Source organism: Pseudomonas sp. S36, assembly GCF_016647875.1.
Classification (GTDB): Bacteria; Pseudomonadota; Gammaproteobacteria; order Pseudomonadales; family Pseudomonadaceae; genus Aquipseudomonas; species Aquipseudomonas parafulva.
On the sequence record NZ_JACVVG010000001.1, the window covers coordinates 114,464 to 172,134 of the forward strand.

A 57,671-nucleotide genomic window follows, 5' to 3' on the forward strand; every position below is an offset into this window, starting at 1 on the left:
GGTTCAACGGCGCCCGCACCAGCCCTTCCAGGTCCGGCTGGCTACCAGACAGCAACTCTTTGAGCAGCTCCTTCTTGTGCACAAAGCCCAGCGGTTCGTCCACCCGGCCATCGCGGATCAACGGCAGGCGCGAGTAAGGCGAATGGACCAACGCGCGGGTAATGGCGTCAGCCGGCTGGGCAAGGTCGAGCAGGTCGACTTCGGCACGTGCCGTCATCACCGTGCGAATGGGGCGTTCGGCCAGGTTCAGTACCCCGCTGATCATCACTCGCTCGCGACGGTCGAACAGCACCTGCTCCTCGCCGCCCTCGACCAGGTCGGCGATTTCCTCACCCACTTCGTCCGCTTCCACGCGGCGCCCGCCCAACAGGCGCAGCACGGCGTGCGCGGTACGCTCCCGCAGCGGCCGGTGCTGTTGCAGGCTGCGCTTGCGGCGGGCCCGGGCCAACTGGTTGAACAGCTCGATCAGGATCGAGAAGCCAATGGCCGCGTACAGGTAGCCTTTGGGGATATGGAACCCCAGGCCCTCGGCGGTCAGGCTGAAACCGATCATCATCAGGAAGCCCAGGCACAGCATGATCACCGTGGGGTGGGCGTTGACGAAGCGGGTCAGCGGCTTGCTGGCGACGATCATGATGCCGATCGAGAAGATCACCGCGATCATCATCACCGACAGGTGTTCCACCATACCCACCGCCGTGATCACAGCATCGAGCGAGAACACCGCATCGAGCACCACGATCTGCGCGACGATCGGCCAGAAAGCCGCATGCCGGGCTGCGCCGCTGGCCTGGGTCACATGGCCCTCCAGCCGCTCGTGCAGTTCCATGGTGGCCTTGAACAACAGGAACACACCACCGAACAGCATGATCAGGTCACGTCCCGAGAAGCTCTTGTCGAACACCTCGAACAACGGCGCTGTCAGGGTGACCATCCAGGAAATACTGGCCAGCAGGCCCAGGCGCATGATCAGGGCCAGGCTCAGGCCAATGACCCGCGCGCGGTCGCGCTGATGAGGGGGCAGCTTGTCTGCCAGGATGGCAATGAACACCAGATTATCGATACCCAGTACCAGTTCAAGCACGATAAGCGTCAGCAGGCCTAGCCAGGCCGTGGGATCGGCAAGCCATTCCATTAGCGGATACTCACGTGGGAAGGGGCAACAGGAGAGGTAAAGCAGGGCCAGGAAGGCCGGAGACGGTGGGGCGCCACGAAGGTGCTCATTGATGACCTGGATAACAATTAGGGAAAATAATCCTACAAGCACAGCAGGTTTTTCAGTTAGCGCAAAACTATTACAAACCTTTAGCAACTGATGCCAAGGCCGGCTCCCGCTCTACGAGCGAAGAGCACTTCCATTCAATACTGGCAACGTCCTATCCCTGAACATTCACCCAGCATTCAACCACAGGGATAGCATTCATGAGCGTTGCAGTTTCGATGGCCGCCTTTGCGCTGGCCGCTTCTATTTCACCCGGCCCCGTCAATGTCGTGGCCCTGGGCAGCGGCGCCCGCCATGGGCTCCGAGCCAGCCTCGGGCATGTCACCGGCGCCACCCTTGGGTTTTGCCTATTGCTGGTATTGGTAGGCTGTGGGGTCCACCAGCTACTGACCCGTGTGCCGGCTGCAGCCGGGTTGCTCCATGCAGGCGGTGTGGTGTTTCTGCTGTACCTGGCGTGGAAACTGGCCATGGACGATGGAAATTTGGGGGATGACCACATCGGGCGGCCACCTTCGGCCTGGCACGGGGCAGCGATGCAGTGGCTCAACCCCAAGGCCTGGCTGGCGGCGGTCGCTGGCGTAGGCGCCTACACTGGCGGCGAACAACAATTGCTGTGGCTCTTCACCTGGATTTACGGGCCTATCTGTTTCGTTTCAGTGGCCGCGTGGGCCTGGGCTGGCAGCCTTATTCGCCAGCGGCTTGAAACGCCAGGCCATCTGCGCGTGCTCAACCGCACCTTGGCGGCATTGCTGGTGGTCAGTGCGCTCTACCTGCTCAGGTAGCTACAGCGCCCTTTTGATAATGCCCCGGTGTGGCAGCCAAGTGCTGTTTGAAGGCACGCTGCAGGTGCGCCTGGTCGGCAAAGCCAGAGGCGTGGGCCGCCTCGGCGATTGCCCAACCCTCGCGCAGGTACGACCGCGCCAGTTGCACGCGCTGGTCCAGCAGGTAGCCATGCGGCGTCAGACCAAAGCGCTGGCGGAACGCGCGGATCAGGTGCGCCCGCGACAAGCCGCAAGCTGCGCCAATGTCGGCAAGGCTTAGAAGATCTCCACGGTGCGCACGGATGAATGCCGCTGCCAGTTCCAAACGGGGGTGCGCCTTGCCGGCTTGGGGAGCGGCTGCGCCGAGAAAGCCGGGTAAGGCTGCAAAGAACGTAGCGAGGCGACGCTCACGGTCAGTGATCATTGGGTCGAACAGTTCTGCAAATACTTCCATCAACCTTTGGTACAGGGCAGGCGAATAGCTCAAAGCCTGGGCCGGCAAATGGAACCCGCAGCGCTCAAGCCAGGACATGTCGAGGTACATCATCAGGTAGGACCAACCCTGCCCGGCGACAGGGTTGCAGGTATGCACCACGCCGGGGTTTATCAAGACGGTAGTGCCCGCCTGAACATCCCAACGATCATCACCGCTCACATAAGTACTGCGACCTCCAGTGATCACGCCGAGCGAAAAACTCTCGTGGGAATGGGCTGCATGGCAGATCTGGCGCCCGTCACCTACCACACGAGCTTCCACGAACGGCAATCGTGAATCTCGCCAGAACCTCGATACCTCAATCATCTCTGCCCCGCCCAGTGCCAAACGCTGCCGCGATACTACACCCTGCGCGCCTGATACAGGTCGAGCGTGCGCTCGACTTCATCGATGTCAATAGTGAACCCGTCTCCATCAGGTGTACCCACTACAAAACTGAAATACTGATGATCACGGTCGGTCAGGTACTTGTAGTAGCTGACAAAACGGTTCGGCGGCTGCAAGGCCAGCACGCAACCGCCGGCCTGCAATACATTCACGCCGTGAACCAACTGGCTGCCTTCCACGCCGATGACCACTTGCGCACCTGCGCACGCGGCGACGATACCTGGCACGTCGCATTGCAGCGGGTTGACGATACGAAAACCGCGAGTGGCGCGCAGGTGCTCGGCGATTTCCAGTTCGTTGCGCAACATCCGCCGTTCGCCATCACCACCCCTGAGCAGAAAAACCCCAGGGTGTGGCGTGTGCGGCACGTGGGCGAGCAGTTTGTCGCCCATGGCGCGGTAACGGGCGTGGCGGTTGCGGTTGTTGCTCTGGTCGTCGAACAGCACCAGTTCGCGGAAAAACGCGCTGCGCAAGCGGGCAGGCTGCATGCCCAGCCAGTGTTCGTACGCCAACGTCTGGGTGAACAGGGGGTAGCGGGTGGACGGCGCGGTGGTCACCGGTACGCCTTCATCGCAAGCCAGGGCATAGGTGGGGCAATCCTCCATCAACCAGGTGCCGAACCAGGTGTTGCCATTTTGCGTGCAGTAGATGGCTGCCCGGTCCAGTTCATGCTCTACCCTGATAGTGGGAAACGTCGAGGGCTTGAGTGACAGCCAGTGGCTGGCCCGGCCTTTGTATAACGCCCCGTCCACCAGCCAGACATCTTTCAACAAATAGCCACGGGTTGGCCCATGCTCTGTTTCGATGCCGCCCTGCATGGTCCTGGCCGGGTGCACATAGGGGTAGAAACGCTTGCCTTCCCAGCCGGTCACCCGTTCAAGCTGGCCGGGCAAAAACAGCGCCGGTGGCGACACGGTTGTTTCAGCCGGTGCGATGTCCCAGCGTTTCGCGGCAACCGCCTTGATATCCAGGGGCTGCGCTTGGCTCAACCGTTTGCGCGCCATGTGCCGGTAGGCAGCCAGAGTCCAACCGGCATGCCGGGTTACCGGCACTGCATCGTGCTGCGAGAGGTCGCTTGCCATGAAGCATCTCCGAAGCGGAACAGTTCAGGAACCGCCGCAGCACCCAGATTCATTGTGCTGCCTAGTGGCGTGAGTTCAATTACACAGCACCCTTTGCATCTCAGGGCTGCTTTGCAGATTGGCATAACGGTTCTGCAGGGCCTGCTCCAGGCCCTGTACCGCTTCTTCGCGGCCATACAGGTAAATCTTGTGCAGGCCGCCGAACACCATCTCGTGGTAGCGGCTGGCAACCTGCTCGGCGCTGGCGCCAGTGGGCAGGCCCAGGTGCAGGGTCAACTTGTTCCCCTCCACCGCGAACAGGGGCGTTTCCCACAGGAAGTCTGCGGTACCCTTTTTGGGCAGACGTACAAACAGGTAGGCATGGTTGCCCAACGAATCGATATCACCGCCACGACGGCGCTTCCACTTCAACAACCCGTCGTCTGGTCGCGCGAGGCACAGGCCGATGTCGTAATAATCGAAGCCCTGGGCCAACGCCCATTCAAGGGCCATGAAGGTGGTGATCGAGTTCACTTCGCGCAACCGCTTGGCGTCGGAGAAAACCGCTTCGCAATAGCCGAACCGCAGCGTACTCCAATACCGTTTGCCGTCGCGCACCACTTCGCACCCCAGGTGGCAGCCAATGACCTCGTCACCCAAGGTGATCAGGTCGAGCCTGCCGACCGTCTTGGCGATCCGGAACACCTCTTCGGTGGAAAACTGCGCCGCATGAATGCCCTGCCGCGCCGTGGCGTACGGCCGCAACAGTTCGCGGTCCGCCATGGCGATTTCCTCATCCGTTGTAGCCTGGCGCATTGCATACAGCGGGCGATGTTTGCGAATGCTGCGCCGCAGTTCGCTGTCGTAGCGCGCGGTAATATCTTCCAACGCCCGCCCGAGTGGCACCACTGCGCTGAGGTAATGTGGCACTGACAAGGCACCCGCTGTCGGCATTTCGCTGACCACCACCACCTGCCCGGCATCGCGCTGGGAGGTGCCATCCACGGCTTGCGCCACGTGGCCTTTGCCGCCTATCAACAGTTTGGCCATCTCACGTTGCTGCTTGCGCCCAATGTAGAGAATTTCGTACGGGCTGGCAGGCTGCAGGCGGAACCGGCTCATCTCCCAGCGCCAGAAACAGGCGCGCGCCACTACCTCGCCAGCTTTACTGGCCCACAGCCGCAAGTCGTAGCGCAGGGAGGGTGATAAATGGCGACGCGCTACAGCCGTCAACGTCTTTTTCATTTCTTCTTCGAGGTCCTGTGGGGTGCCCTGCGGCCTATCGGAAAAAGAGAACAATCCGCTTTAAACATCTAAACCATTGATTAATAAAGCGGTAATGGCTGTTTATCATCACCTGTAGAAATAATTTAAGATGCGGATAAACACTTTGGCAAGCAAAGTTGCTGCCGCAGCCCAAGAAGTTTAATGGCGCCAAATTTCCTGCCCAACGACCGTGTTATATCGGCTATTGGCTATAGGCCCGGCAATACCCGATTACCACTTGGTGGCCGATAAATACCGTTTGATGCCTCCTTCTCATGAAGGAGCTAACCCATGTCTTTATCTCACCTGCAAGGCGAACGGCAGTTACCGGCCTGGGCCCAGCACACTACCCCCGAACAGTGGGCGGCCTTGCACAAAAGCCAACTGGCCCCCTGGCAACACAGCGACTGGTTCAACAATGCCAGCCCGGACCTGCGGGAGGTGGTGAACGCCAGCCATCGGCGGTTGCTGATGGCCCAGGCAGCATTGGCCCGGTCACTTCGGGGCGTCAAGCAGGTGGTGGAATTTGCACAGCCTGCCCTGCAGACCTACTTTGCCCGCCAAGGGCTGCAAGCACCGCTCGAGCACTGTGAGCTGCTACGCGTGGAACGCCGCTGGCACTGGGTGGGCCTGCGTTATCTGTTCAGCCACCGGCGCGACAGCCTGCTGCAGGCAGCACTGCAGAACTTTGCCGATGACGAAACCTTCACACCGCCAAGCGCCCTGGCCTTGAGCACCGACATCCAGGTCACACCCATTCGCGTGCGAGGGTCGGCGATCATCGGCATGCAGACGCCTGCCGCCCACTTCATGCTGGACTCCGAGCGCTACCAGGTACAGCCCCTGCCCCTTGCCCCGGAAACCTTCGCCGCCCATTGCCGTGAACAGGACCTGGGGGGTGCCTATCAGGCGCACCTGCAGCACTCCTTCGGCCAGCCCCAGGTCAGGGCATTGATGGCGGAGGTGTTCAGAGCACGCCTGCGCCTGGCCGCCGGCCTGGCCCATATGCGGCATCTGCTGACCGGCGATAGTGTCGATACCGTGAACCGGCTGCTGGCGGGTGGGCCGGTACAATGCTGGCAGCTGGCGCTGTTCGGGGTCACGCTGCACGAGGTGATGTTGATCGACTTGGGGCGCGACGGGTTGGGCCTGTTCCTGCCCAACCACACCCCTGCCCTACGCCAGTGCAATGACCTGCAAGCCGTGCACGAAGCACTGGCAACGCTGCTGCTGGAGCCTGATGCGCGCAGCGCTTTCACCGCCTATGTGGTACGCGATGCCCGCGGGCATTTTCTTGACGTGCTGCAACAGAACCTCGACGCCACTGGCGTAAGCACCCAGAACGCGACGTGGCAGCGTGCTGCCGATGCCGACCTGCGGCCGACTCGCCAGCGCATCGAAACCGAGCCATTCGGCTTCGGCTATGACCAACAGCTGGCGCGTATGAAGCATGAAGCCAGGCTGCTGGCCGTGCCCACCGCAGATGCCGATGCCAGCGCTCGGGCGCGGCGCTTGCAGGAGTGGGAAGCCATTGGCCTGGACCTGCTCAATGTTGCTGGCTTTTTCATACCGGTGGTGGGCACCGCCATGATGGCCGTAACGGCTTGCCAACTCCTGGGCGAGGCGTTCGAGGGGTATGAAGCCTGGGAAGCTGGGGACCGTCACCAGGCGCTCCAGCACCTGGAGAACCTGGGCGTGAACCTGGCATTGCTGGGTGGGTTGGGGGCGGCAGCTCACGCCTTGCCAAAGCTGTTCAACGGGCCACTGATGGCCAACCTCCAGGAAATACGCACTGCCGACGGCACTTACAAACTGTGGAACCAGGACCTGGCACCCTATCGCAGCGCTGTCGAGCTGCCCGCTGGGTTGCAGGCCAACCCCCAGGGCCAGTACCTGCATGAGGGGCGCTACTTCTTCCGTATGGACGGGCATCTCTACGAACATCAGCTGGACCCGCAGACCCAGCAATGGCGCATCATCCACCCCGAAACGCCTGAGGCCTGGCAGCCCCCGCTTGAACACAATCGTCAAGGCGCCTGGCGGGGTCAGCACGAACAACCCGGCGACTGGTCCTTGACCACGCTGGTGCACAGGCTCGGTGAGCCGCTCACAGGGTTGGCTGCCGAACAGGTTGAGCAAGCCTGCAACCTGTGCGGTGTCGATGCCGAGTACCTGCGCCGGGTACACCTTCTGGGCCAGCCGGCGCCCGCGCTGCTGCTGGATGTGCTGCAGCGCATGCAGATCGAAGGCGAAGTACAGGCCTTGGACGCCGATGCCCAACCTGGGCTGTTTGACCAACGCTACGGCTTGCCGGCAAATGACGTAGCCTGCGAACCGTTGCTGGCAGCTTACCCAAGGCTTTCTCCGGCCTTGGCCAGGCGCCTGCTGAAACCCTTGGAGCCGGCTGAGCGGGCGGCCTGGGAGCAGGACCAGACGCTCCCGGCGGCGATTCGGCAGCAGGTTGCAGACGTGCACAGTGAGCTACCGCTGGTGCGGGGCCTGGAGGGCGTGCTGTTGCCCGCGCGGGCCAGCGCGGACAGCGAACGGCTGTTGTTCAGCGCACTGGATGCCCTGCCCGCGTGGCCGGCTGACCTGCGCCTGGAGCTGCGCGCCGGGGGGCCGCAGGGCCCTGTGCTGGACGCCGTCGGCAGCGGCCACGCCACCACCCTGGCTCGGGTAATCAAATCCACCGAAGGCTATGAGGCCTACCTGGGCGAGCGCCCGGCCCCCATGCCGCTGGGCCTTGACCTCTGCCGAGCGATCGAACAGGCCCTGCCGCGCTCGCTGCACGCCCGCTTGGGCATCAAGCAAGGCAACCCCCATGCATTGCGCCAGACGGTACTGGCCTGGGCCCGCGAGCACCGCGCAGACCTGCTGCGACGGCTGGGCGGGGTGCCCCGGCAACCCGCCGTGCCTCAGGGGTGGTTGCGCGGTGGGCGCCCCCTCGACCCGCTGCCGCCGGCCCCCCGCCAAACCCAATCACTGGCGGCGGCCTTCCGGCGAATCTACCCCGAGGCCACCGATGCCGAGATCGCCGATTGGTTGAGCGAAGACCAGGAAGAAGACGACCTCGACGATATACGCTCTACCAGCGAGCGCTTGCGTGCGCTGCAAGCGCGGCTGGTGGCCCTGCGTACCGAGCTGGCCGAATGGGCACGCCCCAACCCCCTTCGCCCCCATCAACGGCACCTGGCGATCCAGCCGCTCATCAACGCCTGGCGACGCATGACACGCCTGCCGCTCGAGGGCGGGGGCCGGCTATTGAGCCTCGACCTGTCAAAGCTGGACCTCCAGCACGATGACCTGGCAAGCATGCCGCTGGACGAAGGCTTCGCGCATATCGAGCACCTGTCGTTAAGCGGCAACCGCTCCCTCAAGCACCTGCCCACTGTGTTCTGCCAGCACTTCCCCAACCTCACGCGGCTGCTGCTCACAGACTGCCGGTTCGACCATCTCCCCCTGGTAACGCACCCCGAAGCGTTGCGCTGGCTGGACCTGGACAGCAATCGGGTAACCTGGGACGACTTATGCCAACAGACCTTCCAGCGCTACACCGGCTTGACCGTGCTCGACCTCACCGACAACCCACTGCTGCGCGCACCCGACCTGCGCCTGCACCCGGAGCTCAAGACACTGTTCCTTTCAGGGTGCGCGCTGACCGACCTGCCACGCGGCCTGGAACAGATGATCGAACCCTTCGTACTGGACCTGTCGGACAACCAGTTGGCGCAATTACCTGAGGGTTTCGAACTGCCGACTCATATTGCCGATACCCTGCGCCTGGAAAGCGAGTGGTTGAGCGCGCCCGTGGTGGCGCAGATCGAGGCTTACAATGCGTCTCACCATGTCGACCTGATGGTCTGCGAAAGCGATTATCTGGACTTCTTCGACGGCACCGGCGCTGCCGAGTCGGCGGTGTGGCAACGCCTGCCGCTGCAATACCGCCGCGACCTGCGGGCATTGCTCGACACCGAGCCGTTTCTTTCACACCCGCAGCAATCGCACGCCGAATTCTGGCGCAGACTCACCCTCATCGACACCCACCCTGCGCTGCGCGAGCAGTGGCTAGGCCGCCCCGCAATCGATCTGTTCAACCTGCCGTTGTAACACCCCGGCGCTGCGGGGCGCTCGCCCCGCAGGCACAATGCTGGAAGTTGGGCCACACTGGTTTTTTTTCGCCAGCCAGCGCATGCTCGAACTGAATCGTTTCACCTGGCGTACGCACGCCGTCACGAACATGAGGTGCAGCAACCATGGAACGTCTGCTCGATTCACTCTTCCCCCGCCTGGAGGACATACCAGACGCTTGGCGGCTGGGTGCCCCACTGGAACAACGGGACTACCTGGTCGGCGGTGAGCTGAGGCGCTGGGACGGCCCCTTGAACACCGTCTACAGCCCGGTGTGGCTCAAGGAAGGCAGCCAAGAGCGCCAGGTGGTGCTGGGCAGCGCCCCCCTGCTGGATGCCGATACCGCACTTACCGCCCTGGACGCCGCCGTCCATGCCTACGACAAGGGTCGCGGCAAGTGGCCGAACATGCGCGTGGCCGAGCGTATCCAGCATGTCGAAGCGTTCCTTGCGCGCATGCGCGAACAGCGCCAGGCCGTGGTCAAGTTGCTGATGTGGGAAATCGGCAAGAACCTCAAGGACTCCGAGAAGGAGTTCGACCGCACCTGCGACTACATCGTCGACACCATCAATGCCCTGAAGGACCTCGACCGCCGCTCCAGCCGCTTCGAACTGGAACAGGGCACGCTGGGCCAGATTCGCCGGGCACCGCTGGGCGTTGCGTTGTGCATGGGGCCTTACAACTACCCCTTGAACGAAACCTTCACCACGCTCATCCCGGCGCTGATCATGGGCAACACGGTAGTGTTCAAGCCTGCCAAGTTTGGGGTGCTGCTGATCCGCCCACTGCTGGAGGCGTTCCGCGACAGCTTCCCGCCAGGGGTGATCAACGTGATCTACGGCCGTGGCCGGGAAACGGTCAGTGCGCTGATGGCCAGCGGCAAGATCGACGTGTTCGCGTTCATCGGCACCCACAAGGCGGCCAGCGACCTGAAGAAGCTGCACCCACGGCCCCATCGCCTGCGCGCGGCATTGGGGCTGGACGCCAAGAACCCCGGCATCGTGCTGCCTCAGGTCGACCTCGACAATGCGGTGGAAGAAGCCGTTACCGGTGCCCTGTCATTCAATGGCCAGCGCTGCACCGCGCTGAAAATCCTGTTCGTCCATGAGGACGTGGCCGAGGCGTTTCTGGATAAATTCAAGCGCAAGCTGGCCGACGTCAAGGCCGGCATGCCGTGGGAACCGGGCGTGGCGCTGACGCCGTTGCCTGAGCCGGGCAAGGTGGCGTATCTCAACGAACTGGTAGCCGATGCCACTGCGCACGGCGCCCAGGTGCTGAACGAGCACGGCGGGCGCAGCCGTGGGTCGTTCTTCTACCCGGCCCTGCTGTACCCGGTAAGCGCGGGCATGCGGGTGTATCACGAGGAGCAGTTCGGCCCTGTGGTGCCGGTGGTGCCCTACCGGGACCTGCAAACCGTCATCGACTATGTCCTGGACTCCGACTACGGCCAGCAACTGAGCCTGTTCGGCAATGACCCGGCCACCATCGGCAGCCTGGTCGATACCTTCGCCAACCAGGTGGGGCGTATCAATATCAACGCACAGTGCCAGCGCGGCCCGGATACCTACCCGTTCAACGGGCGCAAGAACAGCGCCGAAGGTACGCTATCGGTACACGACGCACTGCGTGTGTTCTCGATTCGAACCCTGGTGGCCACCCGTTTCCAGGACGCCAACAAGGCGCTGATCAGTGAAATCATCCGCAACCGGCAGTCCAGCTTCCTGACCACCGATTACATCTTCTGACGGTTGAAAGCAGCAGCGCTTTGCTTGAAGCTTGAGGTTCTGAGCAAGGAGCTGCTGCATGCGCATCATCGACAAAACCGCCACCCAGGTGCGTAGCCTGACGCCTGCTGAAGAAGCGCTGCTGGAGGGGTTTGCCAGCGGTAGCCTTACCGGGCCTCGGCTGCTGCAAGCCAACCAGTTGTTGATGCACGTGCGTAACGCCAACCACTGGCTGGCCTGCGACTGCCGCAGCGATGCGCTGCCGGTGCTCAACGTCACACTCAATGGCCACACCGGCACGCTGTTTCTCAAGAACAACCCCGGCACTGCCGAGCACGCCCCGGGTTGCCCGTTCACCAAGGACGAACAAGAGGCGGCCGAGCGCGACAGCGCCCCTGTGCAGCCGGCAGCCTGGCTGGCACCGGATACCCCGCTGCGCCTGACCGGCGACTTTCGCCCAGCGTCTGCAGGCAGCGGCGGCGAGAGCGCGGACCGCCGTGAGCAACAGCGGCTGCTGTCCCTGCTGCTGACCTGGATCGAAACCAGCGGCCTGAACCTGTATGCCACCCACCTCAAGCAGGACCTCACAGGGCAATTCGCCCAGTTGCGCAATGTGGCAAGCCGCTACCCCTTGCTTGAACGGGTACCGGCCAGCAACTACCTGGAAACCCGCCTGGACATGAAGCACATGATGATGCTCAAGGCACGGCTGCGAGAGGCCACGGTGTTCGGCAGCCACCGACGGCATGGCCTGCTGCTCGACTGCATCGATCAGATCAAGGGCCGCAAGCTGTTCAGCAACCGCAGCGTAGAAGGCGTCGATTTCCAAGGTCACCACCTGTACTGGGGCGGGCAACGCACCAGTGGCCCACTGTTGGCCCTGGTGCTCTATTCGCCAGCCACGCCCGGCAGCCAGTTCTACGAGCTGATCCACGTGGCAAGCGTGCCTGTGCTGTCACGCAGGCATCTGTTCCCCGTATATCGCGACGAGGAGCGTGAACCGCTCAAGGCGTTGGTGGCATTGGTGGACTGGATGGCCGGCAAGGGCGTGAAGGTGCAGATGCGCCGGCCGGTTATCGGCGGCCAGGTCATGGATGAACTGGTGATGACCTCGGACCAGGACCGTGTGCTCTCGGTTTCATTGCTGGAAAAGCCCATGGGCCCCGAGCCGGACGCCGACAACTTCAAGCGCTATGCCGACTTCAAGAGCCCCGAAACCTTCCGCAAGTTTGTCGCCGGTTTTTTCATGCGCGAGCGCTGAGGCCGCTACCCCGGCGCTGGCTTGTCCCTTACATCAGCCTAGAAACAGCCTGTAGGCCGGGTTGTCGGTTTCGTCCCAGTACTGGTAGCCCATTTCCGCCAGCGCCGAACGCCAGTCACCGCGCTCCTCTTCCGGGATTTCAAGTGCCGCAAACACACGAGCGTGGGCGGCACCGTGGTTACGGTAATGGAACAGGCTAATGTTCCAACGCTTGCCCAACCGCTCCAGAAACGCCAGCAGCGCCCCGGGGCGCTCCGGGAACTCGAAGCGCAGCACACACTCCTGGGCGCCTGGCGCGGCATGGCCGCCCACGGTGTGGCGAACATGCAGCTTGGCCAGTTCGTTGTCAGTCAGGTCCAGCACGTCATAACCCTGCCCGCGCAGGCTGCCCAGCAGCTGCTCGCGGGGGTCGTGCTGCGGGTGGGTCTGCACCCCCACGAACAACCGCGCCGGCTTGCCCGGGTTGCAGCGGTAGTTGAACTCGGTGATCTGGCGCTTGCCCAGTGCCTGGCAGAAGCTACGGAAACTGCCAGGTTGCTCCGGTATGGTGACGGCAATGATCGCTTCACGCTGCTCGCCCAGTTCGGCCCGCTCGGCCACGTGGCGCAAGCGGTCGAAATTGACGTTGGCCCCGGAGTCAATGGCCACCAACGTCTGGCCCTGGGTACCTTCACGGGCCACATACTGCTTGATACCTGCCACGGCCAGTGCGCCGGAGGGTTCTGTGATGGAGCGGGTATCGTCGTAGATATCCTTGATGGCAGCACACAGCGCATCGTTGCCGACCGTCAGTACTTCATCGACAAAATGCCGGCACAGCTCGAAGCAGTGGGCGCCGACCTGGGCAACGGCCACGCCATCGGCAAACGCCCCCACCTGTGGCAGCACCACCCGCTCCCCGGCCTGCAGCGCCGCCTGCAGGCAGTTCGAGTCCTGCGGCTCTACACCAATCACCTTCACATCCGGCCGCAGGTATTTCACATAGGCTGCGATGCCAGCGATGAGGCCACCGCCGCCCACCGGCACGAAAATGGCGTGCAACGGGCCTTGGCACTGGCGCAGTATCTCCATGCCCACGGTGCCCTGCCCTGCGATCACATCGGGGTCGTCGAACGGCGGCACGAAGGTGGCGCCGCCGCGGTCCGCCAGGGCCAATGCATGGGCCAATGCATGGGGGAAACTCTCACCGTGCAACACCACGTGCCCACCTCGTGAGCGTACCCCCTCCACCTTGAGCGACGGCGTGGTGGTCGGCATGACGATGGTCGCCGTCATGCCAAGGTGTGAGGCGGCCAGTGCCACACCTTGGGCGTGATTGCCGGCCGAGGCCGTGATCACACCGCGCGCTCGGTGTGCTGCACTTAGCCGCGCCAGGCGCGTGTAGGCGCCGCGGATCTTGAATGAGAAGGTCGGTTGCAGGTCCTCGCGCTTGAGCAGCACCCGGTTACCAAGCCTGGCAGACAAGGCCGGCGCAGCCTGCAACGGTGTCTCGATGGCCAGGTCATACACCGGCGCGGCGAGAATGCGCCTGACCTGCTCCGACAGCAATTGCTGGGGTGTGGGGGTGAGACGAGGGCTGACGCAGAGGCTGGTCATCGGTAACTCCTTGGCGGTTGTTCAGGGTGCCCAGGAGTCAGATGGAAAGAACCCGCCTCCAGGGCGGGTTTCGTGCACGTTCGCGCTAGCCCGCCAAGCTGATAATGGCGGTAATAATGCTGGCGAAGGCGTGCGGGAGGGTGTGCATGGGCACGACGTTATCCCGCGCCACGGTCGCACGTCAACACTTGGCCTGCTGGGCCGACAGCGGCACGTCAAATACCTTGTCGAACCCCCACTGGAAGACGAACGCGTATAGGAAGAAGAACACGAACAACGCCAGGTTGGTCAGCAGCGCCGCCCAGAGGCTTACCTGCAGCCAGTAAGCCACCACCGGCAGCAGAAGGACGACCAGTCCGCCTTCGAAGCCTAACGCATGCAACAGCCGACGCAGCAAGGTGCGCTCGCGCGCTGGCTGACGCGCCTCCCAATGTTCGAATGCCCAGTTGTAGGCCATGTTCCAGCTCATGGCGATGCCAGACATCAACACCGACAGCACGGCCGATTGTGCCATGCCTGCACCGAACGCCAATTCCAGCGCGGGCGCTACACACACCACGGCGATGGCCTCGTAGAGCACGACCTGGACGATCTTGCGTGCCTTGCCTTGCATATTCAGCTCCCGGATGGACAGCCTGCAACGCTACAAGAAGTGCACGGTGATAAGAAGCGCTGCAGCAGGGTTTTTCAACTGGCGGGCAGCCGTATGGTAAACCGGGCCCCACCCAGGGCAGATTGCGCGACCGTCAGCGTACCCCCCTGCCCCTCGATGGCCCGGCGACTGATCGCCAACCCCAGGCCAAACCCGCCGGTGCTGCGGTCACGGCTGCGGTCCAGGCGGTAGAACGGCTGGAAGATCCGCTCGCGCTCCTCCACCGGAATACCGATGCCGTCGTCCTCCACGGTCAACAGGCACGCCCCCTCTTCCAGGCTCAAGCGCAGCAGCAGGCGCTTGTCGCAGTAGCGCATGGCATTGCGCACCAGGTTTTGCACCGCACGCGCAGTAAGCCGCGGGTCGAGCACGAAACGCGGCATGTCATTGCCGGCGCGCACTTCCCACTGGATGCCCCGGCCATCGAGCTCTTCGGCAAAACTGCCAAGCACGCTGTCCACCAGTTCCAGCAGCGACACCTCCACCCGCTCGCGCGCCTGATCGGTATTGTACAGACGGCTGTAGGACAGCAGCTCCAGTACCAGTTCGTCCAGCTCCCGCACATGGCCCACCAGTTCGAGCAGGCGCTTGCGGCTGGCCGCCGGCACCTCATCGAACAGCAGCACCAGGCCGAAATCCAGGCGGGTCAGGGGCGTGCGCAGTTCGTGTGAAACGGCGTTGAGCAGTTCACGTTGCTGATTCACGTGGCGTTCCAGGTCGCCGGCCATGGTGTCGAACACCCCGGCCAACTCACCGATGTTGGAATGTGCAGAAATATGCGTGCGCTCCGACATCTTGCCCTGCCCCAGGCGCCGGGCGGTTTCCTTGAGGCGTTCAAGGTCGCGCCAGTGCGGCCACACCCACAGCAGCAGGCAACCCAGCATGGCAGCGCCGATCAGTACCGTGACACCCCAGGACAGCACGTTGATGTCCAGAGGGTCTGGCGGCGAATGCAAACGCACCAGCCAGTCCTTGTCCAGGGGCGCCAGTACCGTTTGGTAATAACCCCAGTCTGCCAACCGCACGGCGTACAGCCCCTGCTCCAGGCGCGAACGCTCTGCCGGCCGCAACCCGGCATCGCTCATGCGCAGCAGTTGCACCTGCAATGGCGCAAAATCCTCGGCCAGTGCCTGCTCGACCGCCGGCCACTGCGCCTTGGGCACCTGGTGGAACTGGCGCACGATCAGCGACTGCACGCCCTTGGTCTGCCCCAGGTTGTAGGCCATGAAGCGGTCCTGGAACAGCCCGACGATGGTGTCGGGTATGAACAGCAAGGCACCGGCGTAAGCCACGATGATGACCAGGTACAGGCGCACCAGAATTTTCAGCATGGGCGGTCAGCACTCCCACTCGACACGGCTGAACAGGTAGCCTTTGCCCCACACGGTCTTGATCTTGCGGGCTTCCCCGGCATTATCATCGAACTTGCGCCGCAACTTGGAGATGGCCACGTCGACCGAGCGGTCGGTGCCGTTGAACTCGATGCCACGCAACTGCTGCAGAATGCGGTCGCGGTTCAGCACAACACCGGCGTTGCGCGCCAGTACCACCAGCAGGTTGTATTCCCCGCTGGACAGCTCCACCGCCTCACCGCGCCACGTCACCGTACGCTCGGCCAGGTCGATGCACAGGCCGCCGATAACGATCAGGTCCTGGTCCAGGCGCGGTTCGTTGATGCTGCTGCGGCGCAGCAGGGTGCGCACGCGCGCCAGCAGCACACGTGGCTCGCACGGTTTGTTCACATAGTCGTCGGCGCCCATCTCCAACCCCAGCACCTGGTCATGGCTGTCGTCACGGGCGGTGAGCATCAGAATCGGCAGGTTACGGGACTGCTGACGCAACAGGCGGCACACCTGCAGCCCGTCGATACCCGGCAGCATCAGGTCGAGGATGACCAGGTCAGGTTTGTGCCGACGGTACTCGTCGAGCACATGGTCGCCGCGGGCAATCACCTGTACCTGGAATTCATTGCGTTGCAGGTAGCTGGCGATCAGCTCGGACAGGGCACTGTCGTCTTCGACCAGGAAAATATTCGGCATAGGCGCTTGGGTTCTGGGTTGGAATGGAACTGTGCCGGCCTCTTCGCGGGTAAACCCGCTCACACAGAGGCCGCAGGCAATGGGTGACTGTGAGGCCGGGTCTACCCGCGACCAAACCGGCACAAGCCTACGCAGAATATAGAACCCACCCCGCCTACAGGATCATTCTTCACACTTTTTCACACCTGCCCTACAGCTGTTCACAGCCATTCGCTGAGCGACTGCCGTAGCATAGTGTGGATCATCAGCGGAAGACCCGTATGCCGAACACATCATCCCCATGCCTGCGCCGCCTGGCGCTTCTGGCGTTACTGGGCCTTGGCCTGAGCGGCTGTAGCGAAAGTGACAACCAGGACCAACAGCCCCCTGCCCCCCAAGTGCGGGTAGAAACCCTGCAACTGCAGCCACTGGCCGTCACCACTGAGCTCAGCGGCCGTATTCTGGCACCGCGCACAGCGGAGGTTCGCGCTCGGGTTGCTGGCGTGGTGCTCAAGCGCGTCTACCGTGAAGGCAGCGACGTCAAGCAGGGGGATGTGCTGTTTCTGATCGATCCGGCCCCTTTCAAGGCAGACTTCGACAGCGCCAAGGCGGCCCTGGCCAAGGCCGAGGCCACGTTGTATCAAGCCCGTCTGCAGGAGCAGCGCTACCGCGAACTGGTCAGCGACAAGGCGGTCAGCCGCCAGGAATACGACAATGCCAAAGCCAGCTTCCTGCAAGCCGACGGCGCGGTGGCCGAAGCCAAAGCCGCCCTGCAACGGGCACGCCTGAACCTCGGCTACGCCACGGTCACGGCGCCGATCGACGGCCGTATTGGCCGGGCTCAGGTAACCGAAGGCGCGCTGGTTGGGCAGAACGAAGCCACGCCGCTGGCGACCATTCAGCAACTGGACCCCATTCACGCCGATGTTACCCAGTCGACCCGCGAAATCAGCGCACTGCGCAAGGCCCTGCGCGCTGGCCAGGTGCAGCAGGTCGGCGATGGCCAGGCCAGCGTCACCCTGATCCAGGACGACGGCAGTGCCTATCCACTACCCGGCAAGCTGCTGTTCTCCGACATCAGCGTCGACCCCAGCACCAACCAGATCACCCTGCGCAGCGAATTCCCCAACCCCAACCTGGACCTGTTGCCTGGCAGCTATGTGCGCGTGCGCTTGGCGCAGGCGGTGCAACCCCAGGGCATCAGCGTGCCCCAACGCGCCATCCAACGCGACAGCGCCGGCGTGCCGAAGGTCATGGTGGTGGACCCGCAGTCTCGCGTCAGCGACCGCCAGGTAGTGCTGGGCAGCGCCCAGGGCGACCGTTGGGTGGTCACCGAGGGCCTGGCTGCCGGTGAGCAGGTAGTGGTTGAGGGCCTGCAGCACATCAAGGCTGGGGACCAGGTGCAGGTTGATACTGCCACCCAGGCCAAGCCCGTCGCACAGCACCCCGGCCAGTGAGGGCCTGACCCATGCCGCAATTCTTCATTGACCGCCCGATTTTCGCCTGGGTGGTCGCACTGTTCATCCTGCTGGCAGGCGCCCTCGCCATTCCGCAGCTGCCAGTGGCGCAGTACCCGAATGTGGCACCGCCGCAGATCGAAATCTATGCCGTTTACCCTGGCGCTTCGGCGGCGACCATGGACGAAAGTGTGGTCAGCCTGATCGAGCAGGAACTCAACGGCGCCGACAACCTGCTGTATTTCGAATCCCAGAGCAGCCTGGGCAGCGCTACCATCACCGCGACCTTCCAGCCCGGCACAAACCCGGACCTGGCTCAGGTTGACGTGCAGAACCGGTTGAAAGTGGTCGAATCGCGCCTGCCACGGCCGGTCACCCAGCAGGGTTTGCAAGTGCAGAAGCTGTCCACGGGTTTTCTGCTGCTGGGTACCCTTACCTCCGAGGATGGCAAGCTCGACGAAACCGCCCTGTCGGACATCCTCGCTCGCAACGTGATGAACGAAATCCGCCGCATCAAAGGGGTGGGCAAGGCACAGCTGTATGGCTCTGAGCGGGCCATGCGCATCTGGATCGACCCTGCGAAACTGGTCGGCCTGAACCTCACCCCCAACGATGTGGCCAACGCGATTGCCGGGCAGAACGCCCAGGTGGCGCCTGGCAGCATCGGTGACCTGCCTGGCCGCGACACGCAGGAGATCACCGCCAACGTCGTGGTGAAGGGCCAGTTGTCCTCCCCCGAGGAGTTCGCCGCCATCGTTCTGCGCGCCAACCCAGACGGCTCCACCGTGACCATTAGCGATGTGGCACGGGTCGAAGTGGGTGCCCAGGAATACCAGTTCGGCACCCGCCTCAATGGCAAGCCAGCCACCGCCTTCAGTGTGCAGCTGTCGCCTGGCGCCAACGCCATGGAAACCGCCACGCTGGTGCGGGCGAAGATGCAGGACCTGGCGCGCTACTTCCCGGAGGGCGTCAAATACGACATTCCGTACGACACCTCGCCGTTCGTCAAGGTGTCCATCCAGCAGGTGATCACCACCCTGTTCGAAGCCATGCTGCTGGTGTTCGCAGTGATGTTCCTGTTCTTGCAGAACCTGCGTTACACGCTGATCCCTACGCTGGTGGTGCCGGTGGCGTTGATGGGCACGTTCGCGGTGATGCTGGCCCTGGGCTTTTCGGTCAACGTTCTGACGTTGTTCGGCATGGTCCTGGCCATCGGCATCCTGGTAGACGACGCCATCGTAGTGGTGGAAAACGTCGAGCGCATCATGGCCGAGGAAGGCCTGCCGCCCAAGGAGGCCACCCGCAAGGCCATGGGGCAGATCAGCGGTGCCATTATCGGGATCACGCTGGTACTGGTGGCGGTGTTCCTGCCCATGGCGTTCATGCAAGGCTCGGTCGGGGTCATCTACCAGCAGTTCTCGGTATCAATGGCGGTGTCGATCCTGTTCTCGGCCTTCCTGGCCCTGAGCCTCACCCCAGCGCTGTGCGCGACACTGCTCAAACCCGTTGCCAAGGGCGAGCATCACCAGCGCAAGGGCTTCTTTGGCTGGTTCAACCGCCGCTTCGAAGGCATGAGCAACGGCTATCAGGGCTGGGTTTCCGGCGCTTTGCGCCGCAGTGGCCGGTATTTGTTGGTGTACGCCTTGCTGCTGGGCGTGCTGGGCTACGGGTTCAGCCAACTGCCCACGGCGTTTCTGCCAACCGAAGACCAGGGCTACACCATCACAGACATCCAGCTGCCACCTGGGGCCACGCGCATGCGTACCGAGCAGGTAGCTGCACAGATAGAGGCGCACAACGGCTCGGAGCCGGGCGTGGGCAATACCACGGTCATTCTTGGCTTCAGCTTCTCGGGCAGCGGGCAGAACGCGGCCTTGGCGTTCACCACGCTCAAGGACTGGTCGGAGCGCGGCGCGGATGACAGCGCCCAGTCGATTGCCGACCGCGCCAACATGGCCCTCTCTCAGCTCAAGGATGCCGTGGCGTTTGCCGTGCTGCCGCCGCCGATCGATGGCCTTGGCGAGTCCACCGGTTTCCAGTTCCGCCTACAGGACCGTGGCGGCATGGGCCATGCAGAACTGATGGCGGCCCGTGACGAGCTGCTGGCCAACGCCGGCAAGAGCAAGGTGCTGACCAACGTGCGCGAGGCCTCCCTGGCCGAAAGCCCGCAGGTGCAGCTTGAGATCGACCGCCGGCAGGCCAACGCGCTTGGGGTGTCCTTCGCTGACATCGGCTCGGTACTGGATGTGGCGGTGGGCTCCAGCTACGTCAACGATTTCCCCAACCAGGGCCGCATGCAGCGTGTGGTGGTCCAGGCTGAGGGCGACCAGCGCAGCCAGGTCGAGGACCTGCTGAAGATCCATGTGCGCAACAGCAGCGGCAAGATGGTACCGCTGGCGGCATTCGTGCAAGCCAAGTGGGTCAGCGGCCCCGTACAGCTCACCCGTTACAACGGCTACCCGGCGGTGTCGATTTCGGGCGAACCGGCCGTCGGCTACAGCTCGGGTGAGGCCATGGCCGAAGTGGAGCGGCTGGTGGCGCAACTGCCCACCGGGGTGGGCCTGGAATGGACCGGCCTGTCACTGCAGGAGCGCCTGTCGGGCAGCCAGGCCCCGGTATTGATGGCGCTGTCGCTGCTGGTGGTGTTCCTGTGCCTGGCGGCGTTGTATGAAAGCTGGTCGATCCCCACTGCGGTGTTGCTGGTAGTACCGCTGGGCATACTGGGCGCAGTGCTGGCCGTTTCCCTGCGTGGCATGCCCAACGACGTGTTCTTCAAGGTGGGCCTGATTACCCTGATCGGCCTGTCGGCGAAAAACGCCATCCTGATCATCGAGTTCGCCAAGAGCCTGGTCGACCAGGGCCTGGATGCCACCGAGGCGGCGATACAGGCTGCGCGCTTGCGGTTGCGCCCCATCGTCATGACCTCGCTGGCGTTCATCCTCGGTGTGGTCCCGCTGGCCATCGCCAGCGGCGCCAGCTCGGCCAGCCAGCAGGCGATCGGCACCGGTGTGATCGGTGGCATGCTCAGTGCCACCCTTGCCGTGGTGTTCGTACCGGTATTCTTCGTGGTGGTGATGCGCCTGGCCGGGCGCGGCAAACAACCCGCCAACGAGGTTGCCCACGACAGCTGACTGGACAACAACGGCCTTAAATGGGAGGGTTCCTGGCATCGACTGCCTGGAGCCCTTTTTCATGCCTGATACCCTGCCCCCCTGTTCCGTCCTGATCCTTGCCGGCGGCCGCGGCCAGCGCATGGGTGGGCGGGACAAAGGGCTGCTGGAATGGCGCGGCGAACCGCTGGTGGAACACCTGTACCGCACCGTGCGCCCGCTCAGCGATAACCTGGTGATCTCGTGCAACCGCAATCAGCAGCGCTACCGGGCTTACGCGGACCAGGTGGTGAGCGATGCCGAAGCGGATTTCCCGGGGCCGTTGGCCGGGGTCATTGCCGGGTTGAAAGTGGCCAGGCATGGGTGGGTGGTGGTAGTGGCCTGCGACGCGCCCCTGGTAGACCCGGCCTTGATCCACGACCTGCGCAGGTTGGCGCATGCCCGTGATGCCGCGGCCATGGTGCGCCAGGGTGGTTACTGGCAGCCCATGTTCAGCGTGCTCCCACGCCGGCTATTGCCGGCGCTGGAACATGCCTGGGCCGAGGGCGAGCGCAGCTTGCAAAAGGCGCTGTTGCGCGCGCGGGTTGAGGCGCTGGAATGCGAAGATGATGACCCCAGGCTGAGCAACTTCAACAGCCCGGAGTGGCTCACATAAAATGGCACGCACCCTTGCTTGGGAAGCCCAAGTGTTCCGCCAGCTTTGAGGGTTGTGCAAGGCCATTGCTGCTACCGAACAAACACCTGAGGCGTCGAGGTGGACATGTCCCCGCCCGGCAACTTGATGTTGCCGACCTTTTCCAGCGTGTCCGGGTTGAATACCGCCAGGTCATTGAACGTGCCCCCCAGGTACAGCTTGTCGCCCTTGCTGTCGAAGGTGACGCAATAGTAGGTGTGCTCCAGGTTCGCAGCCTTGATCAGCTTGCGCTGCTTGATATCGTACTTGGCCAGGCGGTTGAGCACGCCATACATCTGGTTGGGGTTCTTGGGTGAGCGCAGGCCGGTGAAGTACAGCTCCGTCAGGTCGGCGAACTCCTGGGTGTGGGTCTTGCCGGTCTTGAGGTCGACGCTGAGGTAGCCGTACAAGTACTCGTCGGTAGCTGGGTCCTGCTTGCCGCCCTTGAACTTGGCAATGGTGTACAGCATGGAGAATTCGTGACGCGGGCTCTGGTGCGGCCAGAAGTACAGCACGTCCGGGGCGCTGTAGCCTTTGCGGTTCCAATTGCGCAGCGGCAGGGCCACCGTGTATTTGCCAGTCTGCACATCCATCTTGTACAGGTCCGGCCCGGCCACGTACAGGCTGCCATCATCGGCAGCACGCATCAGGTACACCTGCCGCGGCATCGGGAAGGTGCGTACCGGCTTGGCCTGCAGGCCATCACGGGTACGGAACACCTCCAGCCTGGGCGGCTTGACCACGTAGTGATCGTTCAGGCGCTGGGTGGGGTTGACCGTTGCGTAGACTTCCTCGCCATTCGGGCTGATCGCGAACGAATACATCGAGCGCCCCACCTCGCCGGCCACACTGGACAGGTTGGCGTGGAAGGTGTTCTTGCAGGTGTCCAGGTCAAACCCGTAGATGTCGCCAAAGTGATTGTTCAATACGTAGGCGGTGCGCTTATCCGGCGCCATCATGGCGGTGCCGGGGCCAAACTTGTCGGGCATGACGCAGCTTTTGAACACCGTATCGGTGGCCACATCCACCACGTGCAGGTTGTTTGGGTAGTTGGTGACGATCATGTATTCGTGCCCGGCCTTCAGGGCCGGCCCGGTGTCGTCTGCCTGCGCCAGGCCAGTACAGGCCATGGCGGCGATGGTGAGCGCAACGCGTGCGCAGCGTCCAGCATTCATGCGGTTTCCCCTTGTCGTTCTTGTTGGGCCGGTCACTTGTCTTTAGGGAACACGGTGCCCAGGTTGCGCCAGTCTTCAGCGGAGTTGGTCGCCTGAGCGTTCCAGTCCTGGTAGGTACTCATCATGTCCGGCACCTGAGCCGGCCACCAGCAGGGGTCGGAGCAGCCGTACAGGTCAGCCTCCATGGGCTGGCACAGCGAGCTCACACCACCAAACGCGTCAACTTCCCAGCCAGGGTCGGTGGTGGCGGTGCACCCGGCCACCGCGCTCATGGCCATGACTTCCTCGACGCGGTCCTCGGCGGCGGCCTGCTCCAGGATGCGTGCCTTGTTGTTGAGGGGTTTCAAATGCTTCATGTCAGTGCGCCTTCCGCGGGGTGATGTAGCGGTCGATGAAGGCCGGGTTGGTGGCCATGATGCGGCTGTAGACCTCGATCCCGAAGTCCACCCAGTCGCGCATCAGCTCGCAATAGTGGTAGGTCGGGTGCTGCGGGTCACCGTAACGTGCGTAGCTCTCGTGGTAGCACCCGCCCGAACACAGGTTGCGGATGCGGCAGCTCTCGCAGCCAGTGTTGCTGCGGTCAAGGCGTTGTGACAGAAAGTCGTTCAGCTGCGCCTGCTTGACGCCCTGGTGTACGTTACCGAACGTCGGCAGGCTGGAGCCTGTGAAGCGGTGGCACAGGTTGAGTTCGCCCTCATGGTCCACTGCCAGCATCTTCAGCCCTGCACCACACGGCAGTGCCTTCTTGTGGCCTTCGTGGATGTCGGTAATCAGCTGGTGCAGGTTGGAGAAGCCGATGTTGCGGTGCTCCAGCGCCGCGCCCAGGTAGCGGCGCCCCAGGGCCTTCATGTTGGCGAACACCTGCACCAGCTCTTCGCCGGTGAGGTTGAAGGCGGCCATGTCACCGGAGGTGACAGGGGCGAAGCCTACTTCGGCGAAACCCAGCTCATTGAACAGGTGGTTCCAGATGGTTTCGACGTCGGTGATGCCACGGGTGAGGGTCACGCGCGCACCCACGGGCCGGCTGCGGTAACGCGACAGCAGCATGTCTGCCTTGCGCCGTACCACATCATAGGTGCCCTGGCCGCCCACGGTGATGCGGTTGCGGTCATGCACGGTCTTGGGGCCGTCAATGCTGATCGACAGCCCGAAGCGGTGGGCATCAAGCCAGTCGACTACCTCTTCGGTCAGCAAGGTGGCGTTGGTGGTCATGATGAATTCCACCTGCTTGCCGGCCTCGGCGAAGCGGCGTTCGCAATAGCCCACCATGTGCTCGATCAGCGGCCGGTTGGAAAGCGGTTCGCCGCCAAAGAACACCACGCTGTAACGCTGCTCGTCGGGGGACTCCTTGAGCAGCATCTCCACCGAGGCTTCGGCGGTGGCCGTGTTCATTTTCTTGCCGGCAGACGGCTTGTCCAGGTCTTCCTTGTAGCAGTAGGTACAACTGAGGTTGCAGCCGGTGTTGACGTTGAGCACCACGGTGTTCAGGGCGGTGCGTTCCACCTGCCTGAGGGCGATCTCCGGGGTCAGCAGCGAGCCGTCGCTGACCAGTTCCAGGGCGATCAGCTCGCGCAGGGTGTCCTGGATGTCCTGCCCGGCAAATTGCTGGCCAAGCCGTTGTATCAGCTCTTCGGCCGAACAACCCTGCTGGCGCAGGCTGTCGATGATCCCGCCGGTCACGGCGTCGGTGGCAAACAACGAGCTGCTGGGTATGTGGAACAGCATGCGGTCGGCATCTACCTGCACTTCATGCAGGTTACGCTCGACCAGGTTCAGTAGTGCGCCCATGGCGACCTCCCGATAATCGATCCGTTGGAAAACCGTTGCACCCCGCCGTTACGGCAATGGCGGGTTGTTCCAGCGCTGTACGGTCACGATCATGTGCCCCTCCCCGGTCTGGCCGCCGTCGGCCAGTGTGGCGATGACCTTCAGGTTGCCGGCGTTGTTGGTCATCATCTTGCGCTCAGGGTTGGGGCCTGCGCCGCCGGGCACGAACACGCCGTCGGGCTGCATCTGCCCGGCAAATTTCACGTCTTCGTCCTCAACGGCACGCTCGTTGAACGGTTCGACCTTCCACGTGGCCGGGAGGTAACCAATGCGCAGCGGCTGGCCGCTGGCGTCCTTGCCCCAGGCTTCCGCCTCGAAGCGCCCCTGTACCTTGGGCACCGATGCACCGTTTTCACCAATGCGGGCGATGGAGAACGCCGGGACCACCTTGACCTCCTCGACCTTGTCGTAAACGGCCAGGGTGGCCCCCTTCAGCGCACCCACGGCAACTTCGCGCTGGCCGGGCTGGGCGTCGCGAGCCGCGCGCGCTTTGACGCGCAGCAAGGTCGGGGTCTGCTCCAGCACTTGGGTCACCTCGACGCCGGCGCCCAGGTCGGGCTTGCCGTCCAGGCCACTGCCCACCACGCTGATCTCGGCCTCTTCACCGGCCTTGATGAAGCCTGGCTGTACCGCCAGCAGGCGGGCCTTGCCGTCCTTCACAGCAGTGAAGTCCAGGCCACGCTCATCGTGTTCGGCTTCGAACATGCGGCCTTTCATTTCGCCATCCAGCGCTGCGAACACCTGGCGCAGGTGGGTATCGCCCACTTTCACATTGGCGCGCCACTCATAGCCGTTGTACAGAATCGCCGTGCCGTTGCCGTTGAATGGAGTACCGTCGGCGTAAGCGCCCTTGACCTCGACCTTGAAGGTGTCGCCTGGCTCGGCAGCGATACTCATCACCCCACGCACATCGCCTTTGGCCAGCATGTGGCCGCTGAAGGCCCACTGCCCCGCCAGTGTGCTGGCATCAGGCTTGGCCTTCTGCCAGTCGGCCCAGGCCGAGCTCTCCAGCGGGTAGCGCTTGGCAAGTTCAGGCACCACTTGCTGCAGAGCGATCGGCAACCAGTCCCGGTCACGCGCCTGGGCCTGATACTCAAGGGACGGCCATTGGCCGAGGTGGAAGTTGACCAGGTATTCCCACTCCTTCGCCGGGCGCCGTTGCAGCGCCACCCGCGCGCCGGAGTGGCAACGGCCGCAGGTTTCGGCCAGTTGGGTATCGAAATGCTCCACCGTGTTGAGGCGGCGTTCCATCGCGTAACGCACGCCGTCTGTTTCGCTGGGGGCCAGGCCTTGTTTGTCGGCCAGGTACTTGACCAAGGTACGGCGGTCGTCGTCGCTGATCTGCAAGCCGTGCATCACCTGCATGCGGGCGATGCTCATCAACCAGCCCTCGGGGGTTTTACGCTGGTGGCTGATGCGGCTGTAACTGTCGGTACCTTCGGGTATATGGCACCCCATGCACGTGTTCTGCAACAGGTTCGCGCCCTGTTCGGCCGCCATGGCCTGGGTGCCCAGCAGCGCGGCGGCAAGTAACGCCAGCTTGCCCGCATGACGCCGGAGTCGAGTCGTCTTCAAGGTCAGACCTCCACGGTTGTTGTTCTTATGGTGTCGCACGCTCAGGTGAAGCACGGGTGCAATGATTGGCTCAGATACAGAAACCGTGCCAGCTCCGCCAACTCCTTTACTTTTCAGTGACTTGACAGGTTTTTAGGTGTGCCTTCCCAGTGTCTGCCAGCGCGAGGGGCGTGCCATTTCGCGACAGGGTGTTTCAAGCTGAGACACTGCCCGCCGTTGGATGCAGCGGTCAGCTGACCCTTGTTGCATCTTCGTCTCACACTGTCTCATTGTGCTACAGCGCAGCACCGCCGTTCAGGGCTATACCACTGCGCCAGGCCCTACGATTCAAGGCCCTACAGCCCCGGTGCAACCTTGGCACGGCCATTGCCCAAAGCCTGTCACATCCAATGACAAGAGGCTAAGCCCCATGCCCAGCGAACACACTATCCTGCCTGCCACCCAGGCCTTCATCGAACGCAAACTGAAGATGCGCATCGGTGCCGAATGGCAGGACGCCGCCAGTGGCCGCACCCTGTCCTTTCGCAACCCGGCCACGGGCGAAATACTGGGCGAAGTGCCCGCCGCTGATGCCGAGGACATAGACCGGGCAGTACGTGCTGCACGCCAGGCGTTCGAGGATTCGCCCTGGAGCCGCCTGCGCCCGCGCGAACGCCAGAACCTGCTGTGGCGCCTGGCCGACCTGATGGAGCGTGACGCCCGCCTGCTGGCAGAGCTGGAGTGCCTGAACAACGGCAAGAGCGCTGCGGTGGCACAGGTGATGGACGTGCAACTGGCCATCGATTTTCTGCGTTACATGGCCGGCTGGGCGACCAAGATCGAAGGCAGCACCGTGGATGCATCCCTGCCGCTGATGCCAAACGACCAGTTTCATGGGTTCGTGCGTCGGGAGGCGGTGGGGGTGGTCGGCGCCATCGTTGCCTGGAACTTCCCATTGCTGCTGGCGTGCTGGAAGCTCGGCCCTGCATTGGCCACCGGCTGCACGGTAGTGCTAAAACCGGCGGACGAAACACCGCTGAGCGTGCTCAAGCTGGCAGAACTGGTGGACGAAGCCGGCTACCCGCCGGGCGTGTTCAACGTGGTCACCGGCACCGGCCTGAATGCCGGCGGCGCCCTCAGCCGACACCCCGGCGTCGACAAACTGACGTTCACCGGTTCCACCGAGGTGGGCAAGTTGATCGGCAAGGCGGCCATGGACAACATGACCCGGGTCACCCTCGAACTGGGTGGTAAATCGCCTACCATCGTCATGCCCGATGCCAACCTGCAGGAGGCCGCAGCCGGGGCCGCCAGCGCCATCTTCTTCAACCAGGGCCAAGTATGCTGCGCCGGCTCACGCCTGTACGTCCACCGCAAGCATTTCGACAATGTGGTGGGTGATATCGCCAGCATTGCCAACGGCATGAAACTTGGCAGCGGCCTGGACCCAGCGGTGCAAATGGGTCCGCTGATTTCCGCCAAACAGCAGGACCGCGTCACCGGCTACATCGAACTGGGCCGCGAACTCGGGGCAACCATTGCTTGTGGGGGGGAAAGCTTCGGCCCAGGGTACTTCGTCAAGCCCACCGTCATCGTCGATGTGGACCAGCGCCATCGCCTGGTGCAGGAAGAAATATTCGGCCCGGTGCTGGTGGCGATGCCCTTCGACGACGTTGATGACGTAATCGCCATGGCCAACGACAACCCGTACGGTCTGGGCGCGAGCATCTGGTCCAACGACCTGGCTGCGGTACACCGCATGATCCCGCGTATCAAGTCAGGCTCGGTGTGGGTCAACTGCCACAGCGCCCTGGACCCGGCATTGCCGTTCGGGGGCTACAAGATGTCGGGGGTGGGCCGTGAAATGGGCGCGGCCGCCATTGACCACTACACAGAGCTCAAGTCAGTACTGATCAAGCTCTGAGCGTTTCACCCTCTGGCCCTGCCCCATTGCGGCAGGGCCGCTGCGGCATTTCTCAAAACAACAATGACCATGGAGTACACCATGACGCACAAACTCGCCTGCACATTGGCCCTGCTGTTCACTGCCCCTCTCACCCACGCCTATGAGCTGTATAACCAGAACGGCACCACGGTGAACGCCAACCTTGAGGCACTGTTCGGCGCCTTCCACAGCGACGAAAGCTTCAACCAGGCCGGCACCCGCCAAGCTGGCAGCAGTACGTGGCAGGAAGGTTATGCGAAGTACGGCCTCAGCGGCACCCAGGCCTTGGCCGCAAGCGGCACCCTCTACGGCGCGCTCAGCCTGGTCAGTTCCGCAACCTGGGGCGATGGCGATGCCGCCGGGCTGACCCTGGGCGACGAACGCCGCACCGCCATCGAGGACATGAACCTGGGCTGGCGGTCGGGGAACCTGTTCCCCGCCCTGGGCGAGGATGGCATCGACCTCTCCGGCGGGCGGCAGGTGGTGACGCTGGGCGACGGTTTCCTGATTCAAGGCGACCCGGTGAACCTGGGCAAAGCGGACCTGGGCGCAAACTTCAACCGTGGCGGCGCCTACTACCTGGCAGCACGCAAAGCCTTCGACCGCACAGCCGTGTTGCGCCTGGGTGGGAAGCAAGGCTGGCGTGGCGACCTGATGTGGCTCAAGTCCGATAACCATTACCAGGCCGACACCGCGCTGGCAGTGGCCAACCTGGAGCATGTCGCTGACACCGGTACCCTGGGCCTCAGCTGGATCCGCGGCCTGGATGTGGACGACCGATACGCACAACTGATGGGCCTGCAACACCGCGATGGCATGGATACCGTAAGCCTGCGCGGGCGAGGTAGCCTGGGCGTTGAAGGCCTTGAGGTCGCCGCCGAGTACGTCACGCAGGACCAGACTGGCGGGCACGAGAATGCGTGGTACCTGGAGGGCAACTGGACGTTTACTGCCTTGCCCTGGTCACCCACGGCCACCTACCGCTACAGCCGGTTCTCCGAAGGCTTCGACCCGTTGTTCTACGGCCTGAGCCGGGGCTACGGCACTTGGTTCCAGGGGGAGGTGGCAGCCAACTATGCAGGGCCGTTCAACAAGAACAGCCAGGTGCATCATGTAGCGGTCAAAGGCAAGCCGCATGACAACCTGACCGTGGGGGCGCTGTACTTCGACTTTGATACGCTCGATACCGCCCGGGGCAACCTGGGCGGGCGTGAACTGGACCTGTACGCAGAATGGATGGTCAACGACCATCTGCTCATCAGCCCGGTGGTAGGCTTCTACAAACCCGAGCGGAGCGCCGCCGACGGCGGCACGCAATTGGGCGGGCGGGATACGGGCACCTATCTGCAGTTGATCGTCGGAACCTTCTTCTAAACCGAGCCGGGGGTCTGGGCTCGTCAAAGCGGGCCCAGGCAGCTCAGGCGATGCGCTGTTCGCGCAGCCATCGCATCACCTGCAGCCGCTGGTGGTGTGCAAGCCCCGCCAGAACGGCATCCAGCCCTTCGCCCGCCTGCACCGCCCGCACGATCGGCGCCAAGGGCACCCCCTGCAGGTGCCAGATACCCAGCGGTTGGTCCGCTGTTACCACCACCTCCGCCTCCTCCACCAGCCCGTCACACAGCACTGGCCGGCGCACTACCTGCACCGCATGGTTGTCGGCTGCCAGGTGCAGTGGCTGGGTGTCGGGCCAGCCCTGGCGCCGGCCCCAGAATGGCTGCCCGCTGCGGCCCTGTTCCTGCGCGTAGAAGTCACGGCCGGTACGCGCGAAACGCATGAACAACTGTGCCACACGCTGTTGGTGAAACTGGCAGGCCAGCCCTGCCCGCCCTGGCCTGCGCAAGAGGGTGTTGATCACCATCGGCGCCTGCAATGCCGAAGACAGGGACTGGAAGATCCCATTGCCAGACAGCGGGTCCACGGCCATTGCGGCATCACCCACCCGGATACAGTCCCTGCCTACGCAATCACCTGCCAGTATAGGCGTGCTGCTGCGAGCATGGACGGGCGCCGCCAGCGATGCCTGGGTACCAAACAGCTCCGCCGCCAGCGCGCTGCGCTCACGCAACACCGCGCAGTAGCCGGCCAAGGCTGCCTTGGCTGGCAGGTTTTCGGCATCCTGGGTGACCTGCCAGTAACTGCGCCCATCCGCCAGCCGCGCCATCCATGCCCAGCCGCCGTCCAGGCTTTCTATCGCCGAAGCAGGCTCGCCAGGGGCACCCTGCCAGCTCGCCAGCAGGCTGACCGTTTCAGGGCCACGCAGGCGGTCCGCCGCCAGGGGGGCTTGTCGGCCACGGGCTTCTACCAGGAAATCGGCCTCCAGCACCCGGCCGTCATCCAGGTGAACCTGGTAGCTGACGTCGTGCTCGATCTGCCGCGCCCGGCCTTCGATAACCCTGATGCCGGCCTGCAGAAGGTCATCGCGCAGGGCATGGTCGAAACGTTGCCGGTCCAGCAGGTACTCCTGGTTCATCTGCAAGTGCTGGCCGTTCCAGTGCACCTGTCGGGTAGCCGGCGTGGCAGCCTGGCTCAACGCACCGCCCAAACCTGCATGGCGCAAACCCTCCAGCACCCGCTGCGACACACCCTCCACTGCCGAGAAACGGCGCCACTCAGACACGACCGTTACCGGGTAGCCCAGGCGACCAAGGCCAATGGCGGTGGCAGCCCCCGCAGGGCCTGCACCCAGCACGAGGATGCGGGGCTCATGCATGCCTGGCGCCTCGCCGCTCCGGCCCCTTGAAGGCCGCCTGGCTGCGCAACCAGTCCCGCACCTGCTGAGGGTGCATGCCAGGCTCATCACGCAGCAGCGCCGCAACCCTGCCGCTCAACGCAGCGCAACCCAAGCTGGCACCTGCGGCAGCACCACTGCCCACATGGCCGCCAAAATCCGCCTGACGGCTACCCAACCATGACCACTGGCCAGGGGCGCAGCGGGCATCCCCGGTCACGCGGATCACCCCGGGGTAACTGGCCGGGTAAACCGGCGCCCCGCGGGCGGGGCTCGATGCACACAACAACACGCCTGCCGCCTGGGCCTCGGCGCAGGCTTCGCGCAGCACGGGCCGGTCCTGTTGCAGGCCAAGGCTCAGGTTGATCACCGTTGCGCCCTGCTCTACCAGCCACAGCAAGGCAGCTGCCACTTGCAGGGCACTGGTGCTGGGCTGGGTGTCGAACACCTGGGCCATCAGCAGCGACACCCCCGGGGCCTCGCGCTGTACGGCCGCGAGCACAGCCGTGCCGTGCCCCAGTTGGTCAACGGCCATTTCAGCGTCACGCAAGTCGGCCCGCTCCAGCCAGAAACGGCGTGTGGCCAGCAGGCCCTGTGCCTGAGCGGGCGAGCAGCCGCTGTCGATCACACCCATACGTACCTCAGTTGTCATGCTTTGCTGCCTCCTGCAAAAGAACCTCCAATTGGCCATCACGCAACTGCACGTGCAGGTCGGCATCGGCCAATGTTGATGCCCGATGGCTGATCAAGATGCGCGTGCGGCCCGCAAACAGCTGGTCGATCGCGGTGATCACTTCGCGCTCGGTGGCTTCGTCCACCGCCGAGGTAGCCTCGTCCAGCACCAGAATAGCGGGCGCCTGCAACACTGCGCGGGCGATGGCAATGCGTTGCTTCTGGCCGCCAGACAACTGCTGGCCACGCTCGCCCAGCAGGCTGTCCAGGCCCTGCGGCAGGCTGTCAACCAGGCTACCCAGGCGTGCCAGGTGTACCACCCGCTCCAGTTCGGCGCGGGACGCCTCAGGCACGCCATAGGCCAGGTTCTGTGCCAGGGTGCCGCGAAACAGCACGATGTCCTGGCTGACCACGGCCACCCGCCTGCGCAGGGCAGCAAGGTCCAGATCGCGCAGGTCCGCGCCATCCAGCAGAATACGGCCCGCGTCCGGGTCGTAGAAACGCTGCAGCAGGTCGATGAGGGTCGATTTGCCCACCCCCGATGGGCCACTGATGGCCACCTTCATACCGGCCGGTATGCACACGTGCGCACCGTCCAGCACGGCGCCGTGACGCCCTTGGTGGGCAAAGCTCACACCCTCAAGCCGCAGCTCGCCAGGGCCATCAGGCATGGGCTGGGGGTGGCGCGGAGGAAGCACAGCCACCGCCTCCTGCTTCAACTCCATCACCCGGCCCAGGCTCACAGCCATGCGCTGCACCGCCACGTACAACCCCAGCAGGCTCTGCACGGGGCCCACCGCCATACCCATGTAGGTGGAAAAGGCGATCAGCGCACCCAGCTGCCACGTGCCCTGAATCACCCACCAGCCCCCCACCAGAAACGCGCAGGCGCGGCACCATGACGTCAGCGTGCCGGGGATCGCCTGGGTGAAGAATTCGGTGACCTGCACCTTCAGCAGCTGGCTCATGTACCCTTTGCCCAACTGGTCGAGCCGCCCGGCCTCACGGCTTTGCTGGCCGGCCGCCTGGATGAACTTCATCGCCGGCAGGGTTTCGACCAGGAACGATGACACATCGGCAGAGCGTTCACGCAGGTTGCGTACTTCACGCTCAACCTTGCGCCGCATCCAGCGTAGCCACAGCACTTCTACCGGCACCAGCAGGGCCAGCAACAGTGACAGCTGCCAGGACAGCATCAGCATCAGGGCCACCGCACCTACCAGGCCGATCACAGCCGACACCGCCGAGAACAAAGAGTCCACGGCAAAACGCTGGATCTCCGCCACATCGCCGTCCAGGCGCGACAGGATATCGCCCATGCGCCGGCGCCCGTAGAAGGTGGGCGACAACTGCTGCAAATGGCGGTAAAGGTCGTCACGCAGCGCGAACAGGATGCGCCCGGACAACCGCGTGTGCAGGTAGCGGTTGACCCCGGCCAGCACCGTACCCAACAGGCCCGTGATGATCATGATGGCGGCAATGTGCCAAAGCGTCGGGTAATCCCGCGCCAGCAGGCCCTCGTCGATCAGCGTCTTGACCAGCCAGGGTTGCATCAGGGCCAGCAGCGAGGCGCTCAGCGAGAGGCCCAGCAGCACGCCGATGGCGCGGCCATGTGGCCGCACGAAGCTGTACAACCAAGCCAGGGCCTGGCGCATCAGTACGGGGTCGCTGGACTCCACCAGCCTTGCGAACACGTTGCCCACGGCTCAGCAACGCAGGGCTTTGAGCTTGCGGTACAAAGTCGCCCGGCTGATGCCCAGTGCCTCGGCAGCGGCCGAAACGTTGCCCTGGTGGCGGGCCAGTGCGCTGCGAATCAGCTCCAGTTCGTTATCTTTCAGGCTGCCTGACGGCGGGTTGGCACTGGCCAGTTCTTCCAGCAGGCAATCAGTCAGGTGGTCGAGGGTCAACACCTGTTCACCCGGTTCGCGCATGGCCAGCGCCGTGCGCAACACCATCTCCAGCTGGCGAATGTTGCCCGGCCAGTCGTAGCCATGCAGCACTGCGTCGAGCGCGGGGTCGAGGGTGACGGGGGCAGCCTCGCACTTGCCCAGCACCTGCTGGATGATCGCGGTAAGGTCTTCGCGTTCGCGGAGGGCCGGCAGGCGCAGCGACACGCCATTGACCCGGTAGTACAGGTCTTCGCGAAAGCGCTGGTCGTGGACCAGGCGCTTGAGATCGCGGTGGGTCGCGCAGATCAACGCAACGTCGATGTCCTGCTCGTCACCGGCCCCCAGCGGTGCCACCCGCCGCTCTTGCAGCACCCGCAACAGGCGGGCCTGCAAGGCCAGGGGCATGTCGCCGATCTCGTCCAGAAACAAAGTACCCCCATGCGCCTGCATCAGCCGCCCGACCATGCCGCCGCGCCGCGAGCCGGTGAAGGCCCCCTCGCGGTAGCCGAACAGTTCCGACTCGATCAGCCCTTCAGGGATGGCCGCGCAGTTGACTGCCACGAATGCCTTGTCGGCACGTGAACTGGCGTGATGCAGGGCGCGGGCGGCGACCTCCTTGCCGGTGCCAGTCTCACCCAGCAGCAGCACCGGCAAACCATTGCCGAGGCCTTGCCGGGCCATGCGCAGGTTGCGGGCCAGGCGCGAATCAGCGCCGGCCAAGGCCTCAAGCCCGGGGGCCTGAGTGGGCTGGGCCGGTTTGCCTGGCAGCGCGTGACCCGTTACCCGCCCATGACGGGGCAGTTGCAGGGCACGCACGAAAAACTCGCCTTTGGCCGTTTGCACACTGCTCACACCGCCTTGCCAAAGGCGTGCGATAAAGGCTGGGGAGCGCTCCCCCAGCAGGTCGCTGCTGCGCCTGCCGATCACTTCCTGGCGCGACATGCGCATCAACTGGCAGGCGTTGTCGTTTACCCCGACCACCTCGCCCTCCAGGTTCAGCGCCAGCAAGCCATGCCAGGCGCTGTTGAGGTACTGCGCACGGGCGTGAAACCCAAGTACCAGATGGCCCGGGTGACACAGGCCGAACAGCCGGCTCTCGATGGTGCCAGCAGCCAGCATCAGTGCGGTCAGGTTGTCCTGCGGTTGCGCCATGACCCCTTCACGGGTGATGTCCAGCACACCGATCACCTCGCCACCGGGGTCACGCAGGGGCACAGAGGTGCAGGAGAAAGGGCTGAGGCGGTCCAGGTAGTGTTCGCCGCAGTTGATCAGCGTCGGGCGGCCCTCCACCACGGCAGTACCAATGGCATTGGTACCGCGCAAGGACTCGCTCCAGCAACTGCCCGGGTGCAGGTCGCGCAGGCCTTCACGGCTCAGCACATGGGTCTGCCCTTCGATGGCCAGCACGTTGGCCTGGGCATCGCCGAGGATGACGAGGCCACCTTTACCCTGGCGGGCAACCAGGTAGTCCAGTTCAGGCGTGACGGCGTCCAGCAGCAGGCGGTTGCGTTCGAGCAAGGCGCGCAGGTCCTGCCCCTGCTGCAGGCCCAGGCCCACCTGCTCGCCTTGCAGGCAATTGAGCCCATGGCCAAGGCTTCGGCGCCACGAGGCGTCGATCTCGTCGCGCAGCATGCCCAGCGGCAGCTCGCCTTCGCTCGCCAGTTTCAAACGGGCCTGGCGGGTTTCGTGAAGGGCGTCGTGGGCGTTTGTTATGGATTGTCGCGCCATGTGCTACTCCGGCTGTGCCCCGCCGAGCGGCGGGGAACGGGCTTGGGAATTTTTCATGCAGTGTGCGCGATAAATGGCAAACCGTCATCTGGCGGATGGGGCCAGCGGGTGATCCGGCAGTTTCTCGACTTTCAGGTTGTCCAGCACCAGCAGCGAATCGTCCTCTGTAGAGTCCACGGTCAGCGTGAACACCTCTGGGCCTTCGATGATCAGCTCCTGCCGACCGTAACGCATGGGGCCCGCGTCATCCTCTGAAAGCTCAATCTGTTCGCCTGAGATGCTCAGGCCCAACCCCGTATAGCTGTTGCTGCCCCAGGAGAAACTGACCAGGCGACGGCCCGCACCGGGCAACGAAAAGGTGATGGTGCCGTCCGCCTGCAGGTGTTTACCCGCAATCAGGCCGCCGCTGTCATGGGCCGCATCACTGACACCCTGCCTGCGAGGGCCCATTTCGAATACCACCTCGTCTACCGTGACCTTGGCGACATCACCTACGGCAAGGTGCTCGAAATCAATGTCGGGAAGCGGCGTTGGGCGCCCGACCGCCTGCCCATCAGCGTCATAGCCGAAGGTCATCACGCCACCCTTGGCCGAGGGGAACGCCAGGCTGACGACCGGTACCAACTGCTGGTACGCCTGGTAGTAACGGATCTGGTCGAACTGCGCCTTGACCAGTGCCTGGGGTTCGCCGCTGACAAAAAAGAACGCCTGTATCGGAAGCTCACCCCCACTGCCTGCGCTCCATACCGGGAGCAAGACCTCGTTGTTGACATGCCACAACGCATCCGCCAGCCCGGCGCGTGCTTGTATGGCAGTTTGGAAAGCCTTGGCGGGTGGCTGCGAAGGCTCGCGCATGTCCCACCCGCACACTCGGTAGTTACCGGCATTGGGGTAACGTTCAAGCCATTGCTGTGCCGTCGACACGCCCAGGGTCTGGCAGCTGGCCGTGGTGGTTTCGTAACCGGTAATAGGGCCGCACCCTTGCAAGCTGGTGCGCTGGTTGGTGTTGGCGTTGATCGGGAAGCTGCACAGCACCTCCAGCTTGTTGTTCTTGCCGGGCGGCACAGCCTGCACGGGTGGCAGGATCAGGCCGTTCTGGTTGCCAAAGGGTTTGCCGAAGTTGTTGTCCTGGCGTAGCCAAGAGAACGCCACGCTGCCCTTCGTCAACTGGCTTTGGGTGGGTTCCCACGGCAAAAACTGGGTACTGGTGGTCGTGGTCCGCACATGGATGCCGCTGCACAGGTAGGCAGGCTTGCTGGGCCCACCACAGTCATCGGCAACCGCGTCGTACCACGTTTTGAGTTGATCGACTGACTCACGCCCACGCTGGTTCAGGAAGCCGGTCAGGGGCGACACCGGCGCCCCTGTGTCTTCGGCTTGGGCCCCGGCCTGTGGTGCGGCCGAAGCCCCCGTGGCAGAGACCAGCGCTGTAAGGCTCATGCCGAACAGTGTCTTGGCAAGTCGTGGATTTTTGCGCATCGCATCAGGCCCCCGTGTGAAGTTGGGATAGAAACCCCGGTGCGATGATGTTTGCCCGAGTCGTCACGACCGGGCTACTGGCAGAACTGCCAGGCGAGCCGCAAAAATGCACGTTAGGCCTGCACAATTGTCGATTGTGCAGGGCAAATTCGCATGACAGGATTCTGTGATCCTCCAGCGAACTCCAGTTTTCACATGGAAATCAATAACAAAGCAGGGAGAACGCAATGCTTCCAGACACTCACGCTTCGGCTTCCGAGCCTGTGCTGGCCGAAGTACGCAACCGGGTCGGCCATCTCACACTGAATCGCCCCGCTGGCCTCAACGCCCTGACCCTGGACATGGTGCGCAGCCTGCGCCGGCAACTGGACCTGTGGGCAGACGACCCCGAAGTGGTCGCGGTGGTGCTTAATGGCGAAGGCCCGAAAGGCTTTTGTGCGGGCGGGGACATCCGTTCGCTGTACGACAGCTACAAGGCAGGTGACACCCTGCACGAAGCGTTTTTCGTCGAAGAATATGCGTTGGACCTGGTCATCCACCGTTACCGCAAACCGACCCTGGTATTGATGGACGGTTTCACCCTGGGCGGTGGTATGGGCCTGGCCCAAGGCTGCGACCTGCGTGTGGTCACGGAGCGCAGCCGCCTGGGTATGCCGGAAGTGGGTATTGGCTACTTCCCCGATGTGGGCGGCAGCTACTTCCTTTCGCGCCTCCCTGGCGAACTGGGCACCTACCTGGGCGTAAGCGGCAACCAGATCCAGGCCGCAGACGCCCTCTATTGCGGCCTGGCAAACTGGTACGTCCACAGCGACGCGCTAACCGCACTGCAACAAGGTCTGGACACGCTGCGCTTTGGCGACCACCCGCTCAAAGACCTGCAGAGCCTGCTGGCGAGCCTTGGCACTCAGGCAGTGGACGGTGCGCCTCTGGCGCAACTGCGGCCAGTGATCGACCACTTCTTTGCCCTGCCGGACCTGCAGGCCATCGTCGAGCAGCTGCGCACGGTCAGCATCGGCGACAGCCATGCGTGGGCGCTGGCCACGGCGGATGTGCTGCAGAGCCGCTCCCCACTGGCGATGGCGGTAACCCTGGAGATGCTGCGCCGGGCCCGCCACTGCTCGCTGGAAGACTGCTTCGCCATGGAGCTGCACCTGGACCGCCAGTGGTTCCAGCATGGCGACATCATCGAAGGGGTCCGCGCCTTGATCATCGACAAGGACAAGCAGCCCCGCTGGAACCCGCCGACCCTGCAGGAGCTGCAGCGCCAGCGTGTCGACCAATTCTTCGAAGGCCTGTGAGCCTGGGAGCACGCACATGCAAGATGTGGAACTGAGCGAAGAACAAGTCATGATCCGCGACATGGCCCGGGATTTCGCCCGGGGCGAGCTCGCCCCCCATGCCCAGGCGTGGGAAAAGGCCGGCTGGATCGATGACGGTGTGGTGCGCAACATGGGTGAGCTGGGCCTGTTGGGCATGGTGGTACCTGAAACCTTTGGCGGCAGTTACACCGACTACGTGGCCTACGCGCTGGCGGTGGAGGAAATATCCGCAGGGTGCGGCGCCACGGGCGCGATGATGAGCATCCACAACTCGGTGGGTTGCGGGCCGCTGCTGGCCTACGGCACCGATGAGCAGCAACAGCACTGGTTGCCGCGCCTGGCCAGTGGCGAAGTCATCGGCTGCTTCTGCCTGACCGAGCCACAGGCTGGGTCTGAAGCGCATAACCTGCGCACCCGGGCAGAGCTGGTAGACGGCCAGTGGGTGATCAACGGTGCCAAGCAGTTTGTCAGCAATGCGCGGCGCGCGGGCCTGGCCATCGTGTTCGCAGTCACTGACCCGGAGCTTGGCAAGAAGGGCCTGTCGGCATTTCTGGTACCAACGGACAACCCAGGGTTCAAGGTAGACCGCAGTGAGCACAAGATGGGCATCCGTGCATCAGATACCTGCGCGGTCACCTTCGAGCAATGCCGCATTCCTGCAGCCAACCTGCTGGGCGAGCGTGGCAAGGGGTTGGCGATCGCGCTGTCGAACCTGGAGGGCGGGCGCATCGGCATCGCCGCCCAGGCACTGGGTATCGCTCGCGCGGCGTTCGAGGCGGCCCTGGCCTACTCCCGTGAGCGCGTGCAGTTTGGCAAACCGATCAACGAACACCAGAGCATTGCCAACCTGCTGGCCGACATGCAGGTGCAGATCAACGCCGCACGGTTGCTTATCCTGCACGCCGCCCGCCTGCGCAGCGCGGGCAAGCCCTGCTTGTCGGAAGCCTCGCAGGCCAAGCTGTTCGCCTCGGAAATGGCCGAGCGGGTGTGTTCGAAGGCTATCCAGGTGCACGGTGGCTATGGGTACCTTGAGGATTACCCGGTGGAGCGCCATTACCGCGATGCGCGCATTACGCAGATCTATGAAGGGTCAAGCGAGATTCAGCGCATGCTGATTGCGCGGGAATTGAAGCATTACCCCCTTTGAAGCGCGCTTACCGCCGGGTTATTGCCAGTACCTTGCATCCTCCACCACGCGGGCGTGCCCCTCGAACAACGCGGGCAGTTGCTCTTTCAGGTAATCGATCCAGGTGCGTACCTTGGCATCCAGGTAATGGCGCGATGGGTAGATAGCGTACAACGCATTTTCGCGCAACCTGTAGGGCGCCAGTACCCGGCGCAGGCGCCCCTGCTCGATGGCCTGGCTGGCGGTGTAGAACGGCAGCAGGCCAATGCCCATGCCTAGCTCGGCAGCGACCAGCATGGCGTCCGCGACGTTCGTCTGGAAGCTGTCTTGCGGGGCGATGACGCACTGCTCCTCGCCTTGGGTAAACACCCAGTCGCCTTCGTACAACGGGTACGCCATGCGCAGGCAGCGATGCCCATGCAGGTCCTCAGGCCGGTTAGGCACGCCGTGGGCCTGCAGGTAACCCGGCGCCGCGCAGGCGATGCTGAAGATGGTGCCCAGCGGTACGGCGATCAACTGCGAGTCGGGCAAGGCCTGGTCCACCGTGATGACCACGTCGTGGCCTTCGGCGAGCGGGTCCGGGTTGCGCTGGGACAAGGTCAGTTCAACCACCACCTCCGGGCACAGCGCGTTGTAGCCGGCCACCAGGGGCATCAGCAGCAAGCCCAGCCCATGGGGGCAATGCAGGCGCAAACGCCCGCGCGGCATCAGGTGCGCCCCGCGCGCTTCGCCCATGGCTTCTTCGGTCAGTTGTAGGATCTGCCGGGCGCGCTCCAGAAACCGTTCACCTGCCTCACTCATGCGCAAGCGCCGGGTGGTGCGGTGCAACAGCCGTGTCTGCAACTGGTTCTCAAGCTCGGCGACGATCCGCGAAACCTGGGCAGCGGAGATGTCCAGCGCGGTGGCCGCCGCCGCGAAACTGCCGCACTCCACCACCCGGGTGAAGGTACGCATGGCCTGCAGCATGTCCATGGGGGACGCTCCTCAGAAGGGGGGATTCAGGCCAGCACCTGAGTGATCCAGGTGGCCTGCTGGTTGAACGCTTCGACCTTGGCCAAAGGCACAGTGTCACGGGCCCGCTGAAAATTAGCCAAGGTCTGCTGTTTCTGTTTCAGCATGCGCTGCCATTTCACCCGAAATGCCGGGCCCTTCTCCTGCATCAGCAGCGGGCCGAAATACAGCTGTTCAGGGCTGTAAGTTACCGCACCCGGCTCGGCGACGATGATTTCGTAATCAAAGCGGTTCTCGCGCAGCACCTCTTCGGCCACGATGCGGTAACCATTGTTCATCAGCCACTGGCGCAGTTCAGGCTCTGCACCGTTGGGCTGCAGCACCAGGCGTGTCACACCCGCAAGCCGCGCCTTGCCGGCCTGCAGAATCTCGCACATGGTCTCACCGCCCATGCCGCACAGGCTGATCACCGACACCCTGTCATCCGCTTCGATGGCTGCCAGGCCGTCGGCCAGCCGCACGGCGATGTGCGCCTGCAAGCCGTGCTTGCGCACATTACGCTGGGCCGACGCATACGGTGTGGGCGCGACTTCACCGGCCACCGCACAGGCGATGAGCCCGCGGCGCATCAACGCCACGGGCAGGTAGCCGTGGTCCGACCCGATGTCGGCCAGGCGCGCGCCTTGTGGCACATAGGCGGCAACCCGTTCCAAGCGCATGGACAATGTGTGTTCGTTCACGGTCAACCCCTTTGCAATGGGGCGCGATTCTGCCGGTGAACGCCCCGTAATTCAAACACGGGGGCCACCTCGACCCGCACGGCCGGGTGGCGTACGCTTGCTGTTTTCCACCGTCGCAAGGCAAACCTGATCATGGCAAACGCAGATATCACCTACACCCCGGACCCGGATGCAGACGCCATCTCGTCTGACGTCGCCGAGTACAACGGCGTGCTGGTCACCACCCAGATCCCTACCCACCCCGACGGCAGCCTGGCACTGGGCAGCATCGTCGAGCAAAGCGAATGCACGCTGCAGGCCTTGAAAGTGGCACTGGAGAACGCCGGCAGCGGCATGGACCGCGTGCTGCACCTGACCATCTACCTGACCGACATGGCCGACCGCGCCGCCTTCAACGAGGTGTACCAGCGTTTCTTCAGCAAGCCCTGGCCTGTGCGCGCCGCCGTGGGCGTTGCCGCCCTGGCTTTCGACGGCATGCGCGTGGAAGTGACGGCAATGGCCGCCAAGCGCTGATCTGCGCACGGCCAATGCACCTCCGGGCAGGCCAAGGGTGCCGCCCGGCGGTTTCGCCGCTACAATGCGCGCCTAACCGTGACAGCCCGAAACCATAACGACATGTCCCTTCCCAAGAATCACCTGGAACTGCTCAGCCCTGCCCGCGACGTGGCCATTGCCCGTGAAGCGATCCTGCATGGCGCGGATGCCATCTATATCGGCGGCCCAAGCTTCGGCGCACGCCACAATGCCTGTAACGAGGTCGCCGATATCGCCCAGCTGGTCGAGTTCGCGCACCGTTATCACGCACGCGTGTTCACCACCATCAACACCATCCTTCACGACAACGAACTGGAACCTGCACGTGCGCTGATCCACCAGCTGTACGACGCCGGCGTCGACGCCCTGATCGTGCAGGACCTGGGGGTGATGGAGCTGGACATCCCGCCCATCGAGCTGCACGCCAGCACCCAGACCGACATCCGCACCCTGGAGCGCGCGCGCTTCCTCGACCAGGCCGGCTTCTCGCAACTGGTGCTGGCCCGCGAGCTGAACCTGCAGCAAATTCGCGCCATCGCCGCCGAGACCGATGCCGCCATCGAATTCTTCATCCATGGCGCCCTGTGTGTGGCGTTCTCCGGCCAGTGCAACATTTCCCATGCCCAGACCGGTCGCAGTGCCAACCGTGGCGACTGCTCCCAGGCCTGCCGCCTGCCCTACACGCTCAAGGATGATCAGGGCCGGGTAGTAGCGTTCGAGAAACACCTGTTGTCGATGAAGGACAACAACCAGACCGCCAACCTGCGTGACCTGGTGGATGCGGGCGTGCGCTCGTTCAAGATCGAAGGCCGCTACAAGGACATGGGCTATGTGAAGAACATCACCGCCCATTACCGCAAGGAACTCGACGCCATTCTGGAAGATCGCCCAGGCCTGGGCCGCGCCTCCAGCGGCCGCACCGAGCACTTCTTCATCCCTGACCCGGACAAGACCTTCCACCGCGGCAGCACCGACTACTTCGTCACCGACCGCAAGGTCGATATCGGTGCCTTCGATTCGCCCACCTTCACCGGCCTGCCAGTTGGCGTGGTGGAAAAGGTCGGCAAGCGCGACCTGCAAGTGGTCACCGACGTACCGCTGACCAATGGCGACGGCCTGAATGTGCTGGTCAAGCGCGAGGTGGTCGGGTTCCGGGCCAATATCGCCGAGCCCCGTGGCCAGTTCGAGGAAGACGGCCACACCCGCTACCGTTACCGCGTTGAACCCAACGAGATGCCCGAAGGCCTGCACAAGCTCAGGCCCAATCACCCGCTGTCGCGCAACCTGGACCACAACTGGCAGCAGGCCCTGCAGCGCACCTCTGCCGAACGCCGCATTGGCGTGCGCTGGCAGGCGGTGTTGCGCGAACAATGCCTGACGCTGGTGGTGACCAGCGAAGAAGGCGTCAGTGCGCACGTGACACTGGACGGCCCGTTCGGCCCGGCCAACAAGCCCCAGCAGGCACTGGATCAGTTGCACGATCTGCTGGGTCAGTTGGGGACCACCCTGTACCACGCCGACAGCATCGAGCTGGACGCCCCGCAGGCGTACTTCATTCCCAATTCGCAGCTCAAGGCGCTGCGCCGCGAGGCCATCGAGGCATTGACCACGCTGCGCATCCAGGCTCACCCCCACGGCTACCGCAAGCCCGAGGCGACGCCGCCACCGGTCTACCCCGAGTCGCACCTGTCGTTCCTGGCCAACGTGTACAACCAGAAGGCCCGGGACTTCTATCACCGTCACGGCGTACAACTGATCGATGCCGCGTACGAGGCCCACGAGGAGCACGGCGAGGTACCGGTGATGATCACCAAGCACTGCCTGCGCTTCTCGTTCAACCTGTGCCCCAAGCAGGCCAAGGGTGTCACCGGTGTGCGCACCAAGGTGGCGCCCATGCAACTGATTCAGGGCGACGAAGTACTGACGCTCAAGTTCGACTGCAAACCCTGCGAGATGCATGTCATCGGCAAGATGAAAAACCACATCATCGACCTGCCAACCCCTGGCAGCGCCGTGTCGCAAGTGGTCGGGCACATCAGCCCTGAGGACCTGCTCAAAACCATCGTGCGCGCCCCCCACTAAGGGCCCAGGCGGCACTCAGCGTATCTGGTGCTTGTGCAACAGGCGGTAAAAGGTAGGCCGTGAAACACCCAGTACCTTCGCCGCCACGCTCAGGTTGTCACTGTGGCGGTCGAGCACATCGCACAGGGCCTGCCGCTCGGCCCTGTGCTTGTATTCCTCCAGCGTGCCCAGCGGTTGCTGCTGCCCCTGGGCCTGCAACCCCAGGTCCTGTGCTTCGATCTGCCGGCCTTCAGCCAACACCAGGCCGCGACGCACCCGGTTGGCGAGTTCACGCACGTTGCCTGGCCAGTCATGCTGCCCCATGGCAGCCAGTGCGTGTTCGCTGAACGAGCGTGGCCGGCGGCCGGTTTCCAGGCTGTAGAAATGGGCAAAGTGGTTGGCCAGCATCGGCAGGTCGCCATGCCGGTCACGCAGGGGCGCCGTCACCACCTGCAGCACGTTCAGCCGGTAGTACAGGTCTTCACGAAAGCGACCCAGCTCAATGGCCTTTTCCAGGTCCACGTGTGTGGCCGCCAGCACCCGCACATCCACCGGGATCGGTTGGCTGCCGCCAACGCGCTCGATGTGTTTTTCCTGCAAAAATCGCAGCAGGTTGGCCTGAAGCTCCAGCGGCAGGTCGCCGATCTCGTCCAGAAACAGCGTGCCACCGTGGGCCGCCTCGATACGCCCCGCCTTGCGCTGGTGGGCGCCGGTGAACGCGCCCTTCTCATGGCCAAACAGCTCAGACTGGATCAGGTGTTCGGGGATAGCCCCGCAGTTGATCGCAATGAACGGTTGTTCGCTGCGTTGCGACTGACGGTGCAGTGTACGCGCCACCAGTTCCTTGCCCGTGCCGCTTTCGCCGCGGATCAGCACGGGGGATTCGGTGGGTGCCAGCTTGCCCAGCAGTTTGCGCAGCTCGCGGATGGGCCGGCTCTCCCCCAGGAGTTCGTCGTTGGGGTCGTCAACCTTGTTGGCGCCCTTGCCCCGCAACCGCGCCATGCCGAATGCCCGCCCCAGCATGACCTGCACCCGCGAGACGTCAAAGGGCAAGGTGTGGAAGTCGAAAAACCATTCGCAGACAAAATCCCCGAACGCTGGCATGCGCAGCTGCTCGGCACTCAGCACCGCAATCCATTCGGTATTGCTGCGTTTTATCATGTCCTTTACGGCATCTGGCTGCTTGAGGTGCGAGGCCTCCAGGCGCAGCAAGCCCACATCGCACGGATAATCCTGGGCTTGTGCGAGTACACAGCTGTCGACGTCCCACCCCGCTTCGCGCAGCCCAGGCAGCAGCTGATGGCATGCCTCGCAAGGGTCGACGATGAGCAAGCGGCGTTGCGCGGTGGGTTGCTGCATGACCGATCCTTGGCGCCAGGTTTTGGTTTTTTGAGATAAAACAGCAAGTTGTGGCGCCCGATTAACACTAGCAACTCAATTGACGGTTTCCATGACCGTCCGTCTACTGGCCTCGCTTTTTAGATCGCACGGCGGGAATTTTCTGTTTAAAGCGCCCTCCCATAGGCGCAGGTGATCAATTGATTAAACGCCTGTGAACTTTTTTATTGTAAACGTGTGACTTGAACCCACGACCAGAGCATCAGTACTGATAACCCCGCGCTGCATATCGCGATCCTTGAGGCGACCTGGAAGCAACGCGGACTTCACCTGGATGTTTGCGACCACAGAGAGACCGACTCATGAATGCCCCGCTCCGTGTCAACGAAGCACTGCTGATTGCCGACCACGCCTTCGAACCCTTCCAGTGCGTGGCCTGGGATGCCCCCAATGGTACAGGCGAACTTAGCCTGGCCGTGGTTGACCGCACCAATGCCCGTATCGGCAGCAAACAAGTATCCTCGCGCATCTATTCCGATAAAGCCCAGTGGGCCAGCCTGATCGAGGAAGTGCGCGCCGAACTCAGCGAAAAAGGCTATCGCCTGCAACCGTGGTCAATGCCTCGGTAATACCGGCCGCCTGAACAGGTGCGTGGACCCACCACGCACTTGCCCCTCTGAAAGTTGCACGTTTTTTATTGCGACTTGATGCCGCACCCTCGCACTTACTTAATGACGTTCATGGCCTGTATATGCTGATACTCGGCATTCAACTGCAAGGCCAATTGCTGCGCGCGCCCCAACCGTACGGCTGTTATTTCCATATCCACCAACACGGTGCTGCAGGGCAACGGCTGCACGGCCTCCCACTGCTGCAGGCGCCCGTCGGTGAACACCAGGCAGCGCACCTGTTCGCTGGGGTGGGCCTTCTGCCGGGCGATCAGCCATCGTCTGGCCTGCTCCAGCGCGGGTAGCAACGGTGTGCCGCCACCAGCTCCCAGCGCCTGTAGCCAGGGTTGCAATGCTGCTGAGGCCTTCAGCCCGTGACGTTGCCATTGAGGTGCGTGGCCGCTGGCAGTCAGCAGCGCAAGGCGTGCACGCTGGCGGTAGGCCTGGTCGAAAAGCGTTGCCAATACCCCTTTCGCCTGGCCCAGTGCCTGGTTTCGGCGGGTTGAGGCAGAGGCGTCCACAATCACCAGCCACAGCTGAGCCGGCTTGCCCCGATGTACCTGCCAGCACACATCATGACGTTTGCGCGGGCGGCCTTTGAGCAACGTCGGCACCCAGGCAACGCGGCCGCTGGTCTGCTCAACGGCGCGGCCGCGGCTGGCGCCAGCCTGCTGCCCTTTACCAGCGCCGGCATCCGCCACCCGGGCAGGTGATTGACGGATGCTCAGGGCTTTTTTGCCCAGTTCGGCACCTCGCGCCTCGGCCCAGCCGCCACAGGCTGGGGCGGCAAGGCGCCCCAATCCCCGTGGCCGCCCTTTTCCCCAGGCTGGCTGGCGCCTGCCACCTCAGGCTGCGGTGGCGTTGCGGGGGGGTTGGCCTGGGGGGCGTGGCGGCGGCGATGGCGCAGGGCAAATTCCGCGACCGCCTCGATGTCCACCTGCTCTATGGCCTGGCCACCCCGCCAGGCGCTGTGCGCTCGGGCAGCGCGCAGCCACACCAGGTCGGCACGCAAGCCGTCGACCCCGGCGGCGTAGCAGCGTTCGGTAATCAGCGCCAGGGCGTGGTCGTCAAGCGGGATAGCAGCCAGGGCCTGGCGCGCCGCCTGGCAGCGCTCGCGCAACAGCATCTGAGCCTGCGCCCAGTGGCTGCAAAAAGCCTGCGGATCACTGTCGAATGCCAGGCGCCGACGGATGATCTGCTGGCGTGCCTGGGGCTCCGGCAACCCTTCAAGGGCCACGTTCAGGCCAAAGCGGTCGAGCAACTGCGGCCGCAGCTCGCCTTCTTCCGGGTTCATGGTGCCGATCAGCACGAAACGGGCACTGTGGCGGTGAGAGATACCGTCCCGTTCGACCCGGTTGGTGCCACTGGCAGCCACATCGAGCAGCAGGTCCACCAGGGTGTCGGGCAGCAGGTTCACTTCATCGACGTACAGCACGCCACCGTCGGCCTGTGCCAGCACGCCCGGCGAGAACTGCGCCTTGCCCTGCCCCAGTGCCGCATCGAGGTCCAACGTGCCAACCAGGCGCTCTTCACTGGCACCCAACGGCAACGTCACGAATGGCCCTTCACCGAGCAGGTCGGCCAGGCCACGGGCCAGGGTGCTCTTGGCCATACCACGCGGGCCTTCGATCAATACGCCGCCGATCTTCGGGTCGATGGCAGTCAGGCACAGGGCCAGCTTCAGGTCGTCGGCCCCCACCACGGCCGCCAGGGGAAATTGCACGGGTTCACTCATTTCAAGCCTGTTCCTCGCCATCGAGCAGTTGTTCTTCCAAAGCCTCGCGGTAATCGCCCGGCGCCTGCCACAGCCCACGCTGCTGGGCCTCGAGCAAACGTTCGGTGAGGTCGCGCAGGGCTTCGGGGTTGTGCTCACGCATGAAATCGCGGGTTGCCGGGTCCAGCACGTAGGCGTCAGCCAGCGATTGATAATGATGGTCGTCGATCAGGTGCGTGGTGGCGTCGAACGCGAACAGGTTGTCCACGGTAGCTGCCATTTCGAACGCACCCTTGTAGCCGTGGCGCTTTACGCCGTCGATCCACTTCGGGTTCAACGCACGCGCGCGGATGACCCGGTTGAGTTCTTCCTTGAGCGTGCGAATACGCGGCCGGTCAACCTGGCTGTGGTCACCGTGGTAGCTGGCCACCGGCGCCCCAACCAGGGTTTCGGAGGCCGCCAGCATGCCACCCTGGAACTGGTAGTAATCGTTGGAATCGAGCAGGTCGTGCTCGTGGTTGTCCTGGTTCTGCAGCACCGCCTGCACACGTGCCAGCCGCTGGGCAAACTGCGCCCGGGCTGGCGTGCCTTCGTCGCTGGCGCCATAGGCATACCCGCCGTGGTTCAGGTACACCTCGGCCAGGTCTTCGCGGGTGTGCCACAGCTGCCCGTCAATGGCGTTCTGCACCCCGGCGCCATAAGCACCGGGCTTGGCCCCGAATATACGCCAGCCCGCCTGGCGTGCCGCCTGCTCGGCGCCCACGCCCTGCGCCTGCAAGGTTGCCCGTTCGCTGCGCACGCGGGCCGCCAGCGGGTTGAGGTCGTCGGGTTCGTCCAGCCCGGCCACCGCTTGCACCGCGGCGTCGAACAGGCGGATAAGGTTGCCGAATGCATCGCGGAAAAACCCTGACACGCGTAGGGTGACGTCCACCCGGGGCCTGTCCAGCAGGCTCAGGGGCAGGATCTCGAAATCGTCCACGCGCTGGCTGCCCGTGGCCCACACGGGCCGCACGCCCATCAGTGCCATGGCCTGGGCGATGTCGTCACCGCCCGTGCGCATGGTCGCCGTGCCCCACACCGACAGGCCCAACTGGCGCAGGTGGTCGCCATGCTCCTGCAGGTGCCGCTCAAGGATCAGGTTGGCGGACGCGAAGCCCAGGCGCCAAGCCGTCGTGGTGGGCAGGTTGCGTACGTCCACGGTATAGAAGTTACGGCCCGTTGGTAGCACGTCGAGCCTGCCACGGCTGGGCGCGCCACTGGGCCCGGCCGGCACGAAGCGGCCCGCCAGTGCCGCCAGCAGGCCGTGCACTTCTGCTGCGCCACAGGCGTCCAGGCACGGCGCGACTGATTCGCGCAGGGCCTGGATCACCTCATGCACGGGCTGCCACAGGCCCTCATCCGGGTAGGGGACTACGCCTTCCAGCGCTTGCTCGATCATCTGCAACGCCAGTAATTCCAGGCGCTCGCGGGTGTCGCCGCAGGTGCGCCACGGCGCCTCGCACATGCCCTGCAACTGGGCTGGGCGCGGGCCCTGCCAGGGCTCACCCAAGTCGCAGTCGAGCGGGTCGAACCCCGGGACCAGCACCTTGGCCAGGGCCCGTAACAGGCTGGCGTTGCCACCCCGGCCATCTGCGCGTTCCACCCGCAGCAGCGCCAGCAGTGTGTCCAGGCGCAGCCGGCCCTGAGGCGATTGGCCGAACACATGCAGGCCGTCGCGGATCTGCGACTCCTTGAGGTCGCACAGGTAGGTGTCCAGGCGCGGCAACCACACGGCCGCATCGTCCAGTTGCCCCTCCAGTTGCAGTTCCCGGTCGATATGGTTGGCCTTGACCAGTTCGAGGATGTCGCACTGCAGCTCCCGCGCCCGGCGAGGGTCCAGCAACTGCGCTTCGTAGAACTCGTCCGCCAGTTGTTCCAGGTGGCGCAGCGGGCCGTAGGTTTCGGCCCGGGTCAGGGGCGGCATCAGGTGGTCGATGATCACCGCGTGGGTGCGGCGCTTGGCCTGGGCGCCCTCGCCCGGGTCATTGACAATGAACGGGTAGACATTCGGCAGCGGGCCGAGCAAGGCATCTGGCCAACAGGTTGCCGACAGCCCGACCCCTTTGCCAGGCAACCACTCGAGGTTGCCGTGTTTGCCAACGTGGATCACCGCATCGGCGGCGTAGACGTGACGCAGCCAAAAGTAGAAAGCCAGGTAACCATGAGGGGGCACCAGGTCTGGGTCGTGGTACACCGCACTGGGGTCCACCTGGTAGCCCCGCGCCGGCTGGATGCCGACGAAGGTCAGACCAAAGCGCAGCCCGGCCACCATCAACCGGCCGCTGCGGTACATCGGGTCCTGCTCGGGTGGGCCCCAACGCTCCAGCACAGCCTGCCGGTTGGCCTCGGGCAGGCGCTCGAACGCGGCCAGGTAGTCGGCCATGCCGAGGCTCTGCGCGCAGGGCCGCATGTCGAGCTGGTCCAGGTCGTTGGTGACGCCGCCAAGCAGCGCATGAATGAGTTGTGTGCCGCTGCCGGGCAGATCCGCCAGGGGGTAGCCCTCGGCGCGCAGCGCCTGGAGGATAGTAAGCGCGGCAGCGGGCGTGTCCAGGCCTACGCCGTTGCCGATGCGGCCATCGCGTGTCGGGTAGTTGGCCAGTATCAGCGCCACACGCTTCTGGCCGTTGGGCAAACGCGCCAAAGCCACCCAGCGCCTGGCCAGTTCGGCGACAAAGTCCATGCGCTCAGGGTGGGCGCGGTAGCACACCACATCTGACTGGCTGCGCTCGCTGTGCCAGGCCATGTCCTTGAAGCTGACCGGGCGGGTGATGATGCGCCCGTCCAGTTCAGGCAAGGCAATATGCATGGCCAGGTCGCGTGCCCCCAGCCCCTGCTCGCTGGCTTCCCAGCCTGGCTGGTTATCCTGCGCGCAAATCGCCTGCAGCACCGGTACGTCGCGCCGCAGTGGCCGAAGGTTTGGCCGCTCCGGGCTGGACAACGCGAACCCGGTGGTATTGAGCACCACCTCAGCGCCCACTTCATCCAGCCATGCCTCCACCTGCTCGAGGCAGGCGGGCTCTTTCAGGCTGGCAACGGCGATGGGTAGCGGGTTAAGGCCGGCGGCTTGCAGGCGTTGGCAGAACACGTCAATGAACGCGGTATTCGCCGCCTGCAAGTGAGAGCGGTAGAACAACAACGGCGCGACCGGGTGCTCAGGGTGCCAGTGCGGGTACCAGTCCTCCAGCGCGGCGCTGCCCTTGGCCGGGTGATACACCGTGGTGCGTGCCAGGGGCTGTGGCTCATCCCAGGCATACTCGCGGCCCAGCCATTGGCTGGCCAGGCAGTGGAACAGGTTGAGGGCATTGGCCTTGCCGCCCTGGCGCAGGTAGTGCCAGAGGCGCTCGGCCTGCTCGCCCTGCACCGTGCCAAGGCCGGTCAGCTCGGGGTCGGGGCGATCGTCGCCGGGTACCAGGATCAACTGCACGCCGCGGGCGGCCAGGCCAACCAGTTGCTCCACACCATAACGCCAGTAGCCGACGCCGCCGTGCAGCGATACCAGGATCACCTTGGCGTGCTGCAGCACCTGGTCGACATACAGGTCAACCGACGCATGGTTCTGCACCTGCATGGGGTTGGCCAGGCGCAGCGTGGGGAAATCGTCAGGCAGTTGCTCGGCACTGTCGGCGAGCAACGCCAGGTGCGAATCGCCGCTGCAGAGAATCACCAGCTCGGCAGGTGTCTGGCCAAGGTCGGCAATGCTGTCGTCCGGCACGAAGCCGCCGGGCTGGGTCCGCAGCAAGTGCATGGGTCAGGCGCCCAGGGCCTGGCGCAGGCGGGCTTCCAGCAGGGCTGCATCCAGTTCCTGGCCAATCAGCACCATGCGCGTCACCCGCGGCTCATCAGCGCGCCATGCACGGTCGAAGTGCTTGTCAAAACGGGTACCCACCCCCTGCACCAGCAGGCGCATCGGCTTGCCGGGGACGGCGGCGAAGCCTTTGACACGCAGGATGCCGAACTCCACCACCAGTTGCGTCAGGGCCCCCAGCAGCAAGGCTTCATCGGCTTCGGGCAAGTCGATGGAAATGGAGTCGAAGGCATCGTGGTCATGGTCGTCATGGTCATCGCCGTCGTGGTGGCTGTCATGGTGCGTGCGGCGGCCGTCGATGTGCACTTCGGACTCCGCGCCCATGCCCAGCAGTACCTCCAGCGGCAGCTTGCCGCTGTTGGCCTCGACGACCTTCACTGCCGCTGGCAGCTCTTCGGCGACTTCGGCGCGGACCTTGGCCAGGCCCTCGGCATCGATCAGGTCGGCCTTGTTCAGAACCACCAGGTCGGCGCTGGCCAACTGGTCGGCGAACAGCTCGTGCAGTGGCGATTCGTGGTCCAGGTTAGGGTCGAGCTTGCGCTGGGCGTCGACCTGCTCCGGGTAGGCGGCGAAGGTGCCGGCAGCCACTGCCGGGCTGTCGACCACGGTAATGACGGCATCGACGGTGCAGGCGTTGCGGATTTCTGGCCACTGGAAGGCCTGGACCAACGGTTTGGGCAAGGCCAGGCCGCTGGTTTCGATCAGGATGTGGTCCAGGTCGCCGCGCCGTGCCACCAGTTCGCGCATCACCGGGAAGAACTCTTCCTGAACGGTACAGCACAGGCAACCGTTGGCCAGTTCGTAAACCCGGCCGGTGGCCTCTTCTTCGGTGCAACCGATGCTGCACTGCTTGAGAATGTCGCCGTCGATGCCCAGCTCGCCGAACTCATTGACGATGACCGCAATGCGGCGGCCCTGGGCGTTGTCGAGCATGTGCCGCAGCAACGTGGTCTTGCCCGAGCCGAGGAAGCCGGTGACGATGGTGACAGGTAGCTTGGCCAGTGTTTTCATGTCGCATTGCCCTTGGCAGAGTGGCGCGGGCATGCAGGACGACAGCCTGCGGCCATGCTGGCCGGGCGTGTTCGCCACCGGATCACCCCGCCCGGTTTAAAGTCGAAAACGTGTCGAGGCAGGTCTCCTGGCTTGCACCGTTCCAGCGCTCTGCAATGCGAACAGGCTGGGGGATGACGCCTTCCCGCGCGGTGGCGCAGTGGCTGTGTCGATCCGTAAGGTGCTTACAGTTGCGGGGGCAGCCGCGGCTTGAACCGCGTTCCCGTCTTAGCTTCGGTCTGGCCGAAGAACCTCGAACCGGCAAGGCTACGCAGTGGCTGGCAGGTGGTCAACCACTGCCGGCCGTTGCTGGCGTGTCGATGCACTTTACCCTCTGCCGATTCTCCGCTAGGGTGGCATTTCCCCTGCCACGAGGTGTTCGTCCAATGCGCCATTGATGCCGCCGTCTGTCCGACGGCCAGCCTTCAGCCTCCGGTTCGCTCCGGAGATGTCGCGGCATTCGTGGAGTTGCTCATGACCGACCCATCCATCCTGACGCTCGACAGCGTCACCCTGGCCTTGCCTGATGGCAGGCTGTTGTTCGACAACCTCAACGCCACTTTCGACCGCAGCCGCACCGGCCTGGTCGGGCGCAATGGCGTGGGCAAAAGCCTGCTTGCCCAGGTAATGGCCGGCCAGCGCGCGCCCAGCAGCGGTACCTGCCAGCGCCAGGGCCACGTGCATCTGCTGGGCCAGCAGGTAATCGAGCACAGTGCCACTGTTGCCGACCTGGCCCAGGTGGGCCCGGTGATCGCAGCCCTTCAACGCATCGAACAAGGCAGCGTAGATGCCGCAGACTTCGACACCGTGGGCGAGCGCTGGGGCATCCGCGAGCAGTTGCAGGCACTGCTGCAACGCCATGGCCTGGGCCAGCTCGACTGGCGCACGCCTGCGCGCTGCCTGAGTGGTGGCCAGGCCATGCGCGTGGCGCTGATCGGGGCCTGGCTGAGTGACGCGGACTACCTGATACTTGACGAGCCCAGCAACCACCTCGACGGCCCTGCGCGCGCCGAGCTGCTGGGTATGATCAAGGCCTGGGACCGCGGCATGCTGGTCATCAGCCACGACCGCACACTGCTGGGGCACATGGCGCGTATCCTTGAGCTGTCCAGCCTGGGCCTGCGGGCGTACGGCGGGGATTACAACCACTACCTGGCGCAGAAAAGTGCCGAGGCAACCCACGCCCAGCAGCACCTGGCGCACCTTAAACGGCAACAACTTCGCCAGGCCCGTGACCGCCAGCAGCAGCGCGAAAACCTTGAGAAGGCCCAGGCCCGGGCGGGGCGCACCGCCAAGGTTGCCAACCAGGCCAAGATCATTGTCGACCGCCGCCAGCAGGTGGGCCAGGCCACGCTTGGCAAACAGCGCCGCCAGCACCGGAGTGCCGAGCAGGCGATGCAGGCTGAAATCCGCACAGCAGCGGGTGATACCGAACAGTGCAGCACTATCCACGTACACGCCCCTACCCCGCAGCGCCATGCCGGCCGGCAGGTGCTGGCCCTGCAAGACCTGCGCTTGCCCCACGGTACCCAGCAGCCCGTCACACTGCGCATGCAGGTTGGCCAGCGGTTGGGCCTGGTGGGGGCCAACGGCAGCGGTAAGTCCACACTGCTGCGCATGATCGACGGGCAACTGCCCTCACCAGGTGGCAGCCTGGTGCTCACTGGCGAAGCCGCCCTGCTCGACCAGTATTGCACCCTGCTGAACGGCACCGACAGCGCGCTGCAACACCTGCAACGGGCCAACCCGGCACTCCACCAGGACGAGCTGCGCAGCCGGCTGGCGCAACTGGGCCTGGACGCCGCCCGCGTGGGCCTGCCCAGCAGCCTGCTCAGCGGAGGTGAACGCATGAAGGCCGCACTGGCGGCGATCCTTTATCGCCAGCAGCCCCTGGACCTGTTGTTGCTGGACGAGCCCGGCAACCACCTGGACCTGCCGTCGCTCGAGGCCGTGCAGGCGATGCTCGGGCAGTATCGCGGGGCCCTGATCATCGCTTCGCACGACGCCATCTTGCTTGAGCAACTGGCCCTGGATGAGTACCTGAAACTGTAGAGGCGGCCGACAACGCGGCATTTTCCGACTGGCCGTTCCCGATCCGCTGCGGATGTATTATGGTGGCGAGGTGCGCATATAACAGCAGCCCGAGCGATCGGGCACTAGCAAGACAACGAGGGTGTCATGAGCAACGAAAGCATTAACTGGGACAAGCTCGGCTTCGACTACATCAAGACCGACAAACGCTACCTGTCTGTCTGGCGCAATGGCGAGTGGGACAAAGGCACCCTGACCGACGACAACGTGCTGCACATCAGTGAAGGCTCCACCGCCCTGCACTACGGCCAGCAGTGCTTCGAAGGCCTCAAGGCCTACCGCTGCAAGGACGGCTCCATCAACCTGTTCCGCCCGGACCAGAACGCCGCCCGCATGCAGCGCAGCTGTGCGCGCCTGCTGATGCCCCATGTACCCACCGAGGTGTTCATCGAGGCCTGCAAGCAGGTGGTCAAGGCCAATGAAAAGTTCGTGCCGCCCCACGGCAAAGGTGCGCTTTACCTGCGCCCGTTCGTGATTGGCACCGGTGACAACATTGGTGTGCGCACTGCACCGGAATTCATCTTCTCGGTGTTCGCCATCCCGGTGGGCTCGTACTTCAAAGGTGGCATGAAGCCGCACAACTTCCAGATTTCCAGCTTCGACCGCGCGGCCCCCCAAGGCACCGGCGCAGCCAAGGTCGGCGGCAACTACGCGGCCAGCCTGCAACCTGGCGCTGAAGCCAAAAAGGCAAACTTCGCCGATGCCATCTACCTCGACCCGCTGACCCACAGCAAAATCGAGGAAGTGGGCTCTGCCAACTTCTTCGGCATTACCGGCAACAACGAATTCGTCACCCCGAAGTCGGCCTCGGTACTGCCGGGCATTACCCGCCTGTCGCTGATGGAGCTGGCGCAATCGCGCCTGGGCCTGACGGTGGTCGAAGGCGATGTGGAGATCAGCAACCTGGACCGTTTCGTCGAAGCCGGCGCCTGCGGTACCGCTGCGGTGATCACGCCCATCGGCGGCATCGAGTACAACGGCAAGCTGCATGTGTTCCACGACCTGGAGAAGGTCGGCCCGGTTACCCAAAAGCTCTACAACGAGCTGACCGGCATCCAGAGCGGTGACGTGGAAGCCCCAGCAGGCTGGATCGTCAAAGTCGCCTGATCCGCGGCTGCGCAGCCTGCCAGGGCTGCGCAGCACCGCTTCACAACGGTTTTCATGCACGCCCCGTGCAGGTATCCTTGGCCGCTCAAACGCAAGCCTCCCAGGACGAAGACCATGACCAGGCCCCTTCTGTTGCTAGGCGCTGCATTGCTGTTCAGCCCGGCGCTAATGGCCCAGCAGATGAAACGTGAACTGGGCGACTTCAACTTCACGCTCGGTACCACCCCTTCGCGCAGCATGGCTCAAGGGCTGATCTCCCCCAGCGCCACCGGCGCCTTTCATGGCGGGCTGGACCTCAGCCATGCCAATGGCTGGTACCTCGGCCAGTATGCCCCCAGCATGGGCGTAGCGCCCGGCTCCACCCTGCGCCTGGACAGCTACATCGGCTACAAACACCACTTCGACAGCACCTTGGGCTACGAAGTAGGCCTGATCCATTACAGCCAACCCAATATCGCGGGTGCCGACAGCCACGCCTTATATGGCGGCATTTCGGTTCTGGGCAGCCGTTTCGGTGGGGCGCTGCGCGACAACCCCAGCAACCGTACCGGCACCCTGTTCGCTGATTTCGGCCAGATCCCCCTGCTGAACGCCGACTTGACCGTTAAACTGGCCCACCATCAGTTGGGAACACCCTTCACCATTGGTGACGGCAGCCAGGTCAGCGCGTTTTCTGACTGGTCCCTGGAGCTCTCCCGCCCCTGGCTCGGGATCGACCTCAACCTGATCTACAGCAATTCCAACCTCAACGGTGGCGGTTGTGATGCCTATGCCGGGATCAATACCTACTGCGAAAGCGTGGTAACGCTCAAGGCGCAGCGCAGTTTCTTCTAGCGGCGCGGGCTCAGGGCCAAGGCGATGCCGCCGAGCACGACCGCGCAAGCCAGCGCCAAGCGCAGGGACAACGGCTCGCCGACCAGCAATACCCCGCCCAAGGCCGCGATAACCGGCACGCTGAGTTGCAAGGTGGCGGCCTGCTGCGCGCTGATCCGCCGTACCACGCTGTACCACACCGCATAGCCCGCCCCGGACGCAATGGCGCCAGAGGCGAGCCCGTAGCCAAAACCCGAAAGCGACAATTGCAGGCCACTGCCCATCCACAGCATCGGGGCCAGCAGCACCAGGCATGCCAAGCTGCGCACGAAGTTGCCGGCGGTGTCAGCCAATGGCCGTGGTGAGCCTTTGCCCAGCAAGGTGTAGATGCCCCAGGCCACCCCTGCAAGCGCCATCAACAAGGCACTGGACAACCCCGGCGCCGCCGCACCAGGCAACAACAACACCAGCAGCCCTGCGAATGCCAATGCCATACCGGTCAGCACCCGCAGCGTTATCCGCTCACCCCTGTACCAGGCAAAGCCGAACATGGTGATTTGCACGGCGCCAAACAGCAGCAGCGCGCCAGCGCCGGCACTGAGCTGCACATAGGCAGCAGAGAACAGAAAGGCGTACAGGAACAGCGCCAGCGCCCCACGCCAGCTGCCACCCAGGCTCAGGGCGGGCTTGCGCAGACGGGTCAGCAGCAACAGAAACAGGGCGCCGCCGACCAGGCGGATGACGGTGAAGCTCACGGGGTCGGCTGCCCCGCCCTTCAACGCGAGGCGGCAAAGCACGGAATTGGCGGCAAATGCCACCAGGCTGAACAGTGCTGGCCCGAGCCAGGCTACGATCTGGTCGCCCGGGCGCGTGGTAGTGCCTGAACCCATGGTGTGGCCACCTCTGAGAACGGTTTGCGGTCATGCCAGCGGCAACTGGCTTCTGCAGAGGGGTATACCGCAGAGCATGACGGTGCCGCTACCTACCTTGGGAGGAGGCTGGCGCTACCGCCACTGCATCAATCTCAATCAACATGCCATCCAGGGCAAGCCGCGGCACGGGGATCAACGTGCAGGTTGGCTTCATGGCCGTACCCCATGCCCGGTCCGCTTCTGCCACCCACTCGGCCAGGCGCTCCTGGCAGTGGTCGACGATCAGCAGGGTCAGCTTGCACACCTGCCCCAGGCTGGCGCCACCGGATGCGAGTGCCAGCTCCAGGTTGGCCAGCGCCTGCCGCGCTTGGTCCTGGAAATTGGCTGACAATACCCCCTCGGCGCTTTCGCCCCCTTGGCCTGCAATGAACAGCAAGCAGCTGCCCGCAGGCACTTGCGCAACATGGGAGTAGCCATTGCCAGTGGGGTCGTAGAGGCCTTGCGGATTGCTCAGAACAACGGTAGCTGGGTCAGTCACGGTGCGCCCTCGGTCGTTTGATGTGAGCCGGGAGTATCGGACCTCAAGCCTGCTTAAGGTCAAGCGTGATCGTGCCCAAACGAAAGCGCCCGTGCC

At 64.0% G+C, this 57,671-nt stretch carries 43 protein-coding genes and 1 riboswitch (1 of these 44 cut by a window edge); of the genes, 17 read left to right on the forward strand and 26 right to left on the reverse strand.

All coding sequences use genetic code 11. The annotated features are described in order from the left end of the window. Positions 1-1,135 carry the 5' portion of a TerC family protein gene (locus tag IAE36_RS00500; protein ID WP_060481052.1) on the reverse strand. The gene continues 437 nt to the left of window position 1, outside the view, so the window shows 1,135 of its 1,572 coding nt (coding positions 1-1,135); the start codon lies at positions 1,133-1,135; its stop codon lies beyond the left edge, outside the window. 287 nt (positions 1,136-1,422) lie between these two features. Here IAE36_RS00500 and IAE36_RS00505 point away from each other — a divergent pair, with 287 nt between their 5' ends. Beyond that, positions 1,423-2,004: a LysE family translocator gene (locus tag IAE36_RS00505; protein ID WP_201209618.1), complete on the forward strand. Its 582-nt coding sequence runs from the start codon at positions 1,423-1,425 to the stop codon at positions 2,002-2,004. Here IAE36_RS00505 and IAE36_RS00510 read toward each other — a convergent pair. From IAE36_RS00510 to IAE36_RS00520, 3 genes are all read right to left on the reverse strand, one after another. Next, complete coding sequence (locus tag IAE36_RS00510; RefSeq protein ID WP_201209620.1) at positions 1,997-2,785, reverse strand: AraC family transcriptional regulator; 789 nt, start codon at positions 2,783-2,785, stop codon at positions 1,997-1,999. The genes IAE36_RS00505 and IAE36_RS00510 overlap by 8 nt on opposite strands. A gap of 35 nt (positions 2,786-2,820) precedes the next feature. After that, positions 2,821-3,948 carry a glycosyltransferase family 61 protein gene (locus IAE36_RS00515; RefSeq protein WP_201209622.1) on the reverse strand — a complete coding sequence of 376 codons (1,128 nt, stop codon included), beginning with the start codon at positions 3,946-3,948 and terminating at the stop codon, positions 2,821-2,823. A 75-nt stretch (positions 3,949-4,023) separates the two neighbouring features. After that, on the reverse strand, positions 4,024-5,172 hold the full coding sequence (locus tag IAE36_RS00520; protein WP_201209624.1) for a hypothetical protein: 1,149 nt from the start codon (positions 5,170-5,172) through the stop codon (positions 4,024-4,026). Positions 5,173-5,484: 312 nt separating this feature from the next. Between IAE36_RS00520 and IAE36_RS00525 the strand changes: the two genes are divergently transcribed. The 3 genes from IAE36_RS00525 to IAE36_RS00535 all read left to right on the forward strand — a co-directional run bounded on the left by IAE36_RS00525 (position 5,485) and on the right by IAE36_RS00535 (position 12,306). After that, on the forward strand, positions 5,485-9,300 hold the full coding sequence (locus tag IAE36_RS00525) for a leucine-rich repeat domain-containing protein (protein WP_201209626.1): 3,816 nt from the start codon (positions 5,485-5,487) through the stop codon (positions 9,298-9,300). Positions 9,301-9,446: 146 nt separating this feature from the next. Further along, the gene (locus IAE36_RS00530) at positions 9,447-11,066 is read left to right on the forward strand and encodes an NADP-dependent glyceraldehyde-3-phosphate dehydrogenase (protein ID WP_201209628.1); all 1,620 of its coding nucleotides are present in this window, start codon (positions 9,447-9,449) and stop codon (positions 11,064-11,066) included. A 58-nt stretch (positions 11,067-11,124) separates the two neighbouring features. Continuing rightward, positions 11,125-12,306 carry a hypothetical protein gene (locus IAE36_RS00535; protein WP_201209630.1) on the forward strand — a complete coding sequence of 394 codons (1,182 nt, stop codon included), beginning with the start codon at positions 11,125-11,127 and terminating at the stop codon, positions 12,304-12,306. A 33-nt stretch (positions 12,307-12,339) separates the two neighbouring features. Here the strand turns inward: IAE36_RS00535 and ilvA are convergent, their stop codons facing one another. The 4 genes from ilvA to IAE36_RS00555 all read right to left on the reverse strand — a co-directional run bounded on the left by ilvA (position 12,340) and on the right by IAE36_RS00555 (position 16,593). Further along, the gene (gene ilvA / locus IAE36_RS00540; RefSeq protein WP_201209632.1) at positions 12,340-13,902 is read right to left on the reverse strand and encodes a threonine ammonia-lyase, biosynthetic; all 1,563 of its coding nucleotides are present in this window, start codon (positions 13,900-13,902) and stop codon (positions 12,340-12,342) included. Between the two features lie 181 nt (positions 13,903-14,083). After that, positions 14,084-14,515, reverse strand: a complete 432-nt coding sequence (locus tag IAE36_RS00545) for a PACE efflux transporter (RefSeq protein ID WP_201209634.1) — start codon at positions 14,513-14,515, stop codon at positions 14,084-14,086. 74 nt (positions 14,516-14,589) lie between these two features. After that, positions 14,590-15,885: an ATP-binding protein gene (locus IAE36_RS00550; protein ID WP_201209636.1), complete on the reverse strand. Its 1,296-nt coding sequence runs from the start codon at positions 15,883-15,885 to the stop codon at positions 14,590-14,592. A 6-nt stretch (positions 15,886-15,891) separates the two neighbouring features. After that, positions 15,892-16,593, reverse strand: a complete 702-nt coding sequence (locus IAE36_RS00555; RefSeq protein ID WP_201209638.1) for a response regulator transcription factor — start codon at positions 16,591-16,593, stop codon at positions 15,892-15,894. 260 nt (positions 16,594-16,853) lie between these two features. Between IAE36_RS00555 and IAE36_RS00560 the strand changes: the two genes are divergently transcribed. The 3 genes from IAE36_RS00560 to mobA all read left to right on the forward strand — a co-directional run bounded on the left by IAE36_RS00560 (position 16,854) and on the right by mobA (position 21,794). After that, positions 16,854-18,029: an efflux RND transporter periplasmic adaptor subunit gene (locus tag IAE36_RS00560; protein WP_201209640.1), complete on the forward strand. Its 1,176-nt coding sequence runs from the start codon at positions 16,854-16,856 to the stop codon at positions 18,027-18,029. Between the two features lie 11 nt (positions 18,030-18,040). Then, entirely contained in the window at positions 18,041-21,160 is a 3,120-nt protein-coding gene (locus tag IAE36_RS00565; RefSeq protein WP_201209642.1) for an efflux RND transporter permease subunit, read from the forward strand. A gap of 61 nt (positions 21,161-21,221) precedes the next feature. Next, a complete protein-coding gene (gene mobA / locus IAE36_RS00570) occupies positions 21,222-21,794 on the forward strand; it encodes a molybdenum cofactor guanylyltransferase MobA (RefSeq protein ID WP_201209644.1) in 573 nt (190 codons plus the stop codon). Between the two features lie 71 nt (positions 21,795-21,865). Here mobA and peaD read toward each other — a convergent pair whose 3' ends face one another. From peaD to peaA, 4 genes are read right to left on the reverse strand one after another with little or no spacing between them, the layout of a single operon-like run. After that, complete coding sequence (gene peaD / locus IAE36_RS00575) at positions 21,866-22,987, reverse strand: quinohemoprotein amine dehydrogenase subunit beta (protein ID WP_201209646.1); 1,122 nt, start codon at positions 22,985-22,987, stop codon at positions 21,866-21,868. A 32-nt stretch (positions 22,988-23,019) separates the two neighbouring features. Beyond that, positions 23,020-23,343 carry a quinohemoprotein amine dehydrogenase subunit gamma gene (gene qhpC, locus IAE36_RS00580; protein ID WP_014590799.1) on the reverse strand — a complete coding sequence of 108 codons (324 nt, stop codon included), beginning with the start codon at positions 23,341-23,343 and terminating at the stop codon, positions 23,020-23,022. A 1-nt stretch (position 23,344) separates the two neighbouring features. Beyond that, on the reverse strand, positions 23,345-24,775 hold the full coding sequence (peaB, locus tag IAE36_RS00585; protein WP_201209648.1) for a quinohemoprotein amine dehydrogenase maturation protein: 1,431 nt from the start codon (positions 24,773-24,775) through the stop codon (positions 23,345-23,347). Between the two features lie 48 nt (positions 24,776-24,823). Continuing rightward, the gene (peaA, locus tag IAE36_RS00590) at positions 24,824-26,389 is read right to left on the reverse strand and encodes a quinohemoprotein amine dehydrogenase subunit alpha (RefSeq protein ID WP_201209650.1); all 1,566 of its coding nucleotides are present in this window, start codon (positions 26,387-26,389) and stop codon (positions 24,824-24,826) included. A gap of 409 nt (positions 26,390-26,798) precedes the next feature. On the opposite strand from peaA, the gene IAE36_RS00595 reads away from it, so the two are divergent. Both IAE36_RS00595 and IAE36_RS00600 read left to right on the forward strand, forming a co-directional pair. Continuing rightward, positions 26,799-28,292 carry an aldehyde dehydrogenase family protein gene (locus tag IAE36_RS00595; protein WP_201209652.1) on the forward strand — a complete coding sequence of 498 codons (1,494 nt, stop codon included), beginning with the start codon at positions 26,799-26,801 and terminating at the stop codon, positions 28,290-28,292. 81 nt (positions 28,293-28,373) lie between these two features. Beyond that, positions 28,374-29,687 carry a hypothetical protein gene (locus tag IAE36_RS00600; RefSeq protein WP_201209654.1) on the forward strand — a complete coding sequence of 438 codons (1,314 nt, stop codon included), beginning with the start codon at positions 28,374-28,376 and terminating at the stop codon, positions 29,685-29,687. 43 nt (positions 29,688-29,730) lie between these two features. Here the strand turns inward: IAE36_RS00600 and qhpG are convergent, their stop codons facing one another. The 5 genes from qhpG to IAE36_RS00625 form a co-directional block, all read right to left on the reverse strand. Beyond that, positions 29,731-31,023, reverse strand: a complete 1,293-nt coding sequence (gene qhpG / locus IAE36_RS00605) for a flavin-dependent monooxygenase QhpG (RefSeq protein ID WP_201209656.1) — start codon at positions 31,021-31,023, stop codon at positions 29,731-29,733. Then, positions 31,016-31,693, reverse strand: coding sequence for a subtilisin-like serine protease QhpE (gene qhpE / locus IAE36_RS00610; protein WP_028633887.1), 678 nt, complete (start codon positions 31,691-31,693; stop codon positions 31,016-31,018). The genes qhpG and qhpE overlap by 8 nt, the downstream gene beginning before the upstream one ends. Further along, the gene (locus tag IAE36_RS00615; RefSeq protein ID WP_201209658.1) at positions 31,683-33,416 is read right to left on the reverse strand and encodes an ABC transporter ATP-binding protein; all 1,734 of its coding nucleotides are present in this window, start codon (positions 33,414-33,416) and stop codon (positions 31,683-31,685) included. Before IAE36_RS00615 ends, qhpE begins: the two co-directional genes overlap by 11 nt. 3 nt (positions 33,417-33,419) lie before the next feature. Continuing rightward, a complete protein-coding gene (locus tag IAE36_RS00620) occupies positions 33,420-35,330 on the reverse strand; it encodes a sigma-54-dependent Fis family transcriptional regulator (RefSeq protein ID WP_201209660.1) in 1,911 nt (636 codons plus the stop codon). 84 nt (positions 35,331-35,414) lie between these two features. Next, positions 35,415-36,809, reverse strand: coding sequence for a hypothetical protein (locus IAE36_RS00625; RefSeq protein ID WP_201209662.1), 1,395 nt, complete (start codon positions 36,807-36,809; stop codon positions 35,415-35,417). Between the two features lie 227 nt (positions 36,810-37,036). Between IAE36_RS00625 and IAE36_RS00630 the strand changes: the two genes are divergently transcribed. Together IAE36_RS00630 and IAE36_RS00635 are read left to right on the forward strand one after the other, a co-directional pair. Beyond that, entirely contained in the window at positions 37,037-38,107 is a 1,071-nt protein-coding gene (locus IAE36_RS00630; protein WP_201209664.1) for an enoyl-CoA hydratase/isomerase family protein, read from the forward strand. A 16-nt stretch (positions 38,108-38,123) separates the two neighbouring features. Beyond that, the gene (locus IAE36_RS00635; RefSeq protein WP_060481075.1) at positions 38,124-39,275 is read left to right on the forward strand and encodes an acyl-CoA dehydrogenase family protein; all 1,152 of its coding nucleotides are present in this window, start codon (positions 38,124-38,126) and stop codon (positions 39,273-39,275) included. Between the two features lie 18 nt (positions 39,276-39,293). Here the strand turns inward: IAE36_RS00635 and IAE36_RS00640 are convergent, their stop codons facing one another. Beyond that, the gene (locus IAE36_RS00640) at positions 39,294-40,226 is read right to left on the reverse strand and encodes a LysR family transcriptional regulator (protein WP_201209667.1); all 933 of its coding nucleotides are present in this window, start codon (positions 40,224-40,226) and stop codon (positions 39,294-39,296) included. A 26-nt stretch (positions 40,227-40,252) separates the two neighbouring features. Beyond that, positions 40,253-40,945, reverse strand: a complete 693-nt coding sequence (locus IAE36_RS00645; RefSeq protein WP_201209668.1) for a tRNA (adenine(22)-N(1))-methyltransferase — start codon at positions 40,943-40,945, stop codon at positions 40,253-40,255. A 132-nt stretch (positions 40,946-41,077) separates the two neighbouring features. Here IAE36_RS00645 and IAE36_RS00650 point away from each other — a divergent pair, with 132 nt between their 5' ends. Both IAE36_RS00650 and IAE36_RS00655 read left to right on the forward strand, forming a co-directional pair. Then, a complete protein-coding gene (locus tag IAE36_RS00650) occupies positions 41,078-41,458 on the forward strand; it encodes a RidA family protein (protein WP_028633880.1) in 381 nt (126 codons plus the stop codon). A gap of 102 nt (positions 41,459-41,560) precedes the next feature. Then, positions 41,561-43,561, forward strand: a complete 2,001-nt coding sequence (locus tag IAE36_RS00655; protein ID WP_201209670.1) for a peptidase U32 family protein — start codon at positions 41,561-41,563, stop codon at positions 43,559-43,561. Between the two features lie 15 nt (positions 43,562-43,576). Here the strand turns inward: IAE36_RS00655 and IAE36_RS00660 are convergent, their stop codons facing one another. Further along, a complete protein-coding gene (locus IAE36_RS00660; RefSeq protein ID WP_201209672.1) occupies positions 43,577-44,899 on the reverse strand; it encodes a sigma-54 dependent transcriptional regulator in 1,323 nt (440 codons plus the stop codon). A gap of 341 nt (positions 44,900-45,240) precedes the next feature. On the opposite strand from IAE36_RS00660, the gene IAE36_RS00665 reads away from it, so the two are divergent. After that, positions 45,241-45,507, forward strand: coding sequence for a hypothetical protein (locus IAE36_RS00665; protein WP_060481078.1), 267 nt, complete (start codon positions 45,241-45,243; stop codon positions 45,505-45,507). 95 nt (positions 45,508-45,602) lie between these two features. Here the strand turns inward: IAE36_RS00665 and IAE36_RS00670 are convergent, their stop codons facing one another. The 4 genes from IAE36_RS00670 to cobW all read right to left on the reverse strand — a co-directional run bounded on the left by IAE36_RS00670 (position 45,603) and on the right by cobW (position 52,115). After that, complete coding sequence (locus IAE36_RS00670; RefSeq protein ID WP_328822845.1) at positions 45,603-46,160, reverse strand: vWA domain-containing protein; 558 nt, start codon at positions 46,158-46,160, stop codon at positions 45,603-45,605. 110 nt (positions 46,161-46,270) lie between these two features. Further along, on the reverse strand, positions 46,271-47,281 hold the full coding sequence (locus tag IAE36_RS00675; RefSeq protein WP_201209673.1) for an ATP-binding protein: 1,011 nt from the start codon (positions 47,279-47,281) through the stop codon (positions 46,271-46,273). Between the two features lies 1 nt (position 47,282). Beyond that, positions 47,283-51,044: a cobaltochelatase subunit CobN gene (gene cobN / locus IAE36_RS00680; RefSeq protein WP_201209674.1), complete on the reverse strand. Its 3,762-nt coding sequence runs from the start codon at positions 51,042-51,044 to the stop codon at positions 47,283-47,285. Between the two features lie 3 nt (positions 51,045-51,047). After that, positions 51,048-52,115, reverse strand: coding sequence for a cobalamin biosynthesis protein CobW (cobW, locus tag IAE36_RS00685; RefSeq protein ID WP_201209675.1), 1,068 nt, complete (start codon positions 52,113-52,115; stop codon positions 51,048-51,050). 100 nt (positions 52,116-52,215) lie between these two features. After that, positions 52,216-52,425: riboswitch (cobalamin riboswitch) on the reverse strand. Positions 52,426-52,628: 203 nt separating this feature from the next. Between cobW and IAE36_RS00690 the strand changes: the two genes are divergently transcribed. The 3 genes from IAE36_RS00690 to IAE36_RS00700 all read left to right on the forward strand — a co-directional run bounded on the left by IAE36_RS00690 (position 52,629) and on the right by IAE36_RS00700 (position 56,186). Beyond that, positions 52,629-54,206, forward strand: coding sequence for an ATP-binding cassette domain-containing protein (locus IAE36_RS00690; protein WP_201209676.1), 1,578 nt, complete (start codon positions 52,629-52,631; stop codon positions 54,204-54,206). A gap of 126 nt (positions 54,207-54,332) precedes the next feature. Then, positions 54,333-55,352, forward strand: coding sequence for a branched-chain amino acid aminotransferase (locus tag IAE36_RS00695; RefSeq protein ID WP_028633871.1), 1,020 nt, complete (start codon positions 54,333-54,335; stop codon positions 55,350-55,352). A gap of 114 nt (positions 55,353-55,466) precedes the next feature. Continuing rightward, a complete protein-coding gene (locus tag IAE36_RS00700; protein ID WP_028633870.1) occupies positions 55,467-56,186 on the forward strand; it encodes a TorF family putative porin in 720 nt (239 codons plus the stop codon). On the opposite strand, the gene IAE36_RS00705 is transcribed toward IAE36_RS00700, so the two are convergent. Beyond that, complete coding sequence (locus IAE36_RS00705; RefSeq protein WP_201209677.1) at positions 56,183-57,055, reverse strand: DMT family transporter; 873 nt, start codon at positions 57,053-57,055, stop codon at positions 56,183-56,185. The two genes, IAE36_RS00700 and IAE36_RS00705, sit on opposite strands and share 4 nt — an antisense overlap. Before the next feature lie 88 nt (positions 57,056-57,143). After that, positions 57,144-57,575, reverse strand: coding sequence for a RidA family protein (locus IAE36_RS00710; RefSeq protein ID WP_201209679.1), 432 nt, complete (start codon positions 57,573-57,575; stop codon positions 57,144-57,146). Positions 57,576-57,671 lie beyond the last annotated feature (96 nt).

Bases quoted from the DNA above. Each gene is read 5' to 3' on its own strand.
- IAE36_RS00505 (WP_201209618.1), top strand. From the start codon at position 1,423: ATGAGCGTTGCAGTTTCGATGGCCGCCTTTGCGCTGGCCGCTTCTATT.
- IAE36_RS00510 (WP_201209620.1), bottom strand. From the start codon at position 2,785: ATGATTGAGGTATCGAGGTTCTGGCGAGATTCACGATTGCCGTTCGTG.
- IAE36_RS00515 (WP_201209622.1), bottom strand. From the start codon at position 3,948: ATGGCAAGCGACCTCTCGCAGCACGATGCAGTGCCGGTAACCCGGCAT.
- IAE36_RS00520 (WP_201209624.1), bottom strand. From the start codon at position 5,172: ATGAAAAAGACGTTGACGGCTGTAGCGCGTCGCCATTTATCACCCTCC.
- IAE36_RS00525 (WP_201209626.1), top strand. From the start codon at position 5,485: ATGTCTTTATCTCACCTGCAAGGCGAACGGCAGTTACCGGCCTGGGCC.
- IAE36_RS00530 (WP_201209628.1), top strand. From the start codon at position 9,447: ATGGAACGTCTGCTCGATTCACTCTTCCCCCGCCTGGAGGACATACCA.
- IAE36_RS00535 (WP_201209630.1), top strand. From the start codon at position 11,125: ATGCGCATCATCGACAAAACCGCCACCCAGGTGCGTAGCCTGACGCCT.
- ilvA (WP_201209632.1), bottom strand. From the start codon at position 13,902: ATGACCAGCCTCTGCGTCAGCCCTCGTCTCACCCCCACACCCCAGCAA.
- IAE36_RS00545 (WP_201209634.1), bottom strand. From the start codon at position 14,515: ATGCAAGGCAAGGCACGCAAGATCGTCCAGGTCGTGCTCTACGAGGCC.
- IAE36_RS00550 (WP_201209636.1), bottom strand. From the start codon at position 15,885: ATGCTGAAAATTCTGGTGCGCCTGTACCTGGTCATCATCGTGGCTTAC.
- IAE36_RS00555 (WP_201209638.1), bottom strand. From the start codon at position 16,593: ATGCCGAATATTTTCCTGGTCGAAGACGACAGTGCCCTGTCCGAGCTG.
- IAE36_RS00560 (WP_201209640.1), top strand. From the start codon at position 16,854: ATGCCGAACACATCATCCCCATGCCTGCGCCGCCTGGCGCTTCTGGCG.
- IAE36_RS00565 (WP_201209642.1), top strand. From the start codon at position 18,041: ATGCCGCAATTCTTCATTGACCGCCCGATTTTCGCCTGGGTGGTCGCA.
- mobA (WP_201209644.1), top strand. From the start codon at position 21,222: ATGCCTGATACCCTGCCCCCCTGTTCCGTCCTGATCCTTGCCGGCGGC.
- peaD (WP_201209646.1), bottom strand. From the start codon at position 22,987: ATGAATGCTGGACGCTGCGCACGCGTTGCGCTCACCATCGCCGCCATG.
- qhpC (WP_014590799.1), bottom strand. From the start codon at position 23,343: ATGAAGCATTTGAAACCCCTCAACAACAAGGCACGCATCCTGGAGCAG.
- peaB (WP_201209648.1), bottom strand. From the start codon at position 24,775: ATGGGCGCACTACTGAACCTGGTCGAGCGTAACCTGCATGAAGTGCAG.
- IAE36_RS00595 (WP_201209652.1), top strand. From the start codon at position 26,799: ATGCCCAGCGAACACACTATCCTGCCTGCCACCCAGGCCTTCATCGAA.
- IAE36_RS00600 (WP_201209654.1), top strand. From the start codon at position 28,374: ATGACGCACAAACTCGCCTGCACATTGGCCCTGCTGTTCACTGCCCCT.
- qhpG (WP_201209656.1), bottom strand. From the start codon at position 31,023: ATGCATGAGCCCCGCATCCTCGTGCTGGGTGCAGGCCCTGCGGGGGCT.
- qhpE (WP_028633887.1), bottom strand. From the start codon at position 31,693: ATGACAACTGAGGTACGTATGGGTGTGATCGACAGCGGCTGCTCGCCC.
- IAE36_RS00620 (WP_201209660.1), bottom strand. From the start codon at position 35,330: ATGGCGCGACAATCCATAACAAACGCCCACGACGCCCTTCACGAAACC.
- IAE36_RS00625 (WP_201209662.1), bottom strand. From the start codon at position 36,809: ATGCGCAAAAATCCACGACTTGCCAAGACACTGTTCGGCATGAGCCTT.
- IAE36_RS00630 (WP_201209664.1), top strand. From the start codon at position 37,037: ATGCTTCCAGACACTCACGCTTCGGCTTCCGAGCCTGTGCTGGCCGAA.
- IAE36_RS00635 (WP_060481075.1), top strand. From the start codon at position 38,124: ATGCAAGATGTGGAACTGAGCGAAGAACAAGTCATGATCCGCGACATG.
- IAE36_RS00640 (WP_201209667.1), bottom strand. From the start codon at position 40,226: ATGGACATGCTGCAGGCCATGCGTACCTTCACCCGGGTGGTGGAGTGC.
- IAE36_RS00650 (WP_028633880.1), top strand. From the start codon at position 41,078: ATGGCAAACGCAGATATCACCTACACCCCGGACCCGGATGCAGACGCC.
- IAE36_RS00655 (WP_201209670.1), top strand. From the start codon at position 41,561: ATGTCCCTTCCCAAGAATCACCTGGAACTGCTCAGCCCTGCCCGCGAC.
- IAE36_RS00660 (WP_201209672.1), bottom strand. From the start codon at position 44,899: ATGCAGCAACCCACCGCGCAACGCCGCTTGCTCATCGTCGACCCTTGC.
- IAE36_RS00665 (WP_060481078.1), top strand. From the start codon at position 45,241: ATGAATGCCCCGCTCCGTGTCAACGAAGCACTGCTGATTGCCGACCAC.
- IAE36_RS00675 (WP_201209673.1), bottom strand. From the start codon at position 47,281: ATGAGTGAACCCGTGCAATTTCCCCTGGCGGCCGTGGTGGGGGCCGAC.
- cobN (WP_201209674.1), bottom strand. From the start codon at position 51,044: ATGCACTTGCTGCGGACCCAGCCCGGCGGCTTCGTGCCGGACGACAGC.
- cobW (WP_201209675.1), bottom strand. From the start codon at position 52,115: ATGAAAACACTGGCCAAGCTACCTGTCACCATCGTCACCGGCTTCCTC.
- IAE36_RS00690 (WP_201209676.1), top strand. From the start codon at position 52,629: ATGACCGACCCATCCATCCTGACGCTCGACAGCGTCACCCTGGCCTTG.
- IAE36_RS00695 (WP_028633871.1), top strand. From the start codon at position 54,333: ATGAGCAACGAAAGCATTAACTGGGACAAGCTCGGCTTCGACTACATC.
- IAE36_RS00700 (WP_028633870.1), top strand. From the start codon at position 55,467: ATGACCAGGCCCCTTCTGTTGCTAGGCGCTGCATTGCTGTTCAGCCCG.
- IAE36_RS00705 (WP_201209677.1), bottom strand. From the start codon at position 57,055: ATGGGTTCAGGCACTACCACGCGCCCGGGCGACCAGATCGTAGCCTGG.